Origin of the sequence: Allosphingosinicella sp. (assembly GCF_036570505.1) — a bacterium.
Taxonomy (GTDB): Bacteria; Pseudomonadota; Alphaproteobacteria; order Sphingomonadales; family Sphingomonadaceae; genus Allosphingosinicella.
On the sequence record NZ_DATCYB010000052.1, the window covers coordinates 1 to 54,935 of the forward strand.

At 63.7% G+C, this 54,935-nt stretch carries 62 protein-coding genes, 1 tRNA gene and 1 pseudogene (1 of these 64 running past the window's edge); 36 read left to right on the forward strand and 28 right to left on the reverse strand.

From position 1 onward, the window contains the following. Positions 1–216 (forward strand): TilS substrate-binding domain-containing protein (locus VIR62_RS05280; protein ID WP_431869310.1); only part of this gene is annotated, 216 nt, incomplete at its 5' end. On the opposite strand, the gene VIR62_RS05285 is transcribed toward VIR62_RS05280, so the two are convergent. Continuing rightward, entirely contained in the window at positions 213–602 is a 390-nt protein-coding gene (locus tag VIR62_RS05285) for a hypothetical protein (RefSeq protein WP_431869312.1), read from the reverse strand. The genes VIR62_RS05280 and VIR62_RS05285 overlap by 4 nt on opposite strands. Positions 603–735: 133 nt before the next feature. On the opposite strand from VIR62_RS05285, the gene ftsH reads away from it, so the two are divergent. Next, the gene (ftsH, locus tag VIR62_RS05290) at positions 736–2,682 is read left to right on the forward strand and encodes an ATP-dependent zinc metalloprotease FtsH (RefSeq protein ID WP_431869313.1); all 1,947 of its coding nucleotides are present in this window, start codon (positions 736–738) and stop codon (positions 2,680–2,682) included. A 46-nt stretch (positions 2,683–2,728) separates the two neighbouring features. On the opposite strand, the gene VIR62_RS05295 is transcribed toward ftsH, so the two are convergent. Beyond that, the gene (locus VIR62_RS05295; protein ID WP_431869315.1) at positions 2,729–3,847 is read right to left on the reverse strand and encodes a DUF3667 domain-containing protein; all 1,119 of its coding nucleotides are present in this window, start codon (positions 3,845–3,847) and stop codon (positions 2,729–2,731) included. A 90-nt stretch (positions 3,848–3,937) separates the two neighbouring features. Here VIR62_RS05295 and VIR62_RS05300 point away from each other — a divergent pair, with 90 nt between their 5' ends. The 13 genes and pseudogenes from VIR62_RS05300 to VIR62_RS05360 all read left to right on the forward strand — a co-directional run. Beyond that, a complete protein-coding gene (locus VIR62_RS05300; protein ID WP_431869316.1) occupies positions 3,938–4,591 on the forward strand; it encodes a nicotinate-nucleotide adenylyltransferase in 654 nt (217 codons plus the stop codon). Between the two features lie 9 nt (positions 4,592–4,600). After that, a complete protein-coding gene (rsfS, locus tag VIR62_RS05305; RefSeq protein WP_431869317.1) occupies positions 4,601–4,993 on the forward strand; it encodes a ribosome silencing factor in 393 nt (130 codons plus the stop codon). Between the two features lie 3 nt (positions 4,994–4,996). After that, positions 4,997–5,419 (forward strand): 23S rRNA (pseudouridine(1915)-N(3))-methyltransferase RlmH, encoded by a 423-nt coding sequence (locus VIR62_RS05310; RefSeq protein WP_431869319.1) that lies wholly within the window; start codon positions 4,997–4,999, stop codon positions 5,417–5,419. Between the two features lie 4 nt (positions 5,420–5,423). Continuing rightward, positions 5,424–6,614, forward strand: a complete 1,191-nt coding sequence (locus VIR62_RS05315) for a murein hydrolase activator EnvC family protein (RefSeq protein ID WP_431869320.1) — start codon at positions 5,424–5,426, stop codon at positions 6,612–6,614. 68 nt (positions 6,615–6,682) lie between these two features. Continuing rightward, a complete protein-coding gene (locus VIR62_RS05320; RefSeq protein WP_431869321.1) occupies positions 6,683–8,017 on the forward strand; it encodes a S41 family peptidase in 1,335 nt (444 codons plus the stop codon). A gap of 32 nt (positions 8,018–8,049) precedes the next feature. Beyond that, complete coding sequence (locus VIR62_RS05325) at positions 8,050–8,376, forward strand: hypothetical protein (protein ID WP_431869323.1); 327 nt, start codon at positions 8,050–8,052, stop codon at positions 8,374–8,376. A 104-nt stretch (positions 8,377–8,480) separates the two neighbouring features. Beyond that, positions 8,481–8,972 carry a disulfide bond formation protein B gene (locus tag VIR62_RS05330; protein ID WP_431869324.1) on the forward strand — a complete coding sequence of 164 codons (492 nt, stop codon included), beginning with the start codon at positions 8,481–8,483 and terminating at the stop codon, positions 8,970–8,972. A 53-nt stretch (positions 8,973–9,025) separates the two neighbouring features. Then, entirely contained in the window at positions 9,026–9,517 is a 492-nt protein-coding gene (locus VIR62_RS05335; protein ID WP_431869326.1) for a demethoxyubiquinone hydroxylase family protein, read from the forward strand. A gap of 5 nt (positions 9,518–9,522) precedes the next feature. Then, positions 9,523–10,011, forward strand: coding sequence for a hypothetical protein (locus VIR62_RS05340; RefSeq protein ID WP_431869328.1), 489 nt, complete (start codon positions 9,523–9,525; stop codon positions 10,009–10,011). Positions 10,012–10,068: 57 nt separating this feature from the next. Next, entirely contained in the window at positions 10,069–10,476 is a 408-nt protein-coding gene (locus tag VIR62_RS05345) for a hypothetical protein (protein WP_431869330.1), read from the forward strand. A 12-nt stretch (positions 10,477–10,488) separates the two neighbouring features. Next, the gene (locus VIR62_RS05350; RefSeq protein WP_431869331.1) at positions 10,489–10,698 is read left to right on the forward strand and encodes a dodecin; all 210 of its coding nucleotides are present in this window, start codon (positions 10,489–10,491) and stop codon (positions 10,696–10,698) included. A 77-nt stretch (positions 10,699–10,775) separates the two neighbouring features. Further along, positions 10,776–12,167: a peptide MFS transporter gene (locus VIR62_RS05355; RefSeq protein ID WP_431869333.1), complete on the forward strand. Its 1,392-nt coding sequence runs from the start codon at positions 10,776–10,778 to the stop codon at positions 12,165–12,167. Positions 12,168–12,200: 33 nt separating this feature from the next. Then, positions 12,201–12,896 (forward strand): annotated as a pseudogene (locus VIR62_RS05360) (UdgX family uracil-DNA binding protein); the annotation flags it as partial. A 6-nt stretch (positions 12,897–12,902) separates the two neighbouring features. On the opposite strand, the gene VIR62_RS05365 reads toward VIR62_RS05360, so the two are convergent. Beyond that, entirely contained in the window at positions 12,903–13,895 is a 993-nt protein-coding gene (locus tag VIR62_RS05365; RefSeq protein WP_431869335.1) for an NADP-dependent oxidoreductase, read from the reverse strand. A 125-nt stretch (positions 13,896–14,020) separates the two neighbouring features. Continuing rightward, the gene (locus VIR62_RS05370) at positions 14,021–15,046 is read right to left on the reverse strand and encodes a DUF2171 domain-containing protein (protein ID WP_431869337.1); all 1,026 of its coding nucleotides are present in this window, start codon (positions 15,044–15,046) and stop codon (positions 14,021–14,023) included. A 224-nt stretch (positions 15,047–15,270) separates the two neighbouring features. Between VIR62_RS05370 and VIR62_RS05375 the strand changes: the two genes are divergently transcribed. Next, positions 15,271–15,346 (forward strand) — tRNA-Ala (locus VIR62_RS05375). Positions 15,347–15,628: 282 nt separating this feature from the next. Here VIR62_RS05375 and VIR62_RS05380 read toward each other — a convergent pair. From VIR62_RS05380 to VIR62_RS05425, 10 genes are read right to left on the reverse strand one after another with little or no spacing between them, the layout of a single operon-like run. Beyond that, positions 15,629–16,390 carry a creatininase family protein gene (locus VIR62_RS05380; RefSeq protein ID WP_431869339.1) on the reverse strand — a complete coding sequence of 254 codons (762 nt, stop codon included), beginning with the start codon at positions 16,388–16,390 and terminating at the stop codon, positions 15,629–15,631. A gap of 21 nt (positions 16,391–16,411) precedes the next feature. Further along, positions 16,412–16,771 (reverse strand): RidA family protein, encoded by a 360-nt coding sequence (locus VIR62_RS05385; protein ID WP_431869341.1) that lies wholly within the window; start codon positions 16,769–16,771, stop codon positions 16,412–16,414. Then, complete coding sequence (locus tag VIR62_RS05390) at positions 16,749–17,495, reverse strand: aspartate/glutamate racemase family protein (protein WP_431869343.1); 747 nt, start codon at positions 17,493–17,495, stop codon at positions 16,749–16,751. The genes VIR62_RS05385 and VIR62_RS05390 overlap by 23 nt, the downstream gene beginning before the upstream one ends. After that, the gene (locus tag VIR62_RS05395) at positions 17,492–19,069 is read right to left on the reverse strand and encodes a class I adenylate-forming enzyme family protein (protein ID WP_431869345.1); all 1,578 of its coding nucleotides are present in this window, start codon (positions 19,067–19,069) and stop codon (positions 17,492–17,494) included. The genes VIR62_RS05390 and VIR62_RS05395 overlap by 4 nt, the downstream gene beginning before the upstream one ends. A gap of 53 nt (positions 19,070–19,122) precedes the next feature. Then, entirely contained in the window at positions 19,123–20,592 is a 1,470-nt protein-coding gene (locus VIR62_RS05400; protein WP_431869347.1) for a M81 family metallopeptidase, read from the reverse strand. Beyond that, a complete protein-coding gene (locus tag VIR62_RS05405) occupies positions 20,576–21,937 on the reverse strand; it encodes an MFS transporter (protein WP_431869349.1) in 1,362 nt (453 codons plus the stop codon). The genes VIR62_RS05400 and VIR62_RS05405 overlap by 17 nt, the downstream gene beginning before the upstream one ends. Continuing rightward, on the reverse strand, positions 21,934–23,358 hold the full coding sequence (locus VIR62_RS05410) for a serine hydrolase domain-containing protein (protein ID WP_431869350.1): 1,425 nt from the start codon (positions 23,356–23,358) through the stop codon (positions 21,934–21,936). Before VIR62_RS05410 ends, VIR62_RS05405 begins: the two co-directional genes overlap by 4 nt. Positions 23,359–23,376: 18 nt before the next feature. Further along, a complete protein-coding gene (locus tag VIR62_RS05415) occupies positions 23,377–23,874 on the reverse strand; it encodes a MaoC family dehydratase (protein ID WP_431869352.1) in 498 nt (165 codons plus the stop codon). Further along, a complete protein-coding gene (locus VIR62_RS05420) occupies positions 23,871–24,740 on the reverse strand; it encodes a CPBP family intramembrane glutamic endopeptidase (RefSeq protein ID WP_431869354.1) in 870 nt (289 codons plus the stop codon). Before VIR62_RS05420 ends, VIR62_RS05415 begins: the two co-directional genes overlap by 4 nt. Then, positions 24,740–26,833 (reverse strand): TonB-dependent receptor, encoded by a 2,094-nt coding sequence (locus tag VIR62_RS05425; RefSeq protein ID WP_431869356.1) that lies wholly within the window; start codon positions 26,831–26,833, stop codon positions 24,740–24,742. Before VIR62_RS05425 ends, VIR62_RS05420 begins: the two co-directional genes overlap by 1 nt. Before the next feature lie 399 nt (positions 26,834–27,232). On the opposite strand from VIR62_RS05425, the gene VIR62_RS05430 reads away from it, so the two are divergent. The 4 genes from VIR62_RS05430 to VIR62_RS05445 are packed head-to-tail and all read left to right on the forward strand — an operon-like array spanning position 27,233 to position 31,935. Then, complete coding sequence (locus VIR62_RS05430) at positions 27,233–27,853, forward strand: TetR/AcrR family transcriptional regulator (protein WP_431869357.1); 621 nt, start codon at positions 27,233–27,235, stop codon at positions 27,851–27,853. A gap of 41 nt (positions 27,854–27,894) precedes the next feature. Beyond that, positions 27,895–28,845: a pyridoxal-phosphate dependent enzyme gene (locus VIR62_RS05435; RefSeq protein WP_431869358.1), complete on the forward strand. Its 951-nt coding sequence runs from the start codon at positions 27,895–27,897 to the stop codon at positions 28,843–28,845. A 2-nt stretch (positions 28,846–28,847) separates the two neighbouring features. Further along, positions 28,848–31,028, forward strand: a complete 2,181-nt coding sequence (locus VIR62_RS05440; RefSeq protein WP_431869359.1) for a glycoside hydrolase family 38 C-terminal domain-containing protein — start codon at positions 28,848–28,850, stop codon at positions 31,026–31,028. Between the two features lie 19 nt (positions 31,029–31,047). Then, complete coding sequence (locus tag VIR62_RS05445; protein ID WP_431869361.1) at positions 31,048–31,935, forward strand: DMT family transporter; 888 nt, start codon at positions 31,048–31,050, stop codon at positions 31,933–31,935. A gap of 479 nt (positions 31,936–32,414) precedes the next feature. On the opposite strand, the gene VIR62_RS05450 is transcribed toward VIR62_RS05445, so the two are convergent. Together VIR62_RS05450 and VIR62_RS05455 are read right to left on the reverse strand one after the other, a co-directional pair. Then, positions 32,415–32,993, reverse strand: a complete 579-nt coding sequence (locus VIR62_RS05450; protein WP_431869363.1) for a DUF2585 domain-containing protein — start codon at positions 32,991–32,993, stop codon at positions 32,415–32,417. Continuing rightward, on the reverse strand, positions 32,990–33,529 hold the full coding sequence (locus VIR62_RS05455; RefSeq protein WP_431869365.1) for a DUF1697 domain-containing protein: 540 nt from the start codon (positions 33,527–33,529) through the stop codon (positions 32,990–32,992). The genes VIR62_RS05450 and VIR62_RS05455 overlap by 4 nt, the downstream gene beginning before the upstream one ends. A 44-nt stretch (positions 33,530–33,573) precedes the next feature. On the opposite strand from VIR62_RS05455, the gene gmk reads away from it, so the two are divergent. Together gmk and VIR62_RS05465 are read left to right on the forward strand one after the other, a co-directional pair. Beyond that, on the forward strand, positions 33,574–34,245 hold the full coding sequence (gmk, locus tag VIR62_RS05460; protein ID WP_431869366.1) for a guanylate kinase: 672 nt from the start codon (positions 33,574–33,576) through the stop codon (positions 34,243–34,245). Between the two features lie 62 nt (positions 34,246–34,307). After that, positions 34,308–34,895 carry a hypothetical protein gene (locus tag VIR62_RS05465; RefSeq protein WP_431869368.1) on the forward strand — a complete coding sequence of 196 codons (588 nt, stop codon included), beginning with the start codon at positions 34,308–34,310 and terminating at the stop codon, positions 34,893–34,895. On the opposite strand, the gene VIR62_RS05470 is transcribed toward VIR62_RS05465, so the two are convergent. Genes VIR62_RS05470 through VIR62_RS05510 form a run of 9 tightly spaced genes read right to left on the reverse strand, consistent with a single transcriptional unit; the run spans position 34,892 to position 40,366 of the window. Next, positions 34,892–35,581, reverse strand: a complete 690-nt coding sequence (locus VIR62_RS05470) for an ATP12 family chaperone protein (RefSeq protein ID WP_431869431.1) — start codon at positions 35,579–35,581, stop codon at positions 34,892–34,894. The genes VIR62_RS05465 and VIR62_RS05470 overlap by 4 nt on opposite strands. Further along, the gene (locus VIR62_RS05475) at positions 35,578–35,811 is read right to left on the reverse strand and encodes a hypothetical protein (protein WP_431869369.1); all 234 of its coding nucleotides are present in this window, start codon (positions 35,809–35,811) and stop codon (positions 35,578–35,580) included. The genes VIR62_RS05470 and VIR62_RS05475 overlap by 4 nt, the downstream gene beginning before the upstream one ends. Then, entirely contained in the window at positions 35,808–36,467 is a 660-nt protein-coding gene (locus tag VIR62_RS05480) for an HAD-IA family hydrolase (protein ID WP_431869371.1), read from the reverse strand. Before VIR62_RS05480 ends, VIR62_RS05475 begins: the two co-directional genes overlap by 4 nt. Further along, entirely contained in the window at positions 36,464–37,561 is a 1,098-nt protein-coding gene (locus VIR62_RS05485) for an RluA family pseudouridine synthase (protein ID WP_431869372.1), read from the reverse strand. The genes VIR62_RS05480 and VIR62_RS05485 overlap by 4 nt, the downstream gene beginning before the upstream one ends. Then, the gene (locus tag VIR62_RS05490; protein WP_431869374.1) at positions 37,558–37,935 is read right to left on the reverse strand and encodes a fluoride efflux transporter FluC; all 378 of its coding nucleotides are present in this window, start codon (positions 37,933–37,935) and stop codon (positions 37,558–37,560) included. Before VIR62_RS05490 ends, VIR62_RS05485 begins: the two co-directional genes overlap by 4 nt. A 46-nt stretch (positions 37,936–37,981) precedes the next feature. Beyond that, positions 37,982–38,680, reverse strand: a complete 699-nt coding sequence (locus VIR62_RS05495) for a hypothetical protein (RefSeq protein WP_431869376.1) — start codon at positions 38,678–38,680, stop codon at positions 37,982–37,984. A 60-nt stretch (positions 38,681–38,740) separates the two neighbouring features. Beyond that, entirely contained in the window at positions 38,741–39,127 is a 387-nt protein-coding gene (locus VIR62_RS05500) for a ribose-phosphate pyrophosphokinase (protein WP_431869377.1), read from the reverse strand. 10 nt (positions 39,128–39,137) lie between these two features. After that, positions 39,138–39,668: a hypothetical protein gene (locus VIR62_RS05505; RefSeq protein ID WP_431869379.1), complete on the reverse strand. Its 531-nt coding sequence runs from the start codon at positions 39,666–39,668 to the stop codon at positions 39,138–39,140. A 38-nt stretch (positions 39,669–39,706) separates the two neighbouring features. Continuing rightward, on the reverse strand, positions 39,707–40,366 hold the full coding sequence (locus VIR62_RS05510; protein WP_431869381.1) for a DUF4893 domain-containing protein: 660 nt from the start codon (positions 40,364–40,366) through the stop codon (positions 39,707–39,709). Between the two features lie 188 nt (positions 40,367–40,554). Between VIR62_RS05510 and rarD the strand changes: the two genes are divergently transcribed. Next, positions 40,555–41,502: an EamA family transporter RarD gene (gene rarD / locus VIR62_RS05515; protein WP_431869383.1), complete on the forward strand. Its 948-nt coding sequence runs from the start codon at positions 40,555–40,557 to the stop codon at positions 41,500–41,502. Between the two features lie 7 nt (positions 41,503–41,509). Continuing rightward, the gene (locus tag VIR62_RS05520) at positions 41,510–41,731 is read left to right on the forward strand and encodes a hypothetical protein (protein WP_431869385.1); all 222 of its coding nucleotides are present in this window, start codon (positions 41,510–41,512) and stop codon (positions 41,729–41,731) included. A gap of 69 nt (positions 41,732–41,800) precedes the next feature. Here VIR62_RS05520 and VIR62_RS05525 read toward each other — a convergent pair whose 3' ends face one another. From VIR62_RS05525 to VIR62_RS05535, 3 genes are read right to left on the reverse strand one after another with little or no spacing between them, the layout of a single operon-like run. Then, positions 41,801–43,576: an ATP-binding protein gene (locus VIR62_RS05525; protein ID WP_431869386.1), complete on the reverse strand. Its 1,776-nt coding sequence runs from the start codon at positions 43,574–43,576 to the stop codon at positions 41,801–41,803. Continuing rightward, on the reverse strand, positions 43,573–44,133 hold the full coding sequence (locus VIR62_RS05530) for a YfiR family protein (RefSeq protein WP_431869388.1): 561 nt from the start codon (positions 44,131–44,133) through the stop codon (positions 43,573–43,575). The genes VIR62_RS05525 and VIR62_RS05530 overlap by 4 nt, the downstream gene beginning before the upstream one ends. After that, positions 44,133–46,019 carry a TonB-dependent receptor plug domain-containing protein gene (locus VIR62_RS05535; protein ID WP_431869390.1) on the reverse strand — a complete coding sequence of 629 codons (1,887 nt, stop codon included), beginning with the start codon at positions 46,017–46,019 and terminating at the stop codon, positions 44,133–44,135. Before VIR62_RS05535 ends, VIR62_RS05530 begins: the two co-directional genes overlap by 1 nt. 303 nt (positions 46,020–46,322) lie before the next feature. Here VIR62_RS05535 and VIR62_RS05540 point away from each other — a divergent pair, with 303 nt between their 5' ends. From VIR62_RS05540 to VIR62_RS05595, 12 genes are all read left to right on the forward strand, one after another. Next, positions 46,323–46,775: a YdeI/OmpD-associated family protein gene (locus VIR62_RS05540; RefSeq protein WP_431869392.1), complete on the forward strand. Its 453-nt coding sequence runs from the start codon at positions 46,323–46,325 to the stop codon at positions 46,773–46,775. Between the two features lie 36 nt (positions 46,776–46,811). Continuing rightward, on the forward strand, positions 46,812–47,384 hold the full coding sequence (locus VIR62_RS05545; RefSeq protein ID WP_431869394.1) for a NifU family protein: 573 nt from the start codon (positions 46,812–46,814) through the stop codon (positions 47,382–47,384). A 6-nt stretch (positions 47,385–47,390) separates the two neighbouring features. Then, a complete protein-coding gene (gene tsaB / locus VIR62_RS05550) occupies positions 47,391–47,990 on the forward strand; it encodes a tRNA (adenosine(37)-N6)-threonylcarbamoyltransferase complex dimerization subunit type 1 TsaB (protein ID WP_431869395.1) in 600 nt (199 codons plus the stop codon). Beyond that, positions 47,987–48,460 carry a ribosomal protein S18-alanine N-acetyltransferase gene (gene rimI, locus VIR62_RS05555; protein WP_431869397.1) on the forward strand — a complete coding sequence of 158 codons (474 nt, stop codon included), beginning with the start codon at positions 47,987–47,989 and terminating at the stop codon, positions 48,458–48,460. The genes tsaB and rimI overlap by 4 nt, the downstream gene beginning before the upstream one ends. A 138-nt stretch (positions 48,461–48,598) precedes the next feature. Beyond that, complete coding sequence (locus VIR62_RS05560; RefSeq protein WP_431869399.1) at positions 48,599–48,997, forward strand: MucR family transcriptional regulator; 399 nt, start codon at positions 48,599–48,601, stop codon at positions 48,995–48,997. Positions 48,998–49,069: 72 nt separating this feature from the next. Next, positions 49,070–49,492, forward strand: coding sequence for a Fur family transcriptional regulator (locus VIR62_RS05565; RefSeq protein ID WP_431869401.1), 423 nt, complete (start codon positions 49,070–49,072; stop codon positions 49,490–49,492). A 9-nt stretch (positions 49,493–49,501) separates the two neighbouring features. Continuing rightward, positions 49,502–50,251, forward strand: a complete 750-nt coding sequence (locus VIR62_RS05570; protein ID WP_431869403.1) for a lysophospholipid acyltransferase family protein — start codon at positions 49,502–49,504, stop codon at positions 50,249–50,251. Continuing rightward, positions 50,236–51,579: a tRNA (N6-isopentenyl adenosine(37)-C2)-methylthiotransferase MiaB gene (gene miaB / locus VIR62_RS05575; RefSeq protein ID WP_431869433.1), complete on the forward strand. Its 1,344-nt coding sequence runs from the start codon at positions 50,236–50,238 to the stop codon at positions 51,577–51,579. Before VIR62_RS05570 ends, miaB begins: the two co-directional genes overlap by 16 nt. Beyond that, the gene (locus tag VIR62_RS05580; protein WP_431869404.1) at positions 51,579–52,574 is read left to right on the forward strand and encodes a PhoH family protein; all 996 of its coding nucleotides are present in this window, start codon (positions 51,579–51,581) and stop codon (positions 52,572–52,574) included. The genes miaB and VIR62_RS05580 overlap by 1 nt, the downstream gene beginning before the upstream one ends. A gap of 106 nt (positions 52,575–52,680) precedes the next feature. Then, positions 52,681–53,202 (forward strand): rRNA maturation RNase YbeY, encoded by a 522-nt coding sequence (gene ybeY / locus VIR62_RS05585; RefSeq protein WP_431869406.1) that lies wholly within the window; start codon positions 52,681–52,683, stop codon positions 53,200–53,202. A 1-nt stretch (position 53,203) separates the two neighbouring features. Next, positions 53,204–54,094, forward strand: coding sequence for a hemolysin family protein (locus VIR62_RS05590; RefSeq protein ID WP_431869408.1), 891 nt, complete (start codon positions 53,204–53,206; stop codon positions 54,092–54,094). A gap of 10 nt (positions 54,095–54,104) precedes the next feature. After that, positions 54,105–54,935, forward strand: the 5' portion of a protein-coding gene (locus tag VIR62_RS05595) for a PQQ-dependent sugar dehydrogenase (RefSeq protein ID WP_431869410.1). Its footprint extends 474 nt past the window's final position; the window shows 831 of its 1,305 coding nt (coding positions 1–831); its start codon is at positions 54,105–54,107; its stop codon lies off the right edge, out of view.

The following is a 54,935-nucleotide window of genomic DNA, read 5'->3' on the forward strand; positions in this document are numbered from 1 at the left end:
ACCGTCGATGCCGCCGGTCTGCCGCCCGAGCTGAAGCGCCGCCTCCTCGCCCGCGCGCTCGGCGAGTTCGGCGCCCCCGCCCCGCGCGGCGAAGACCTCACCCGCCTCCTCGCCCGCCTCGATGCCCACGAAACCGCCACCCTCGCCGGTGTCAAATGCACCGGCGGCCCCAAGTGGAGGTTCGTCTCCGCTCCGCCTCGCCGAAACGAGGCCTAGCGCACCGGCGCGAAGGTGAAGCGGTAGGCGCCGGGTTCGATCGGGGCATTGGACAGGCGCTCGGGGCGGACCGCCGACAGGGTTATTCCGGCCTGCGTGGGCTCGCCGAGCTCCATTTCCATCTCCCGGCTGCCATTGTCCGCATCGATCCGGATGCGGATGCGCACTCTTCCGGCCCACACGCAGGCCACATCCCTGGCGCAGCGGCTGTCTTCCAGGACCGCGAGCGGCGTCACGGGGACGCCGTCCACCCGCGTCGTCTCGCCGATCGCGACAGTGGCTGATGGCAGGTCGGTTGGCGCTTCCGTGACACCCGATGGTTCGGCCGGAGCGCATCCCATCGCCGCGAGGGCGACAAGGAGGCCGGCGGTGCGGATCGTTGGCATCGGCAGGAAATAGCAGACGGCGCCCAGCCGCGCGACCGCTCATCAATTCCCCGTTCACCCTACAATCCTACATTGTCCTACGCGCGCCCCGATCCTATCTAGGGCGGGAACCACATTTTTTCAGGGCAGCCGTATGAACGACGACCAGAAGGAACCCCAGGGCAATCCATGGATGAAGAGCCTCTTCATCTGGGCGGGCATATTGCTCGCGCTGGTCCTGTTCGTGCAGATCGTCGACGGCGGCGGACCGGCCGCGTCGGGCGAGGGCATGGCCTATTCGGAGTTCCTGAATCGGGTCGATGAAGGGTCGGTGAAGCAGGTCGTCATCCAGAAGGACGTGATTTCGGGCGCGCTCACCAACGGCACCGAGTTCCGTACCTATGCGCCGCAGGATCCGCAGCTGGTAGACCGCCTGAAGCAGAACGGCATCGCCTTTTCGGCCGAGCCCGAGCAGCAGACGAGCGTGTGGCTGATCCTCCTCTATCAGTCGCTGCCCTTCCTTTTGATCCTCGGCATCGCCTTCTTCGTGATGCGCCAGATGCAGAAGAATGCGGGCTCCGGCGCGATGGGCTTCGGCAAGTCGAAAGCGCGGATGCTGACCGAGAAGCACGGCCGCGTCACCTTCGACGACGTCGCCGGCATCGACGAAGCGCGCGAGGAGCTGCAGGAGATCGTCGAGTTCCTGAAGGACCCGACCAAGTTCGCGCGGCTGGGCGGAAAAATTCCCAAGGGCGCCCTTCTCGTCGGCAGCCCCGGCACCGGCAAGACCCTCCTCGCCCGCGCCATCGCCGGTGAGGCCAACGTCCCCTTCTTCACTATCTCGGGCTCCGACTTCGTCGAGATGTTCGTCGGCGTCGGCGCCAGCCGCGTCCGTGACATGTTTGAGCAGGCCAAAAAGAACGCCCCCTGCATCGTCTTCATCGACGAGATCGACGCGGTCGGCCGCCATCGCGGCGCCGGTCTCGGCAACGGCAATGACGAGCGCGAGCAAACGTTGAACCAGCTCCTCGTCGAAATGGACGGCTTCGAGGCCAACGAAGGCATCATCATCATCGCCGCGACGAACCGGCCCGACGTGCTCGATCCGGCGCTGCTGCGTCCGGGCCGCTTCGACCGCCAGGTCGTCGTGCCGCGTCCGGATATCGAGGGTCGCGAGAAGATTCTCGCCGTGCATATGAAGAAAGTGCCGCTGGCGCCCGACGTCGATCCGCGCACTATCGCTCGCGGCACGCCCGGCTTCTCGGGCGCCGATCTCGCCAACCTCGTCAACGAGGCGGCGCTGCTGGCCGCGCGCATGGGCAAGCGCCTGGTCGCGATGAACGAGTTCGAGCTGGCCAAGGACAAGGTCATGATGGGCGCCGAGAGGAAGTCCATGGTCATGACCGAGGACGAGAAGAAGTCGACCGCCTATCACGAGGCCGGCCACGCGCTCGTCTCGCTGCACGTGCCGGGCTGCGATCCGTTGCACAAGGTCACGATCATCCCGCGCGGCCGCGCCTTGGGCGTCACCTGGAATCTGCCCGACCGTGACCGCTATTCGATGACCATGAAGCAGATGAAGGCGCGTCTCGCGCTCTGCTTCGGCGGCCGTATCGCCGAGCAACTCATCTACGGCGTAGACGAGCTCAACACCGGCGCGTCGAACGACATCCAGCAGGCGACCGACATGGCCCGCTCGATGGTCATGGAATATGGCATGTCCGAAAAACTCGGCTGGCTGCGCTACCGCGACAATCAGGAAGAGGTGTTCCTTGGCCACTCGGTCGCGCGCAACCAGAGCGTCTCCGAAGATACTGCCCGGACCATCGACCAGGAAATCCGCAAGCTGATCGAGGAAGCCGAGGCAACCGCTCGCAAGGTGCTGACCGACCACCTCGACGAGCTCCATAGGCTGGCGGGCGCGCTTCTCGAGTTCGAGACCTTGAACGGCGAGGAAGCGAAGAAGGCGATCAAGGGCGAGGATATCGGCCGCGAGGATCCTTCGAACAAGCGCCCCATCCTTCCTGCCGCCGGATCATCCATCCCCAGCACCCGCCGCCCGCGCGGCGGCCTCGGCGGTCCGGCCCCGCAAGGCGCCTGATCCGGTTGGAAATGCTGAAAGGCGGTCGGCGCGAGCGGGCCGCCTTTTATGTCATCGCGCCCGCCGTCACCAGCAGCGAGAAGAACAGGCTGGCGGCAATGAAGGCGAAAATCACCAGCGTGAACGTCCGCCACAGGGCGCTCCAGCGGGACAGCTGGTAGGCACCCTTCAGCTGCCGATAGATGTGGAGCGGCGGGATGATCAATATCGCCAGCTGGACGATCGACCCGTCGATACCGAGCGGCCGCAGCAGGCTGAGCGCGATCAGGCCCAGGCTCATGAACGCGATCGAGTAAGTGACGAAAACCGTGTGATCGTAGGCGCGATATTCCCGATATCGCCTCCGGTGGAGGAAGAGCAGCCAGAGAAACGGCACCGAGATCGGGATCAGCGCCCAGGAGAATTTATAGGCGTTGGTCTGGATCTTGTAGGCCATGAGCGACGGATTCTTGCCGAAGTTGCCGATCACGGTGTCAAACACGCTCCAGCCGGTCTCCGCACCGCTTTGGACTTCTCGGGTTTCCCTATCGAGTTCCGCTTGAACCTCTTCTTCGGTCCCCGAAGCAAATATCCTGGCGGTCCGCTCCATTACGGCGAGTTCGCGCTCGGATTCCTCGATACGGCCGTCGACGGTTTCGGTCGGCCCTTTCGCGGCCGCCAGGGTTTCACGCTCGGACCGGAGGTCATCAAGCGTTTCCCGCAACTGGGTCTGCTCTTCGCGCAGCTCCTGGATGGCCTCAGGGCGATCGAACACATTATCGTCGGCCGTGAAGGGCCCGCCCACCATACTGAACACCGCGAACATCAGGAAGACGGAGAAGAGGAAAAGCCCCAGCGGCGATACGAATTTCGCGCGCTCCCCCTCGACATAGCGCCGCGTCAGCTCGCCTGGCTTCCAGGCGAGCAAAGGCAAAGTCCGCCAGACCTTGCCGTCGAGATGGAGGACGCCGTGCACGAGGTCGTGCCACCAGGCGGTGAGGGTCCGGTGAACATGCCCGGACTGTCCGCAATCGTGGCAATACGACCCCACCAGCGCGGCGCCGCAATTGAGGCAGGTCTCCGGATGCTCCTCCGCCGCCGGCGATTCACCCGCTTTCGGCTCGACCGCACGCGCGATGACGCCTCCGGTCACCGCATCGCCAACGCCTTCAATGCCTTCGACCATGTTACTCCCCTGTCCCCGGGCCATTTGCCCCAGAACGGTGGAATCGTCGAGGGCGTTCGCGCTTCGCCTTCGCCATGCTATCGCACGGGCATGCGGAAAATCGGCCTCCTCGGCGGCTCCTTCAATCCCGCCCATCAGGGGCACCGGCGGATCAGCGTCGCGGCGATGGAGGCGCTCGACCTGCACGAGATATGGTGGCTGGTCTCGCCGGGAAATCCCATGAAATCCGCGGAAGACATGGCCCCCCTGCCCGCGCGATTTCGATCGGCCCGGGACGCGGCCGAAGGTCTTCCCATCCGCGTCACCGCGATAGAGCGGGAGCTCGGTACCCGCTACACGATCGACACGCTGGACGCGCTGACCAGGCGCTTCCGCCGCAATCGCTTCATTTGGCTGATGGGCGCGGACAATCTCGCCCAGTTCCACCGCTGGCGCGACTGGCGGAGGATCGCGGCGACGGTTCCGATTGCGGTCGTGTCGCGGCCGGGATATGATGGCGGCGCCCATGCGGCTCGCGCGATGGGCTGGTTGCGGCGCTTCGTCCGGCCCGCAAACAAGGCCAGGCATTGGACGAGGTGGAGACTGCCCGCGCTCGTGCTGCTCAAATTGCCGCCCGATCCGACGTCAGCCACCGCCTTGCGTGCCGCCGATCCCGACTGGCACCAATCGCCAGCGAAATCGTTGAACCCATCACCCAACCCCATGGCCCTCCGCGACGGCGTGACGCGGCGGCCATTGATGTAAGGAGGCATTTTGCCAGCACCAGCACCTGCTCCGCGTGACAACGGAGCTCATGAACGGGTCGAAGCCCTGCATGATCTCGTGCTTCGCTCTTTAGACGATGACCAGGCCGTAGACGTCGTCTCAATTCCCCTCGCCGGCAAATCCAGCATCGCCGACCATATGGTCATCGCCTCCGGGCGCTCGACCCGGCAGGTCGCGTCGATGGCGCAGAAGCTAACCGAGCGGATCAAGCAGGATCTCGGCCGCGCCGTTCGCGTCGAGGGACTGCCGGTCGCCGACTGGGTCCTGATCGATGCCGAGGACGTCATCGTCCACCTGTTCCGGCCCGAAGTCCGCAGCTTCTACAATCTCGAGCGCATGTGGGCCTTCGAGGAGAGCGCCGCCGCGCCCGCGAGCGGCTGACCCTTGCTCCTGCACATCGTCGCGCGGGGGAAGATCGGGCGCGGACCCGAGGCCGAGCTGGTCGATCGCTATCTGAAGCGGATCGCCTGGCCGACCAAGCTGACGGAGCTGCCGGAAAGCGGCGGCAGGCTTCCCGCGCCCGTCGAGAGCGGCGTCACCGTCCTTCTCGACGAGAAAGGGGAGCAGCTTGGCTCTCTGGCCTTCGCGCAAAAGCTTGAACGCTGGCGCGACGACGGCAGGCGAGAGGCGCGGTTCTTGATCGGCGGCGCCGACGGCTTCGACGACGAAGCCCGCGCCGGTGCCGATCTTCTCCTCGCCTTCGGCAAGGCAACCTGGCCGCACCTCCTCGTACGCGCCATGCTCGCGGAACAATTATGGAGGGCGACCAGCATCCTTGCGAACCACCCCTATCATCGCGAAGGATAAGAGGATGATGCGCCGTCTTCTTGTCCCGCTCGTCCTGCTGGCCACCATCGCCAGTGGACTGGCCGCCGCGCAGGGCCAGGCTACGCCCAGCGAAGCGGCAGCCCTGTCGCTCGCCAAGCAGCAAGCCGAGGAAGCCACGCGGCGTTCCGAGCGGCTGGACAAGCAGGCGGCTCAGGCAGCCAGCGAGGCCGAACGGGCGCGCGCCCAGGCCGAGGCGATCGCCGCCCGCATTCAGGCGGCCGAAGCGGATATCACCGCCGCCGAAACCCGCCTGCGCATCGTCGAGGCGATGCGCGCGGATCAGCGCGCCCGCCTTGCCGAGCGGCAGGGACCGGTGATCCGCCTCACCGCCGCCCTACAGATGATGGCCCGCCGCCCGCCGGCGCTGGCGCTGGTCCAGCCCGGCTCGCTCGACGACGCCGTCCATGTCCGCGCCCTGCTGGCCTCCACGCTTCCGGTCATCCGCGCGCGCACCGCCGCGCTTCGCGAAGAAGTCGAGGCGGGCAATCAGCTGCGCGACCAGGCGGCGCTCGCGAAGGCCGCGCTCGTCGATAGTCGGGCGGAATTGAAGGCGGAGCGGGTCGCGCTTGCCCGGTTCGAGGCCGATCAGCGGCTTCGCTCGCAGAACCTCATCCAGTCGGCCCTCTTCGAGTCCGACCGCGCGCTCGCTCTGGGCGAGGAAGCCCGCGATCTGGCCACGGTGATGAGCACGCGCGAATATCAGGCCAAAATCCGCGAAAGCCTGTCCGACCTGCCCGGTCCAGCCCTCCGTCCCTCGACAGGGGATCGGGCGCCATCCCAGTCGATACAGCGCGATGCGCGCCGGATACCCTACATTCTTCCGGTCCAGGGCAGGCTGGTGCGCGGCATGGGCGAGATTTCGGACGCGGGCGTGCATGCGCGCGGCCTCACCTTCGCCACCGACGCGGGCGCCCGAGTCGTGGCCCCACGCGACGGCCGCATCGCTTATGCGGGAGATTTCAGGGACTATGGCGGCATCGTGATCGTCGATCACGGCTCCGGCTGGACGACCCTCGTCACTCATCTTGCCGCATTGGAGGTTCGGGTAGGCGACAGGGTCAAGCGAGGCGATCTCCTCGGCAGCGCCGGCTCCGACGAGCCGCGCGTCACGGTGGAGCTGCGTCGCAACGGCCGCCCCTTCCCGATCGCACCGTTGCTCGCCCTTTCCGGTTAAGGCGGCGTTGCTTTTCGTCATGCTAAAAAGGCTGTAGAAGCCCAAGAAACGCGTAAGCAGGATTTCCAATGGCCAAAAATCTTCTCCCCGCGCTCGGCCTCGTCAGCGCTATCGCCCTCATCCCCGCCGCGACCGCCGCCATCGCCGCCGTCGACGTCGATACCTATCGCGAGCTCGACCAGTTCATGGACGTGTTCGAGCGCGTCCGCTCCGAATATGTCGAGCAGGTTGATGACAAGACGCTGATCCGGGGCGCCATCGACGGCATGCTCGCCAGCCTCGATCCGCACAGCTCCTATCTCGATGAAACTGGCTTCAAGAGCCTGATGATGACGACCGATGGCGAATATGGCGGCCTCGGCCTCACCGTCACTCTCGAGGACGGCGCGGTGAAGGTGATCGCGCCGACCGAGGACACGCCGGCCGAGCGCGCCGGCATCAAGGCGGGCGATTATATCACGCACCTGGACGGCAAGCTCATCTACGGTGGCACGCTCGACGAGGCGGTCGAGGAGATGCGGGGCAAGCCCGGCACGTCGACCGTGCTCACGATCGTCCGCCCCGGCCGAGACAAGCCGTTCGACGTCCAGATCACCCGCGCCATCATCGAGCTTCCCGCCGTCAAATGGGAAGTGAAGGACCGTGTCGGCATCATCAACGTCAACACCTTCAACAAGACGACGACGGACTCCGTCCTCGCCGCCTTCACCGGCATCGAGAAGTCGCTCGGCGGCGAGCCCCTGGGCTACATCCTCGACCTTCGCTCCAACCCCGGCGGCCTGCTCGACGAGGCGATCAGCCTGTCCGACGCCTTCCTGGAGCATGGCGAGATCGTCTCCCAGCGCGGCCGCGAGAAGAGCGACATCGAACGCTATTATGCCCGGCCGGGCGACGCCGCGGACGGCCTTCCGATCGTCGTGCTGGTCGACGCCGGCAGCGCCTCGGCCGCCGAGATCGTCGCCGGCGCGCTCCAGGACCATCACCGCGCCATCGTCATGGGCGAGCGCAGCTTCGGCAAGGGCTCGGTCCAGACCTTGCTGCCGCTGTCCAGCGACACCGCGCTCCGCCTCACGACCGCCCGCTACTTCACGCCGTCGGGCCGGTCGGTGCAGGAAGGCGGCATCAAGCCGGACATCGCGGTGCCGCAGCTGTCCGACCCGGATTACAAGGACCGCCCGACCTTCCGCGAGTCCGACCTTCGCCGCCACCTCATCAACGAGCTCAAGGTCGAGGACGAGGTGATTCAGGAGGACGGCAAGCCCGACCCCCGCTTCACCGCCACCGCCGAGGAGCTGGAAAAGAAGGGCATCGAGGACTACCAGCTCCATTATGCCGTCCAGGCCGTCGCTCGCCTGGCCAACACGCAGATGGCGGCGGCGCCGAAGAAGACGGGCACGCGCTGACGGCAACGCACCGCTTCGCCAGGCCCCACGGATTGGCCGCGGCCGGTGTTGAAGGGGCGGCGGGAAACTGCGATATTCGTTCCGTGGACGTCTCCGACGACTTCTGGACCGATGCGGGCGTGAGCATTATCGCCGTTCTCGCCCTGCCCTTCTACCTGGGCTACATTCACGCCCCGATCGACAGCATGATCGAATATGCGATCGTGGCGGGCATTGGATTGGCGCTGGGAGAGCGTCTCGTCTACGCCTTTTACAGGAACGACAATGCCGCCGAATTCGCGTTCAACGCGGGACTGCGCGCGCTGGCGGTCTTGATCTGGGGAGGCTTCTCGTTCGTGATGGCGCTCTGGCTTGTTTGACGGCCCCCCGTCGCACAGGCCGTTCAGCCCGATTGCAGCTACCATCGCGCATGGGGTAGAGGCGACGCGAACGCCGTAGGAACTTGCATGCCGGGAAAGCCTCTGTGACCAGCCTCGACAAGGCGCGCCTTTTGGCGTTGCTCGTCCCGGCGGCGCTTCTCGCCGGGGCGCTCGGCTCGCAATATATTGGCGGGCTGCATCCTTGCGACATGTGCCATTGGCAACGCTGGCCCCATTATGCGGCGGTCGCGCTGGCGATCGGCTCCTTCGCCTTGAGGGGCGCGGCGGACAGGGGCCGGAGCCTCGTCTGGCTCGCGGGCCTCGCCATTTTCGTGAGCGGCGCCATCGGGGTCTATCATGCGGGGGTCGAGATAGGCGTATTCGAGGGCATAACGGCGTGCACCGCCTCGATATCGGGCGGATCGAGCGCCGATCTGCTCGCCAATATCATGGCGACGCCGCTGATCCGCTGCGACCAAGTCCAGTGGTCGTTCCTGGGCATTTCGATGGCGGGCTGGAATGCGTTATTGTCGATTTCGTCCGCATTGGTGATTCTATGGCTGAGCCTCAGACGACCCCGCCCGGCGACGGCGTAACTTCTCCTGCCTCTGGCTGGCGTCCCGGTGACGGCCGCGCCGACAAGGACGCCATGATCCGCGTCGATCAGGCCGGCGAATATGGCGCGACCCGTATATATGCGGGCCAGCTCGCCGTGCTCGGCGACCGCCACCCCTGTTCCCGCACGATCGCGCGAATGGCCACCCAGGAGCAGCGCCACCTGGAGGAATTCGACCGGCTGATCGCCGACCGCGGCGTCCGTCCGACCCTGCTCCAGCCGCTCTGGAAGGTCGCCGGCCATGCGCTTGGGGCGGCCACCGCGCTGATGGGACCAGAGGCCGCCATGGCCTGCACCGCCGCCGTCGAGACCGAGATCGACAAGCATTATTCCGAGCAGCTGAAGGCGCTGGGCGACGACGATCCGGACCTCGCCGCGACCATCGCCGAGTTTCAGGCCGAGGAGCTGGAGCATCGCGACGCCGCCATCGCCGCAGGTGCCGAGAATGCGCTCGGCTATCCCGTCCTCTCCGCCTTCATCCGTGCCGGCTGCCGCGCCGCCATCGCCCTTTCCAAGAGGATCTGAGTTTCATGAAGCCACTGTTCCTTGCCGCAGCCGGCGCCGCCGTCCTGCTTTCCGTCCCCGCCGTCGCCCAGGAGACGGCCGTGCCCGCGCCCGGCGGCGAGCGGATCAGCCAGCTCATCGTCTATGGCGACGACCCGTGCCCCCAGAGCACAGCCGACGAGATCGTGGTGTGCGCGAGGAAGCCCGAGGCGGACCGCTATCGCATCCCCGAGAATCTGCGCAACGAGACCGGCGACAAGACGATAGAGACCTGGACCGAGCGCGCCACCGAGCTGCAATATGTCGGCCGCTCGGGAATCGGCAGCTGCTCCCCCGTCGGTCCTGGCGGAATGACCGGCTGCTACGAGGAGATGGTCCGCAAGGCACGCGCGGAGCGGCAGGGCCGGGATTCCGTGAACTGGAACCGCCTGATCGCGGAAGCGCGCCAGGAGCGGCTCGGCCGCATCGACGCCGAGGCCGAGGCGGTCGAGCAGGGGTCGAACCCCGCCGAATAGGGGAACAAAGCATCGCCTTCGGCCCTTAGTCCCGCGAGACTGGAAACGGAGGCCGCCATGAAGCGCGTCATCCCCATCGCCGCGATCCTTGCCGGCACGGCCCCGGCGCTGGCGCAGGAACCTGCCGATCCGATCGCTCCTGTACCGGAACGGGTGGAACGGGTCGTCGTCTATGGCGACGATCCCTGCCCGCCGAGCACCGGCGACGAAATCACCGTCTGTGCCCGTCTCCCTGAGACCGAACGCTATCGCATTCCCGAGGAACTGCGCGACGAAGCGACCGAAGATGATCCCGAAAGCGAGGCCTGGGCATCGCGCGTCGAAAGCTTCGAATATGTCGGCGCGACCGGGATCCAGAGCTGCTCCCCCGTCGGCCCGTCCGGTTTCACCGGTTGCTGGGCGCAAATGGTCCGCCAGGCCCGCCAGGAGCGGCGGCGGATGGAGCAGGACCAACCGCAACCCTAGGGGAGGCCAAGCATGAGCGACCACATCTACAAGATCGTCGAAGTCGTCGGCAGCTCGTCGACCAGCATCGAGGATGCCATCGAAGGCGCCATCGCCCGCACCGCCCGGACGGTCAGCGACATCGGCTGGTTCGAAGTCAAAGAAACCCGCGGCCATGTCGCGAACGGCAAGGTGGCCCATTACCAGGTAACGCTCCGCATCGGCTTTACCGTCCGGGATTGACCGCTCTCGAAAAAGGCTCTGGCGCGGTGGCCGATAACCGATAGGGTGCGCGCCAGCCTTTGAGGGGAGGGGAGCCCATGACCGTAGCCGAAGCCACGCCCGAGCTGGACGTCGACCGCGACGACCGCGCCTTCCTCGGCCATCCCAAGGGTCTCGGCTATCTCGCCTTCACCGAAGCCTGGGAGCGCTTTTCCTTCTACGGCATGCAGGCCTTGCTCGTCCTCTACATGGTCAACGAGCTGCTGCTACCCGGGCATATCGAGAATATCGGCGGCTTCGAACAGTTTCGCACGCTCTACGGCGGCCTCGACGGACAGGCCCTCGCATCCGCCATCTTCGGCACCTATGCGGCGTCCGTCTACCTGACGCCCATCCTCGGCGGCTGGCTCGCCGACCGCGTGCTCGGCAAGCGCCGCACCGTGCTGCTCGGCGCCGTCACTATGGCCGCCGGGCATTTCCTGATGGCGTTCGAGCTGACCTTCCTCCTCGCCCTCCTCTGCCTCATCCTCGGCTCGGGCATGTTCAAGGGCAATATCGCGAGCCAGGTCGGCGCGCTCTACGGCCCCGAGGACAACCGCCGCGCCGACGCCTTCCAGATCTTCTATCTCGGCATCAACGCCGGCGTGATCGCCTCGCCGCTGATCGTCGGCACGCTTGGCGAAGTTTATGGCTGGCATTACGGCTTCGGCGCCGCCGGCGTCGGCATGCTGATCGGCCTCACCATCTATCTCGCGGGCCAGAAATATCTGCCCAAGGAGCATTTCGAGCCGCAGCATAAGGGCCATGTCGAGCCCGCCAGGATGCAGCCCGGCGACTGGCCGGCCCTCATCGCCCTCCTCCTGCTCATTCCCGTGATGGCCATCAGCATCGTCCCCAACAACCAGATCTTCAACGCCTACCTGGTCTGGGGCGACCAGCAGTTCGACCTCACCTTCATGGGCACCAAGCTTCCCACCACTTGGCTCGTGACCCTCGACGCGATCGTCAGCGTCAGCTTCCTCGCCGGCGTCGCCCTCTTCTACCGCTGGTACGGCAAGCATTGGAAAGAGCCGGACGAGCTCGGCAAGATCATCATCGGCTCGATCTTCTCGATCGGCGGCCAGCTCTGCCTGTTCATGGCCGCGGCGACGCAGGGCGAAGGCGAGAAGATCGGCCTCTTCTGGCCGGTTATCTTCCACATCGTGAACAGCATCGGCTTCGCCCACATGCTGCCCGTCAGCCTCGCCCTGTTCGCCAAGCTCGCCCCCAAGGCGATCAATGCGACGGTGATCGGCCTCTACTATCTCGCCTTCTTCGCCGCCAATTCGATGGTCGGCTGGGTCGGCGGCTTTCTGGAGACCATGCCCACGACCAGCTTCTGGCTCATGCACGCCGGATTCGCCGCCGTCTCCGGCGTCGCTTTCCTGCTGTTCAAGCTGTTCCTCTCGAAACGCCTCATGGAGCGGGAACCCGTGCCGCTTCCCGATTGAAGGGAGCAAGTCAGTAGCGCCCGCGTTGAATGACGCGAGGCGTCCATGGCTGAACGTTTGAGACGATTGACCCGCGAGGAGAAGGCTGGCCTCGCCACCGCCGATGCGGCTGAGCGTCGGGTCCAGCCGGGCGGCAACGCGCTCGCCGCCTGGGAGGCCATCCTCAAGGACGCCAAGGGCTGTACCCGCTGCCATCTCTACAAATGCGGCACCCAGACAGTGTTCGGCGAGGGGCCGCTCGACGCGCGCATCCTGTTCGTCGGCGAGCAGCCGGGGGATCAGGAGGATTTGGCCGGCCGTCCCTTCGTCGGGCCCGCCGGCGGCATCTTCGACAAGGCGCTCACGGACGCCGGCGTCGACCGCGCCGCCGCCTACGTCACCAACGCGGTCAAGCATTTCAAGTTCGAGCGCCGCGGCAAGCGGCGCATCCACCAGAAGCCGGACACGGGCGAGATCGCTGCCTGCCGCTGGTGGCTCGAACAGGAACAAGCCCTGATCCGACCGCCGGTCACCGTCGCGCTAGGTGCCACCGCTGCCCGTTCCCTTTTCGGAAAGGTGGTCACCATCACCGCCACCCGCGGCAAGCCGCACGCGCTGGACGCGGGCGAGACCTGGGTGACGGTCCATCCGAGCTTTCTCCTCCGCGTCCCCGATGACCGGGAGGCCGAATATGCCCGCTTCGTGGAGGACCTCCACCGGATCGGCGAGCGCGCCAAGGCGCTCGCCTGAGTGAAGCTAGAGCTTCACCAGCATCTTGCCCATGTTCGCGCCGGAGAAGAGGTCGAGAAAGGCCTGGGGCGCCGCCTCGATACCCTCGCGCACCGTCTCGCGGGATTTCACTTTCCCGCTTGCGATCCAGCCGCCCATGTCGCGGTAGAAATCCGGCATGTCGGACAGGAAATCGAAATAGAGGAAGCCCTGCATCCGGATGCGCGCCGCGATCATCCGCATGATGTAGCGGAAGGCGTGATTGGATCCGGTATTGTAGTCCTCGATCATGCCGCAAATGGCGAAGCGGGCCTGGTTGCGCGCGCAGGCGAAGGCCGCGTCGAGATGGTCGCCTCCGACATTGTCGAAATAGACGTCGATTCCCTTCGGCGCCGCCTCCATCAGCTGCTTCACCACCGGCCCCGCCTTGTAATCGATCGCGGCGTTCGCCCCGAGCTCGCGCACCCAGGCACATTTCTCCGCGCCGCCGGCCGAGCCGATCACCGTCATGCCCTTTGCCTTCGCGATCTGCACCACGGCCGAGCCCACCGCCCCTGCCGCAGCCGAAACGAAGACGATGTCGCCCTCCTTCGCCTCGGCCACCCGCAGCAGGCCGAAATAGGCGGTCGCGCCCGTCAGGCCCAGATTGCCGAGCCACTGCTCGTCCGGCACGCCCATCGCCGGCACCTTGGTGAAATGCTTTGCCTCGCCCACCGCCTGCTCGCGCCACCCCATGGTGTGGAACACCGTGTCACCGACCGCCAGGTCGGGCGAACTCGATTCGACGACCTTGCCGACCGCCCCGCCCTGCAGCGGGGCGCCAATCTCGAACGGCGGCACATAGCTTTTCGTGTCGTTCATCCGGCCGCGCATATAGGGATCGACCGACAGCCATCGGTTCTCGACCCGCACCGTCCCCTCGCCGAGGGGCTCCAGTTCCACTTCCTTTAGTTCGAAGTTCGTCATGTCGGGCAGCCCGGAAGGCCGTGATGCGAGGTGCCAGGCGCGCGTGCCGCTCATGACCGTCTCCTGTTCGTTGCGATCCGCAACCTAGCCCGCGGCCATCCGCAAAGAAAGCCCGGCACAAGGGCCGGGCTTCAGTTCGTCCCCGCGCCTCATCGACGCGAGGACCGGGGATCAAGCCCTCAATAGGTTCCGGAGAAGCTGCGGTTCAGCATATGCGGGCCTTCGCTGCCCTGGTCTTCCCGTTCGAAGAGCGCCCGATTGCGGTCCTCGTCGCGCCAGGCGGCCATCGCCTCGGCCGAGCTCTTGTTGACCATCACCTTCTCGTCAACCCGGTCGATCCAGGAGCAGGGGATGGAATGATGATGCCCACCGGCGCTTGGGTCGCTCTTGGTGAGGATGATGCGGTCGCCACGCACCTTGTCGACCGTGCCGATATGCTCTCCGTCCGATCCCATCACCTCCATATGCTCCGTCACGCTGCGCAGCGACTGGCGCTGGTTCTGGCGCCTCTCGCGCCAACCGCCGAATTCCTGCTCGAACTGGGACTGATGTTCACGACGATATTCATCATAGTCGCGATCAAGCTGCTGCATCTGCCGCTGGCGCCATTCCGAATAGTTGCGGTCGTGAATGTCGCCATAGGAGCGCCCATAGACGGCCGACGAACCGACATAGCCCGATGAGGTCACGCCATAACCAGCGCCATAGGCGCTACCGGACGCCGACGACATGGGATGGGCGCCGTGCGTGCCGGTGCTGCCGGCATCGATCCGGTCGAAACGGCGCCCGCCGGCCTCGTAGCCGCCAAAGCCGGAACCACCCCAGGTATCCGCCGGCCGATCATAACTCGGCCGACTGACGTAGCTGGTGTCCTGGCCGTAATCGCCCTTCGGATATTCGTCGTCAGTGCGGTCAAAGTCGCTGCCATAGTAGCCGCCGCCAAAGTCGCTGCCGGTCCGGTAGCGGTCGCCGAGAGCACGTTGCTCGCGTTCCCACCGGCGCACGTCGCGATCGCGGCGGCGCTCCGCTTCCTCGTCGCCGAACCAGGAACGGACCTCGTCGCCGGCACGATCGAAGAAGCCGCGATCGTCATCCTCGCGATAGCCCTGGCCGCTGCCGTAGCGCGATCCGCGCTCACGGTCGCGCCATCGATCCTGGGAGCGATACTGATTGCCGTATCGATAGTCGCCGCGTTGATAGGCCATAAAAATTCTCCTTCTTTTTCCGATGGTTCACATGCCGCGAGGGTGGGAAGCCGCGCGCTTGCGTTCCGATCATGAAACGAAGGAGAAGGGGGCCTCGTTCCGACCCCAGAGCCAGCTCGTTGCGGTTGGGCGACGGAAGATCCGTCGGCACCCGCCGCTTGAAAATGCCGCATTGCACCCAGCGTCGGCCGCCGCTATGGGAAGCGCCTTCGCCCTTAAGGCGCGGGGCCGTAGCTCAGCTGGGAGAGCGCTGCAATCGCACTGCAGAGGTCAGGGGTTCGATCCCCCTCGGCTCCACCATTCAAGCAAAAGTTGCTTGTTTCTCCAATAACGTAGCCAAGACCCCTTTCAGCAGTCCCACATTTTCGTCCCACAGCCGCTTGCGCTTTAATGGGTTAAGTTGCGTTGCCTCGGGATTGGCTCTTCTACCGTTCCCGCCGGGGTTAGGCTAAACGAAGATGCCAACTGGATGGGAGCAGAGGTTGTTCGTTGGGGCTAGAGGGCGCACCCTTGGGTCGCGATGTTGGCCTATCCCCGAACGGCGACCCGGTCACCGGGAACCCAGCCGGCGGTAGAACACCCTTAAAACTGGCTTTCGTGACGCTCCGACTCTGCCGCAAACTGAGCCACATCAGCAGTAAGGGACGTTGCGGCGACCGACACCAGTGACTCACCCTTGTCCGGAGAGGCCTGTGCGGGATCCGAGCCCATGCGGCCATCAGGATATCTTTGTCGAAAGTCCAACGCCTCACGTACTGGCCCCGTCGCCGCCACGCGCGGTCGATAAGATGCACTTTTGATCGATTCCGGGTAGGCCCACTGGGTGATCGCTATTTCGGAAGGCGTGGCGTGCATACCATGGCCAGTGGGGAACAAGCGGCCTGATAGCTCGCCCACCCCCTCCAGATCCCACCAATTGACCAACTTGCAGGCGAACCCTCTGCCCCGCCCACCAAAGCTCGCCTCCGCGTAGAGCTCTGAAAACGCAGCTTCGATGGTCGCGACATTTCCGCCATGCCCATTCAGAAAATACAGGTGTTCGAAGCCATGGAGAGCCAAAGATCGGCTCCAATCGCATATAGCCGCTATGAACGTGGACGGACGCAGACTGATCGTGCCGGGAAATCCCAGATGGTGCTGCGCCATTCCGATATTGAAGGTCGGCGCGACAAGAAGGTCGGCCTGTCTCTCGGCTTCATTCGCAATGATCTCGGGACACATCCAATCGGTGCCTAGGAGCCCCGTCGGCCCATGCTGTTCGTTCGAACCTATCGGGATGACAATCGTCGAAGACTTCTCGAGATAGGTTTTGATTTCGATCCATGTCGATTTAGCCAGCAGCATTTTTTTCCTCGCAATTGGCCGTTAGCTAGTCACAGGCGCTTCGATGACGGCATCGATCTCTACGAGAGCTCCCGGCAGACATAGGCGCGAAACAACGGTGCTGCGCGCGGGCAGAGCACGATCCCGAAAAAACTCAAGGTAAGCGGCGTTGAATCGGTCGAAGTGGAGCGGATCGACAATCCAACAACCACATTTCACGACAGAATCCATGGTCAGATTCTCCTCGCTCAAAACATCGGCAATTCGCTCGAGGCACCGCTTGGTCTGGCTCTCGATTTCGCCTTCTATTAGGTGCCCATCCTCATCAAACGCCAATTGCCCAGATACGAAGATAAGACCGCCCGCCCGGCGATATCGACTATAGAAGTTCGGCTGTCTCATTGAGCGTCCTTCCCATTTCATGCGCGGCGGCCACACAAGCGCGAGCCAACGCCATATTGGCGTCGACGATAAACATGCCTTCACAATCTCGATCGCGAACAGCTAAAGGCAGTTCGGTGCAGGCCAATATTAATGTATGGCTACCTTCGTCGCCGAGTATCTCGATCGCGCGCCGGATCAGGCGGCGCGCCTCAGGCCAGCGACCCGCCTTTGCCGAGGCGATAGCCTTGTCGACGACGGCATTCTGTATCGCCGGATCCGGCACACATGGAGCAAAGCCCTCAGCACGCAATGCTCGCTGATAGAAGCCTGACTTGATCGTCCCGGCGGTGGCCAGCAGCCCGACGGCCCCTGGCTTATTGGACGCTCGGATTTCAGAAACAACGGCATCGGCAATGTGGATAACGGGGCGATCTGCCGCATGTCGCACTGCCTCGTACCAATGGTGCGCGGTATTACATGCAATTGCCATGAAATCCGCGCCCGCCCGGCGTAGCGCGAGAGTGCCATCTATTAGCGCGGCCTCCGGTGAGGGCCCCCTTCCGAGCAGAGCGTCGGTCCGATCGGGAATCTGCGGCACACAGTGTACAAGAACCGGGACATGGTCCTGGTCGCGGGCAGCGGGCGTGGCCGAGATTATCTTCGTCAATACGTCTGCGGTCGCCCCGGGCCCCATTCCGCCTAGGAGCCCGAGTGTACGATATCGGTTGCCTCTCTCGATCATGAGGCCTCCCACAGGCGCTTAAGCGCGCGCTTGTCCACCTTGCCGACCGGGAGTCGTGGAAGTTCCTTCAGACAAGAGAAGCGCTTAGGAATCTTGTAGTTGGCCAAGCGTTCGCGCAGAAAAAGACCCAGAGCCTCGCCTTCCACGCGGGCGTGTTGCGGCACAATGAAAGCCACCGCCACTGTTCCGAAGATGGCGTCCTCGACACCTATGACTGCCGCCTGGCGGACCTCGGAATGCGTCTCGAGTTCCGCCTCGATTTCCGCCGGGTAAATGTTGTAGCCGCCCGACTTGAAAACGTCGTGAACCCTGCCACGCAGCGCCAGATCGCCGCTCTCGTTCAGGACACCGACATCGCCGGTCCTGTGCCACATATCGCCTGCGCTGAATTCCGGTCGCTGATCCGCTCCATTCCAGTATCCAGACATGCCATAGGGAGTGCTGACCGCTATCTCTCCGGCCTCACCGGCCGGCAATGCTCCGTCAGCCTCGTCAACTATGCGGATGTCGTAGGGCGGAACAGCCCGCCCAACCGTATCGCGAAGCGAAGCAACGGGCGTGTCAGGAGCGGTGAACGTTACCGAGCCGACCGTTTCGGTCTGTCCATAGGATGTGGCAATCCGAGGACAGATAGCATGCAACCGCTCGATTAGCATCGCCGACGCATGCGCTCCACCCCAGAAAATCAATTGGAGCGAGCCCAACATGGACGGATCAAATTCCGGCGCATCTAGCGTGAGCTGGAACATGGTGGGCACCTGGCCCCAGACAGTTATTCCTTCATCGCGAATATAGCGGGGGATGACGCCGGGTTCGAAGCGCTCAGCGAACAAGATCGTACCACCAGCGATCAGTGCGTAACAGCTGATATCCCCGACGCATCCGATATGGTTTATCGGCAGATTATTGAGGATTCTAAGGGGGGCCACTGGCCAGATCTTGAGCTGGACTTCGCTGGCTCCGACCAATGCAGCATGACTTATCATTACGCCCTTTGGCCGGCCGGTGCTGCCTGAAGTGAATACGATGAGGCATGTGTCTCTCGGTTGCGTTCCGGCGAGGCGGTCCGCCAGCTCGGCCAAGGAAGTGGCTTCACCATTCCGCAGGAACTCGCCGAACGACGTGCCGGACGCCGCGGGCTGATCACTTACGCCCTCGTCCAGCAATATTTTGCGAATGGATGCCGGCAGACTGGCCAGCCATGCGCCGTATTGCCGTTCTCCGACCGCCGCCCGACTGAACACGAGCTTCGGCGAGATTCTGTCCACGAGTTGAGTGAGTTCGGGGTTGGTGTAGCGAGGATTCAATCCAACCCATATGCAACCGACAGAGGCCGTGGCGAGAAAGGTGACGAGGAAATCCGGCCCGGGGACGGTCAATGTGGCGATCCTATCACCACGCTTTGCGCCAGCGGCGATAAGTCCGCGCGCACAGTCGTCGACCGCGTCCTTGAGCATCGCATAAGTCAAACACGCGTCAGCCGTAACAACCGCTTCGGACTCTCCACGCTCCGTTGCCCATCGATAAAGATAATCATGGAGCCTGGGCGCTGATTCAGCGACGTATTGCTGCATCCCGGAACTCTCGAGAGGAAATAATCTATCCGGACCGGCTGGGGATTGCTTCCTCATGGATCGATCGGCCAGATCGGCCGCCTGATCTTGCGATAGGGAATTTTGCGAAAATCCGTTTCCAAGGGGCCTCCTCCGGAAGCCAGCAGGATCGTTCCCGCGATCCCGGAGAAGCCGGCGACGAAATGCTGAGCGGACTTCACCGCAATGATCCGCGACGCCGCCGCATCAATACCAACAGCGGAAAACAGATCCGGCCCGTAAGCCTGGTCGCGTATCGATGATACCATGATTTGCACATTGCCCGCCCGAAGCGCGCACGCGCGTCCCAGCGACATATGTGTTCCCGCCCAGGTCTGGCTTGCTTCACCGCAAAGGCCGGTCACTTCCACATCGAGGTCAAGAGGCGTTCCCGAACCTGGTCCGGTCTTGCCGCCGATGCACATTCGTGAGCGTCCGCCAACCCCGAGACCATGGGCTATCTCGACGGCCGCCGGATCCCAGAGGGGCCCAATACAGGCTGAGGCATCACACTCTATCAGCAGGCTTAAAAGCCGCGTGGAATCCCCGGCCGCACCGCCGCCGGGATTATCGGCGATATCGCCAATAACGACTGGTGGTTTCGTCGATTCCATGGCTACCGCGAGCGCCTCCTCAAGCGACAGCGGCGGCATGAAAGTCTCGCTGCGGATACGGACGAGCCGCTCCCCGAATTCCTGCGCGGTCCGCTCGGCAAGCTCGGTAGTGTCGGCGAGCACAAGGCATTTCGCACCCATCTCGGAGACATCGCCCCAAGGAAAGCCGTGAATGAGCGAGATTGAAGCAACACCGGGCCGGCTTTCGGCGTCGACCATGGCGCGAACGAAGCTCTTCATGGGCTCGCGCGTGGTATGGAAGCGGCCGATCGTGCGGCAATCAAATGCCCGCTTTGCAGGCCGCCACTGCGTTCGCGCACATCTCTCCAGAAGAGAGATGAGTTCGATACCTCGTTCCAGGAAATCCGTGTGCGGATACTCCTTGAAGGCGATCAGAATATCGGCCTTCTCAATTATCGCGCTCGTTAGATGGGCGTGCGGGTCGAATTCCACGCCGATGGGCGTGTCAGCGCCCACGACCCGTCGAACGTGCGCCAGAAAGTCGCCTTCGCAATCATCATAGCCAAACGCGCACATCGCTCCGTGCATCGAAAGGGCAACCAGATCGTAAGGCGCGCCATCGGCAAGCTGCTGGAGTATCTCGTCGCGCAGCGACTCATAAACCTCTTTCGTGACCGGTCCGGCAGGAAGCGCGAAGGCATAGGTTCCCTCAACGATCTTCCACCGTTGCTGGCGTTGGCATTCCCGCAGCACGAAGAGTGGGGCAGACACTTCCGTCAGCGCCTCAGGATGCTCACCCGGGCGGTAAAGAAATGTCCGCTCAAACGCGGCCATGTCGGTAACGACCGGACTAAAACTATTGGTCTCCGTGCCGAAGCCGGCGGTAAAGGCTTTCAGCGGGCGCTCGACGTTATCAGACGGTGGAAACATGATTGCCTCCATCTTCTATCCGGCGTCGCACGATTTCGTGCTTTGCGCGATCTAACGGAAAGCCAACCGCGAGACCGGCCGCCACAAGCAGGATTACAGTTGGTAGGAGCAGGGCGACATATTGGAAGGTTTGAGCCACGTCCTCGGTCACGGGGGTCTTCGCATCGAAGCCGGCAAGACCTACGAGGATAAGTCCTACGCCTCCTCCTATAGTCGCGGTGCATTTCGTTGCCAGCGACACGAGCGCATGGAAGTTGGCGGCCCTGTTCACCTTCCGCTTCATCAGCTCATAATCGACAACGTCTCCGAGGAGCGCATTAGGCGCTACGGTAATGACCCCGGCGCCGAATGCTCGGAGCGCGACGAGAACAATCAGCACCGGAAAGGCAGCCGGCTCGGTGGGCAGGAACCCAATCCCGAGAATTGCTGCAGCGGATATCAACATGCCCAAGGCCCAGGCCCGATGCTTCTGCAGCGCGGTGACGAGGCGATACCAGACAGGAACCGAGACCAAGGTTACTGCGGCGTCCGTGAGAAGAACCCAGGCGAATAGGGCATTCAGCTGCATCACGAAGCTCACATACAAATAGATGAGCCCATAGAAGATGCCCTGCCCCAATCCGGTGAACAGAAATATGCTCAGGAACCGCAGGAGCGGACCGTTGCGGATCGCATCTCTCAGCGTCGCGATGTAGCGGACCTTGTCCGTCTCGACGGTCTTGCCTTCGGGCACGAACAGCAATGCCCCACCGGCGCAAAGTGGCAGCGCGATAGCCGTCGCCCACGCGATGTAGGATAGGATCTCAGCGTCGTAGGTTCCCGTCCCAGCCGGAAAAACGAGAGGTGCCGCCGCGAAAGCGAAATTCCCGAGTGCGAACGCGAACGCCAGGCTCATGGCGATAGCGGAGCGCTCGACATAGCTGCGTGCTAGGTCAGTGCCCCACGCCTTGTGGGCAATCTCGATCAGTGAGTAGCCGAAGTAGAACAGAAGGAACCAGCCCAGATAATAAGCGGCACCGACGGTAGGCGCCGGCGCGTAGAGCTGCAGAATGGCGACGGCGAGAATAGCCGAGCCGGCAAGCACCCAAGGCTTGCGCGAGCCCCACCGGCTGCGGGTTCGGTCCGAAAGATAACCGATGAGCGGATCCACGATGGCATCGAATGCTCGCGCGACAATCAGGATCACGCCGATTGTAGCCATAGGTATGGCCGTGTGCTGGGCATAAAATCCCGGCAGAATGGCGTAGGAAGGAAACACGACGACCGCGAGCGGAAGCGCAGGCGCCGCATAGGCTCCGAGCCGCCCAAAGGTCAGCGGACCTGAACTCGGGCGAAGCTCGTTCATGAGCTTAACCGCAGATCGCCGAAATAGCTGGTGCGCATCACCGCCCCTCCGGAATAGCGAGCTGCTTTCACGCGAAAGAGAGGATCGAGCGGCTGCGGTGCCAACGCCATCTCGTCAAAGTTGATCGTGTGCACGTTTCCGCCGAGCGGCCTGAGACGTCCGTTAAAGATTGGAGCATCCAGCGGCTGAAAGCGGATTTCATCATGCTCACGATAGACACGCACAGACCCTGTGACCGGATTGCTGTAGTCGCCAAGTAAGTCATCTATCGCGCGGCCCGCTCTACCGCCGACAGGAAAGACCTGATTGATCTTTTTGTGGTCCGCGTGGGCTATGCGGATTGCGTGCTCAGCGAAGCGTTCGGCCCAGCGCCGGGACGGAAGGCCCGCCATTCGGTCCAGGAGATCGAGCGCGATACCGTCAACGAGAGGAGATTCCGCCGCGACCATCAAGGTGACGCCGAGCTGGCGCTCAGGCAAGAGTGCAATCATGTGGCGCCAGCCGCGCCCGCCGCCACCGTGACTGAGCAGCCGCCCGCCGGCGAAGTTCGTGATGACGAAGCCCATCCCATAGGCGGTCTCGCCGCCTTCGGGCGCCTGGCGCAGATCAGCCGCACCGATCGCGGTCTGCGGTGACATGATCGTCGCCAGCGCTTGTTGCGCTTGCCCATCGGGCGCGCGATCCGCCGCAATCAGCCATTCCATCCATTTCACTGCATCGCGCGCCGAAAGGTAGACCCTCGCCGACCCTTCCGAATTGGGTCCGGTGAGTTCGGCGACACGACGCGCTGCCCCGTCTATCGGCATATGAGGCTCGGCGCAGCCAGGGGGGGGCGGGGAACCAAATCCGGATGAAAGGCTGTCCCCCATACCAGCAGGCTCGAAAATCGCCTCCAGCATCAACTCATTAAGGGAGCGGTTCGAGAGGCGTTCAGTAGCAAGGCCGAGGGCGATATAGCAGAGGTTCGAGTAGTTGAAATCAGCGCGAAACCGGCCGGACAGGCGCATATGTCGGGCGCGCTCCAGGCGCGCCTCCTTGGGAACCTCCTGACGGAATCCCCATTCAGCAACGCCCTCGCGCGTCAGTCCTACACGCATTCCGGCAAGATCCCGGAACGTAACTTTTTTTGTCAGGCTCTCGTCTGATAGCCTGAATTCAGGGATGACCCGCATCGCCGGCTCATCCCAACGTGCGACGCCCTCCTCGACTAGGCGCGAGAAGGCAGCGGCCACAAACATCTTTGAGCATGAGCAGATGTGAAACGGAGTGGACTCGCAGACCGGTTGATCTGGCGAGCGCTGATCGGTCGCAACGAACGATCGGTAACCATCCAGCGCTGCCACCGCAGCGCCTCCGTGCGGTACCTGTTTCAGGCTTTCGCGCAGAGCATCTTCTATCCACGCCAGGCTCGCCGCATTCATGGTCGATTGTTACCCAGCCTATGCATTCGGCGCCGCTGACGACTCACCGGTGCTGCGTACGAACATTCCAAGCCATTCAGCGACAAGCGCCAGTCGCTCCTCCCCTTCAATTTCAAGGGAGTTGTCGGTCCTGATGAGGAAGCGTTCCTCTCCACGGTCTTCGATGTCCAGCAGCTTACACCGCATGCGTATTCTCGCGCCGACGCGGACCGGGGTGATCCAGCGCACGCGTTCAAGACCGTAATTCAGCCCATACGCGACATCGGCAGGCCACATGCCGATCTCGTGCGAAAAATGGGTCAGCATGGACAATGTCCAGAAACCGAAGGCGATCGTCCCTCCATAGGGTCCGTCCCGCGATGCCCTCTCCGGATCAATGTGCATCCAGTCCATATCTTTGGTGGAATGGGCAAAGCTGTCGATCAGCGTCTGATCGACCTCTATCCAGTTGGAGATGCCGATCTCGGATCCGATCCGTCGCCGGAGATCCTCGATCGTTAGGGCCGAGAGAGTCATTTCGCGCTCCTTGCCCGATTCAGGAACGTCGACTGAGGCAGATCGGCCTTCGGCCACCCGATTCCCCGAAGATGCTTCCCGCCGAAGATAATGATCATGACGGCGGCCGCCACGGTGGCCCAGAAGACAGGTGTAATCCCAGCCTTTGAAGCGGCGTTGATCAGCATGTGCGGGACAATACCCGCCCAAAGGACGCTGCCTCGCGTGTGGACGAACAGCCATGTCATGAACACGGAAAAGGCGACGACATTGAGGATGAACAGACCAAAGTTCACTTGAGATTGGGACAATGTGCTGAGGAAGAATGCGGGCAAGTGCCACACGGCCCATACTAAACCGAGGAGAAGAGAGGCTCTGCGCGCATCCATGAGTTCGAGCAGTCGTGGCAAGGCAAAGCCGCGCCAGCCGAGCTCTTCTCCCAAGGCACCAGGATCACGGAACAGGTGTCCGGCAAGCAGGACTGCGGGCAACGCTATGAGCCAGGAACTTAAATCCGGACTCTCTGCCCCTGTCGCCATGGGCTCTAGGAAGGAGGCCAGAAGCCAGAGCAGCGGATAGCCAAGAAGGCTGATCGCGATCCAGATCCAATTCGCGCGAACGCGGACCAGAGATCTTCCAAGATCGACCAGCCCCGCCTCGCCATATCGCCATGCCGTGACCAGAAGCGCGGCGATGGTCGGCGCGGCCACCGCAATGTAGAAGACCGGCGCCCCCAGCTTCATTGGCCCGAACGTCGCCGTCATGGCATCGGCATTCCAGATATAGAGGCCCACGAGCAACCAGGTCAGCGCGAAGGTTGCCAGCGTGAAAAGGCCGAGGTCAACCCAGAGCCTGCGCCGCAAAGCCTCTATCGGGCGCGCTGCCATCAGAACGCCCACCGCAGGTCGACGCCATAGGTCCGGGGCGGCGAGATGGTCGCTGCATAGAGGAGCGGAGCCACGGCGAAGCCACCGAGGGTATAGCGCTCGTCGGTCAGGTTTCGGGCCCACAATGCGAGCGTCCAGCCCATATCGCTCTTATAGCCTGCCCTGAGGTCGAGAAGCACATGACCTTCCTGCTTGAAGAGTTCGGTGTTCGCGCTGTCGACATAGTTCGAACTGCGATAGGTCAGTTGGGGAATGACAAAGAATTCACCGTTCGAGCCCGCCTCCTGACTCACATCAGCACTGAGCGATCCGGTCCAGCGTGGCGCGCGTGACAGCCGGTTGCCACTCTTGGCCCCGAAATCCTCGTACTTGGCATTGACGTAACCGAGGCCGCCATTCAGGGTAATTTGTCTTGTGACCCTCAACGACCCCTGCGTCTCGAATCCATAACTGCGCGCCGATGCGGCGTTGCTGATATAGAAGCCGGCCCCATCCTGGTCCGATTGCTGGATGTCGGTGTAATCGAGGTAGAAAACACTGCTCTCGAAATGACCTCGCCCGCCCAGGAACCTCGTTTTGTATCCGACTTCGTAGCTGGTCAGATATTCAGGCAGGAACTCGATCCGGTCGGGATCGGAACTTGGCCCTGCGTTGAACCCTCCCGATTTGAATCCCCGGGCAATACGCCCGTAGATCGTGGAGTTCGGATTGGGCTCGTATGTCAGTGTGAAGGTCGGTGACCATTCGCCGCCATCTACTTCGCTGCTGAATGCAGGAACCTCCCCGAAGCCCGGAATGGGAAGCGTCGCTGTCTGCTCGTAATCGAGCGACTTTTCCTCATATGTGTAACGAAGGCCGAGCTCCGCGCTCAATTTATCGGTTAGCTGATATTCACCGGACCCGAACACCGCGATGCTGTTCGCTTTCGTGTCCGCCATCGAGTGCACTACGTTTCGAAGGCCCGGACCGAGGAAGGCCGGGCCGAGGTCCAGAATCGTGTTCTGGAAGAAATCGCGCTCGAAATAGTAGGCGCCGACCACCCAATCGAACGTTTCGCCTCCGGGACTGGCCAGACGGAGCTCCTGCGTGAACTGGCTCTCGTCCGTATCGAGGCCACTGCTCAGGATTGGCAGAGCCGTGAAATCGCGATCAGTCAGGAATCCGGTATCGGTCTTCCGGTATGCCGTGATCGACGTCAGCGTCAGACCGCCAATCTGCTGATCCGCCCGAAGCGAAAGACCGCGTATGTCGCGCTCGGATTCACAGGGGCCATCCCAAGCTGAAACGTCGGGATCGGTGCTGCCGTCGTGAAGAGCCCCTCCGACCAGAACGAACATGTTCTCACAAGTCGCGTCGTGGGAATCATCAACGCTGATCAGGATGTCGAGTGTGTCCGTCGGACGCGCAAGCAAATGCGCGCGCAAACTGTATCCATTCTCGTCATTGCCCCGCTCGCCTTGCACGGCGGCATTGCGAAGATATCCGTCCCGCTCGCGATCAACGAAATTCACCCGCGCCATCAGACGATCCGATATGATGGGCACATTCAGCATCGCCCCGAACTGCCTCAGCCCGTAATTTCCGATCGTGACATCAACGCTGCCGCCGAATTCAGGCTCAGGCTTACGGGTGATGATATTGATCGCACCAGCCACGGTGTTCCGGCCGAAAAGCGTCCCTTGCGGGCCGCGTAGCACCTGGACGTTTTTCAGGTCGTAGAGCCGCTGACTCATCGCGCCTTCACTGCCAACAAAGACGTCATCCACGTAGAGGCCGATACTGGTGTCGCTGCCGGAGCCAGCAGAGGTCAATCCGCGAATGCTGAACTCCCCACCCGAGCCATTGCTGTCGTTGAACGACACACCCGGAAAAAGAGAACCGACGTCTCGGAGATTTCGGACTCCCAATTTCTCCAGCCGGTCTCCGCTGAGCACCGATATGGACATCGGCACATCAAGTGCGGCCTCTTCACGCTTACGGGCGGTGACAACGATCACTTCACCCGTCGCCCCCTCCGCATCATCCACGTTCTGCACGGGAGAAACGGTTGCGCCAGCAGCCTGGGCCAGAGCCGCCGCAGGGGGCGAAATCATCAGTCCCGCCAGTACCGTAGAGGCACAGAGTGCAACACGCACATACCGCCCGTTAGCCCTCCGAGTCGCAAAGCCGTTTCCCTGCATGAATCCTCCCTTTCTCGAATTTATCGAATTTGAATTCAAATTCACATTGTGCTAAGTACTACGAATGCGCAAGAGGGTTTGTGACATCTATCGGTCTACTAACCGGTACTGAAACGGCGTTCCGATGAGCGAGACCTGACGATGACCGAACACAGCAGGCCACCCGGTCCAGAGGGACGCCGAACCAACTCGCCCCGCGATGCGAGGACAAAGACCAGTGCCGGCATTTCGCGCAAACGGCGCAGCAACGCAGTCAAAATTAAGCCGCCGCCGCCTACGACGCAGCGGGGTCGGGAAACTCGTAGGCGGCTAATGGCTGCCCTGACGGTATTGCTGCAGGAAAGAGCATTTCACGAGATCAGGCTTGAGGACATCACGCACGAAGCTGGAGTCCGCGTGAGCCTCTTCTATCATTACTTCCAGAGCAAGGTGGACATTACCCACGAAGTTCTATCGGAGCTTCTCGAGTCATTTCGCGAGCAGGTGGCGGATCGCCCGAAAGACAACAGTCCGCTGTCAGCCATCCATTTCGCTAACCAACAGATGGTCGCTCTTTACGCGTCGAATCCAGGCGCGATGCGGTGTCTCGTCGAAGTGCATGACGGAATGGCGCCCTTTGCGCCGATGTGGCGTCAGCTGACGCTCGAATGGAATAAGAGGATCGCCGCAAGCATCCGGCGGCAATTCCCGGATATTTTCCCAGATCAGGCAACCTATCTCTCTCTGGCTTATGCACTCGCGGGCACGGCCGACAACTTCCTGTTCGAATATTTCGTTCTCAAAAACGAGACTTTACGCGATGCGCATCCGACGCCAGAGGATGTCGCCCGCTTTCTGACCATATTGTGGTTCCGCGCCCTTTATCTTGAGAATCCTCCCGCTGATTTTCTTGGCCCCTTGCCAGGATTCAAGAGGCTGGGACTTAAAGCGTGAGCGTCCCGCCCGCATCAGCACGGACAGGCGAGGGCCTGACGTTGGATGAGGTCCGCAAGGCGGCGGCTGCGATTGAGGGGCGGGTTGTACGCACGCCGACGTTCGCTTGGCCTCCGTCGGTGATCGCAGGCTTGGCAAGCACCGGCCAAATTCATTGTAAGCTCGAGAATTTCCAACTGACCGGAAGTTTCAAAGCACGCGGAGCCCTTTACGCCGCACTTTCCCAGCAGGATGCTTGCGCCAATGGTTTGACGACCTTCAGTGCAGGAAATCACGCGATTGCGACGGCGTTCGCGGCCCGAGAAGTCGGAGCGACGGCGAAGGCTGTCATGGCCGGCAGCCCGGCTCCTTTTCGCATCGACAAAGCGCGAAGCTATGGTGCCGAACTCCTCTTTGCCGAATCTGGCGCCGACGCCGTGTCAATGGCCGAGGCAATCGCAGAAAGGGAATCCAGGCTTCTTGTCCATCCATTTGACGATCCGGCAATGGTCGCGGGCGCAGGGACAATAGCACTGGAAATGCTCGACGACATCGGTGATTTAGAAGCCATTGTCGTGGCCGTAGGCGGCGGCGGTCTGGCAGCCGGCATTGCAGCAACAATCAAGCAAATATCGCCTGCCTGCGAGGTCTATGGCGTGGAGCCGGAGACAGCAGACAATCTTCGCCAGAGCCTCGATGCTGGCGAAGCACTCCAACGCGCGCCACGGCCCACGATCGCCGACAGTCTCGCTCCACCCCTTTGCCTGCCATATTCCTTCGGGATTTGCCGTACCTACCTCGACGACGTCGTCGTGGTGAGCGATGCTCAAATGGTCGAGGCCATGCGGCTATGGTTCGAAACGTTCGGATTGCCGCTGGAGCCCGCCGGTGCCGCAACAACGGCGGCTCTGCTGGGGCCGCTGCGGCAAAGGCTCGTCGACAAGAATGTCGGACTCATAGTCTGCGGCGCGAATATCGATCCGTCTTCATTTCAAGCGACAATAAAGGCTTAGGCATGCAGCAGGACATGCGTTTCGTTCCGGGCACGGCCGATGGGACCGATGTCACAGTCCATTTGATATTCAACGCGCATATCGATCCTGTCTGGCTCTGGCCATGGCAGTCCGGGATGGACGAGGCGCTGGCCACCTGCCGCTCGGCCTGCGACCGCCTTGATCACAACAAGGATCTCATCTTCACCCGTGGCGAAGCCTGGGTTTACGATGTCGTTGAGCGTCTCGATCCAGACCTGTTCGGGCGGATCATGAAGCATGTGGCCACCGGACGCTGGGAGATTACGGGCGGCTGGTGGATTCAGCCAGATTGCAACCTTCCCAGTGGCAACGGCCTTCGCAAACAGATCGAGATCGGCAAGTCCTATTTCGAAAGTCGCTTCGGCCAATTCCCCCGTACCGCGTACAATGTGGACTCATTCGGGCACGCGGCGGCCTTGCCACGGTTGATGAGTGGGTTTGGGCAGGACCGCTATGTGATGATGCGGCCCCAAGAGCATGAACTACCGCTACCCGCCCGTTTGTTCCGCTGGCGCGGCCACGAAGGTGACCCTGAAGTCGTCACGTTCCGGATTGCGAGAAATTATGAGATTGCGGAACTCACGCTCGAGCATGTCCTTGCGTCACTCAAAGACCTGCCCGAGGGTGTCCGCCACACAATGTGCTTTGTCGGCGTTGGCGACCATGGGGGCGGTCCAACCGAACGACAGATACAATGGTGCCGCGATCATGCGGACAGGATTCCGGGCTGCCGCTTGAGGTTTTCCTCACCGTCGCTTTTCTTCGACGCCGTTGCAGATCATGTGATGGACTTTCCCGTCGTCACGGGCGAGCTGCAATATCACGCGGTCGGCTGTTACAGCGCGACGCGCAGGATCAAAACGGCCGTGCGCGATGCGGAACATCGGCTGCACCAGGCGGAAATTGTCAGCGCAGGCGGCGATGGGACCATGAACGTCCGATTGTACGAAGCGTGGCGCAACGTCTGCTTCAATCATTTCCATGACACACTGGGAGGCGCATGCATCCCGTCGGCCTATCCTCAACTCGAGGATCAGGTCGGAAGCGCCAAGGCTATCGCCGACGAGATCCTGCAATATTCGTTCCGGCGCCGGGTCGTCACCCTTCCCGACGACACCATGCAGAGGGTTGCCCTGCTGAATGCCTCCGACGTGCCGTTCGATGGCTATGTAACGCTGGCGCCCTGGACCGAACAGATGTGGGAACAGCACTGGCGCATCATCGATGAGGACGGGATATCGCTGCGCTATCAGGTAATCGAACAAGAAGCTTTAGCCCGCCATCTTCCGCGCATTCTCCTTCATCTGTCGCTCGGCGCAAACCAGATGAAGGCCTTTCGTATTGATCGAAGCATAAGGCCAGCGGCCGGCGCGAACGGAATGGTAACCGCGCCCGCGATCACGCGCGAGGATAGCTCTCTGTCCAATGGAGCCGTCCGCGTTACCTTTGAGCAGCACCCCGTCCTGCACTTCGGCGAAACAATGCTTAAGCCATCACTCGATCTGATCGTCGACGACACGGGAACGTGGGCGCATGGTGTGGAACGATTTTCCAGCCAAATCACAGCTCAGGCAAGCTGGTCTGCACCCCAGATAGTGCATCGGGGACCGCTCATGGCCTCGGCGGCGCAACGAGGAGATATTGAGCGATCCGATCTCCTCGCTGATTGGCGGGTTCACGCTGGCGAGTCCGGGATAAAGCTTGACCTTCGGGTGCATTGGCATGCCCAGCATCGGCTACTCAAACTGACCATACCCTTCGATTGCGCCATCGATAGCCGCATCGACGGGGTGATGGACGGAAAGCTCAATCGAGGCCGCCACGAAGCAGAGCGACCGATTCGCGACTTCGTTCTCGTGAATCTCGTATCCGGAATGCGGGTCGGCATCGTCTGTCCTGATGTGTTTGCGGTGGATGCCGATGCGCGCAGTATTCGCCTCACGCTTCTGCGAAGCCCGTTCATGGCACATCACCACCCCAGCCATCCGGCGACACCGCCACATGGAGTGCTCACCGATCAAGGCATGCATGAATTCCGATTCGAGTTCCTGGCTGATCGAGCGCTAAAGGTCGAGCAGCTCGATCGGCTCGCACTAATGCTGCATCGTCCTCCGCTGGCCAGTGACTGGACCAAAGGCATGCGGGCACGCGGTGACTATTGAGAGTACCGCCAGGGCAAGCTTGGCCGCCCCTCTTCAGTTTGTCGCAGCAATCGCCATCTTCGCCGGCTGGGGAATTGTAGCGCGATCTATCGATCTTCCTCCCCCGCTCCTGCTGGCCATCATTTGCGGCGCAGGCGCGGCGACCTGCGCAGTCATGGCGAAAGAGCCACTTAAGTGGCATCCACACGCAATCGTCGTGGGCACAATCCTTGCCGCAGACCTCCTGCTGCTGATCCTCGCCTATCGTCGAATAGATTTCGCTACGGCTGTCGCGCTGCATAATGCTGGACCGATCCTGGTCATCATGCTCGCACCAGTCATTGCAGGCGATCCGTTTCGTTTGCGGAGCCTGCTTCTCGCCGTTGCCGGATGTATGGCTGTGGCGGTCGTATGCGGAGCCAAGATCAGCGAGGCAGGGCCGGATACCCTATCCGGTATCTGCTTTGCGCTGATGAGCGCCGTCACCCTTGCTCTTTCCATGCTGGTCCAGCGAAAGCTCATGAAGCAGGGCGAGAATGTCATCAACACTGTGCTGCAATACAATATTGTGCTCTGCCTATGGTACGTGGTCGCCATGATTGTGTGGCCGATGATGGAAGGCGAGGACGGATTTCCGGATTGGAGTATTCGTATCAGCGACGTCGTCAGCGCTATCCTTGCCGGGATTCTGGCCCAGGGCGGCGCTATGCTACTGTTCAATTCGGCAAGCCGTCATCTCGATAGCGACGGCATGGCCCGTTTATCGCTGTTGGGCCCGATGATGACAGTCCTGATGGGGGCGCTATTCTACGCTGAGACACCCAATCTGATCCAGATCATGGGCCTTGTAGTCATACTCGCAACTAGTTTGGGATTTCATAACAAGTCTCTTCCCCGCTCGCGGAAGACAGATCTACTGAATGACTGACCGGTGACGTCGGTAGGTTCATGGTGCGGGGCTGATGCCTAGGCATGCCTGTCGAGACAGTTCATGATACGTCGTCGGGTTATGTTGCCGCTAGTAGTCGAGAAGTAGCCCGCGCCCAGAAGCGCTGTCCGACGCAAGCTTCCGAGCCTGAAGATCCAGTATCTTCCCGATCATTGAGCGCCTCCAGCTCTGCATCAAAGTCACGAGGTTTGCGCATCGTTCGTCCTCCATGTTAGCCGTAGGACGTAGCCAGTAATCTACCTCATCAATCAGTCACAACACCATGAAATATCTTGGGACCACTGCGTCCCTAGAAAGATGAATTCTTTTGAGGGCGCGCTTATACGTCGTGCGGACGTTCGGCTCCATGACGACCATGTGGCTCGCGCCGCACGCGGACAAAGTGGCAGCAAGTGTCGCGAGCCTCGCCGCGGGCATCGGCTAGAGACCGGGGCCTGCGTTCAGCCGGCGCGACGCTCTTACTCGCCGCCCTGCCAAACCTTGATCGCGTCAACTGGCGCGACCAGCATCACGATGTTGAGCGTCAGATTGTCGCGGATCGTCCATAGGGTAAGAAGCTCGAAGGCGAGGGCGAGAAGGACGGTCGCCCACACCGGGAGGCGGCGGGCCAGGAAAAAGCCCAATGTCATCCAGCCGATGTCGGCCATGCTGTTCAAGACACTGTCGCCATTATAGCCGAAGGCGAAGGTCGCCTCGCGATAGCGGTCGATGATCCACTGGCTGTTCTCGAGCATCTCCCAGCCCGCCTCGATCGCGACGGCGGCTAGGAAACGGTCGCCAAAGGGGTTGCGGCGGAGAAACAGCCAGCCGAGGAAATAGAAGAGGAAGCCGTGGATGATGTGACTCGGCGTATACCAGTCGGCGAGATGCTGGCTGTTGTCGGCGCTCTGCACGGCGCCCGTCCAGAGCTTGACGTCGCCGCAGGTGCAGGTGGGCGGGCGGCCCATCCAGAGCAGGATCGCGGCGGTCGCGACGACGATCCCGAGCGCGAGAAGGCTATAATTGACGCTGATCCTGCCGACGGACCGCTCCGTCATGCAACCCCCGCCATCGCCGCCAATTTTGCTAAGGTGCGGACATTGCGGCTGGTGCCTGGTGATCCACAAACCTTGTCGATGAAGGTCGACGTCAGCTTCGATGTCCCGGCGCCGTCGGGAAAGTGGAACCAGAGGGCGCTCCCCGACGCCTTCACCCTCTCGCCGGCCTGGGCGCGCTCCATCAGCCGGTCGGCAGCGTCGGCGGGCGGCGGCGATTTGGAGAGCAGCGCCAGCACGCGGTTGGGCTCGCGCTGGGTCTCCTCCGGAAACGGATTGGCAGCCATCAGGGCCGGCCATTCGTCCGCGGTGCGAACGATGACCTCGACGCGAAAGCCGAACCGCTTCGAAATCACTTTCTCCAGCTTCTCCTCAACGACGCCGGCTCCTCCCTTGCCGGCGAATATCAGATTGCCGCTGGCGACATAGGTCCGGGCGTCGGTGAACCCGAGCTCTTCGGCCAGCACTCTCAATTCCTTCATCGGGACTTGGCGCTTGCCGACATTGATGGCGCGAAGAAGAGCGATGAAGATCGTCATGCGCGACAGTTCAAGCGATCGATCGGCGGCTTGTAAACTTGCAAATGCTTGACGCGCCGCCGCCGCCCACGCCAGAAGCGCGCATGGCGACCAGCATTCAGCTCAAGCGAAGGGGCCTCCTCTTCGTCCTTTCCAGTCCCAGCGGCGCCGGCAAGACCACCATCGCCCGCATGCTCCTCGCGCAGGATGAAGGCATATCCCTTTCGGTTTCGGCGACGACGCGGCCGATTCGCGAGGGCGAGCTCGAGGGGCGGGACTATCATTTCGTCATCGACGCGGAGTTCGACCGGATGGTCGAGAGCGGTCAGTTCCTGGAATGGGCGCACGTGTTCGGGCGGCGCTATGGGACACTCGAGAACGAGGTGCGCAAATCCATCGACAGCGGCTGCGACGTGCTGCTCGACATCGACTGGCAGGGGACGCAGCAACTGAAGCAGGTCGATCCCGACATCGTCCGCGTCTTCATCCTGCCGCCGTCGATGAAGGAGCTGGAGCGACGGCTGCGCGCCCGGGGCACGGACAGCGATGAGGTGATCGCGAGCCGGATGGAGCGCGCGGCGGGCGAGATCAGCCACTGGGCTGAATATGATTATGTGCTGATCAACGAGGATGCGGACGCCTGCCTCGCTAAGGTGCAGGCGATCCTCGACGCGGAACGGCTGAAGGCGACGAGGCGCATCGGCCTGCATGACTTCGTCCGCAGCCTGATCGGCTGATCCGGCTTCCGGCGCGCGCCGTTTCAGAGTAGCGTTCCCCGGAACAAGACAGGGGAACGGCCATGATGGGACGGGCAGTAATCGGCGCGGTCGCGGCGGCGGTCGCGATGTTCATATTGGGCTTCGTCTTCTTCGCCAGCGGGCTCCAGAAGACGGTGACGGCAAACCTGGACGACGTGCCGGCGGCGGCAGTGCAGCAGACGCTGGCCGCAAACCTGCCCGGCTCCGGAGTCTATTTCGTCCCCGATCCCGAAGCATCGTCGAGCCAGACCGTGATGTACGGTCAAGGCCCGATAGCGACGATCCACTACAATATTTCAGGCTTTCCGGCGATGGACAGCGGCGCGTTGCTCGGCGGCTTCATCCACATGCTGGTCGTAACCCTGCTGATGGCGGCGGCGGTTTATTTTCTGTCGCGCCATGTCGCGGGCTTTTCCGAACGGGTGAAGATGCTGGTGCTCGCCGTGCTGGCGGCCGCCATCTTCATGCGTCTGGGTGACCCGATCTGGTACCATCACGGTTGGGGTCACGCCATTTACCTGTTCGTGGCGGACACCATCATGCTGCTCGTGGCGGGCGTCATCATCCTCAAGCTGCTGCCGGCCGCCATCTATCGCGGGGCAGGAAGCGGCGCACCGACGGACGTCTAGAGCAGGGTGAGGAAGCGGTAGCCGGCGGCGAATTCCCGCCGGCGCGCCTCGAAGGCCGCGGCCGCTTCCGGGTCCTCACCCCAATGTTCGGCCTGCCACGCCTCGTCGAGGGTCGCAGCGGCCCAGGCCGCGTCGAGGTCGATCGCATCCTCGGCAAGGGCCAGAGCGATGACGAGCGAGCCGCCGATCGTGACCAGCGGCGACAGGGCGGCAAGCTCGAAAGGCCCGCGCGCGGCGACGGTATGCGTGAGTTGCCGAAGCGTGCTCGCGTTCTGGGGACGATGGATGATGCCGCAAACGACCTCGAAGTCGATGTCGAAGCGGCGGCGTCCCCAGGCGAGGATCGGATCCCACCTCTCCGACTGGAGTTCGACGAGGCTGTCGGGCCCGTCGGCGCGGTAGCAGAGGAGGTCGCTCTCCCCATATCGGGCGAGGCCGGCGGCGAAGCGATCGGGGTTCGGAGCGATCCGGTCTATCGCGGCATTGGCAAGGCCGGTCAGGGCCATCGATCGCGGGTCGATCTCCTCACCCTGCGCATTCCATTCCTCCGAGATAGCCCGGCCCAGACCCTCGGTCGGCACGCGGAGCGCATTCCTGGCGGGTGTCTTCACCGGGCGGTCGTCGAGCAGGATTTCGAATTGGCCCTCAGCAGGCCGAACAGCGGCCTTCTTGTAGAAACGCTTCATGGGCGCGGCGGTGTCCGCCATCGGCGCGCCAACCATTTGGGCGCGCCGAAGCTCGCGGCGAGACCGATGATCACCATCGGAACTCCGACGGCGACCGAGCCGCCCTCGCGCAGCAGGTCGCCTTGCCAGATGATGAGCCCTATCAGGACGACGATCGTGCCGCCGATCCGCGTCAGGTTCATGAGGATGAACCGGTTGCGCCACATCGCGTCGTCATTGGATTGCGTCATGCGAAAGCCTTTATGAGTTCGAGAATGTCGAGCGGATGGGAAGCGACATGGTGAGCGCCCGCTTCCCTGAGCTCATCCGCGTCATGATAGCCCCAGGTGACGCCAATCGCGGTCACGCTGGCGGCGCGGGCCATGGTCATATCAAAGCTGGTGTCGCCGATCATGATGGTCGTTTCCGGCGCCGCGCCGGCGTCGGCGATGGCCTGCTCGATCATCGAGGGATGCGGCTTGGACGGATGGCGATCGGCGGTCTGGAGGGTGACGAAGCGGCGCGAAAGGCCGTGATGTTCGAGACAGAGGGTGAGGCCCCGATTCGACTTACCGGTCGCGACGCCGAGCAGCCAACCTTCCGCGCCCAGCCCCTCGACGAGCTCGGCGATGCCCTCATAAAGCGGCTCGTCCACCAGCCCGTTCCCGCGCAGCCGCTGGAAGGCGAGCTTGTAATCCTCGGCAAGGGCGCGGTGGAATTCGGGATCGGCGTCGGGAAGCATCGCCCGCATCGCCTCGACCAGGCTGAGGCCGACGACCCGCCGGGTCCGCTCCCGGCGAGGCGTCTCCAGGCCCGCGCGTGCGAAGCAATCCTCCATCGCCAAGCAGATGTTGACTTGGCTGTCGACCAAGGTGCCGTCGCAGTCGAAGATGGCGAGGCGGTTCATCTCCGCCCTCTGCCCCGGCGCTCGCCCTTGCGCTCCTTGCGTTTCGCCTTGGCGGCTGCCCCCGCCGCCTTGCGCTTGCCCTCGGACGTCTCGGAAAATTTCACTTCGTCGAGCGGGAGGTCGCCAAGCTCGATGTCGAAGCCCAGCGAAGCCATGCTTTCGACGAAATGCTGCGGCAGCTCCGCCGTCACGTCGATGCGGCCGCCATCGGGATGGTCGATCCTGAGACGGCGGGCATGGAGGTGTAGCTTGCGGCTGATCGAACCGGTAAGGAAAGCGTCCTGCCCGCCATATTTGCCGTCGCCGACGATCGGATGGCCGATCGCCGCCATGTGGACGCGGAGCTGGTGGGTGCGGCCGGTGTGGGGCTGAAGCTCGACCCAGGCGGCACGGTTGCCGGCGCGTTCAATGACGCGGTAGCGGCTGCGGGCGGCAAGGCCGTTCGCCTCGTCGACATGCATCTTCTCGCCACCGGTGCCGGGCTGCTTAGCAAGGGGCAGGTTGATGAAGCCGTCCTTCACCTCCGGGACACCGACGACCAGCGCCCAGTAGACCTTGCGCGCGGTGCGGCCGGAGAAGGATTTCGAGAAATAGGCGGCGGCGCGCGGCGTACGCGCCAGGAGGAGGACGCCCGACGTGTCCTTGTCGAGACGGTGGACGAGCTTGGGGCGCGCTGCACCCTCGCCGGCCAGTCCGTCAAGGAGGCCGTCGAGGTGCGTGTTCGTCTTGGTCCCGCCCTGCGTGGCGAGACCCGGTGGCTTGTTGACGACGATAGCCTGCGGGTCGCGATGGATCACCATCTCGTTCACATAGGCGATCTCATCCTCGCTCAGGGTGCGCCGCTCGACGCGCGGCTTCGGCGCGGCGGGAGGTTCGGCGGGAGGAACACGGATGACCTGCCCCGCCTCGATCCGGTCTCCCGGCGCGGCGCGCTTGCCGTCGACGCGAAGCTGCCCTGTACGTGACCAGCGCGAGACGATGTTGAAGGTCGCGTCGGGCAGGTTACGCTTGAACCAGCGGTCGAGACGAATGCCGTCATCCTCGACGGAGACGGTGAACTGGCGGACCTGGTCGGAGGCGGCCGTCTCGCTCATGCGACAGCCCTAGCGAGCCAGAGGCCGACGACAAGCAGCATCAGCGACCCGGCGACCGACGAGCCGGCATAGGCCGCGGCGAGCATGATCTCGCCCCGCCCCAGCATCTGGACCATCTCGAGGCTGAAGCCCGAAAACGTCGTGAAGCCGCCCAGCACGCCGACGCCCAGGAAGAGCAGCAAGGGCTCGTCCGATGGGCCGTGTCGCATGACAATGCCCGCGAGGAGGCCAAGCAGCAAGCTGCCGAGGAGATTGACGATCCACGTGCCCCACGGAAAGGCGGGGCCGAGCTGCTGCAGCGCCGCGCGACTCAACTGGTAGCGGAAAGCGGCGCCGATGGCGCCTCCGGCCATGACGAGGAGGAGATTGGGCATTGGCGGCGATGTAGCGAGATGGCACCCACTTCGCCAGTGGGTCCTCTTAGCGGCCGTTGTTGGCGATGATGGCGACATCCGAGCCGCGCCCTTTGGGCGTGGCGATAAGGTAGTAGGCGCCGCCGGTCCGTTCGTTGACGCCGCCGAGAATATGGTCGGCACCGCGCACCTGATGCTCCGACGAATAGCCGGCGCGGACGGCGCGGGTGTGATACCAGTCGAGCACCCGCTGCCACGGCGCGTCCGTCACGAACGTCGCGACCCGGACGCGGCAATCGCCGGCGTTGTTGCCCGCCGCTTCGGTAAGGCGCGCGCCCGGATAGACGGCGAAGGTCTCGGGCAGGCGGTTCGCCCAAACCGGGCTATACTCGAACTTCGCGCCGCAGGCGGCACCATCCTGACCCCGCAGGTCCGGAACCGGCTCGCTCGCCCTGGTGGGTGCCGGAGCGGATATGAGACCCCGTCCGGTGCGGGCGGCATCGCGATCCCTGGCCGTCACCGGATATTGCGCGGTCACCGGACTTTCAGGCGGCCGGACGGCGTTGTGGTTCGACTGCTGCGACAGGGTCGGATCGACCATGATCTGGTCTTCGAGCGCGCTGGTCAGTGCCGGGTCGGTTTCGTTGGCGATCTGCTGGTCGAGATTGGCCAGTTCCGCCTCGTCCGAGCCGTCCCCGCAAGCGGCGAGCGACAGCGCCGCGGCCAGCGCGGCGGAGCGGAACAGGATTGAAAAGCGGTGGGTCATGGCGGCTCCTCTTGGGCCCGCTATGCCCGAAACCGCCCGCCATTGAGTGTGCGGACGTGGTTAATCCCCGGCCCGGTCCGCACCTGTGCCATTATCGGACCGCCAGAAGGCGAAGGTTTCCGCCTGCACCTTGGCGATGAAGCGTGCTGCCTCAGGCCCTTCCCACGGCCCTTCGTAACCGCGCGAGCGGGCGCCGCCCGCGACCCACCAGCCCTGCCCCGGTATGCCGTCGCTCTGCCGGACGACGAGCACCGCCAGCTCCGGCTCGCCTCGCGCTGCCTCTAACTCGTCGACCGCGCCCAAGATGGCGCAAAGCTGACGCATCTTCGGCCGGGAAAAGGCGTAGCCCAGCTGTTCGAGCAGCTCGGAATAGGTGAGCGCCGTCCCGGCCCGCGCGGCCGCGATCAGATGGGCGCGCACCTCATCGGGCTCGGCCAGCGCCGGCATGGGGCGCGCGTCAGTCCCTGTCGCTGAGGATCAGCCGGCCGTCGGTGCCGCCGCCCGGCCCGGCGCCGAGACGCGCTATGAACGGATCGCCATCGTCCGTCTCGGTTCCCTCGATGACCAGGCCGTTCCCCTCCCGAGTCACGGAAGCGACGGCGAGCGTTTCGGCGCGGGCCGGATCGCGATACCAGGTGGCGATAGCCTGAGGGGAATCGTCGCTGGTGAAACGAAGCTCGACGCTGTCCCGCCCTGTCCCCTCCTCCGCCTGGATGTGCATGCCGGTAAGGCGCGCGCCCGGATAGAGGACGTCGCTGTCGCTATCGACGTCGGCATTTTCCGTCATGCCTTCGGGAATGTCGAATTTGAGGTCGAAACCGGGAGCGTCGATCGAGAATTGGCCTTCCTGCGCTCTCCCTTCGGCGGATACGGTGGCGGCTGCGCCGTTCGTATCGGCAGCTCCCTCGTCCTCCTTGCCGATCCGCGCTTCGCAGGCGGTGAGCAGCGCCGCGGCGGACAGCGCGGCAAGAAAGGTCGGTCGACGCATGATCATTTCCTTCCGTCGGGGCGCCGACGACCCTTAGCTCATTCCGTGGCCGGGACCAATTCGAAGACGTCGAGCTTGGATTCGATGCGCGGCCAGGGAACGACGAGGCGGTAGCGGAACGGCGCGACGCGCTCCATGACGCCCACCATGTCCCGCTCCGGATCCTCGCCATAGGCAAGCGGCTCATCCTCGTTGCCGAGCGCCAGCGTTCCGAGGAAGATCATCCGCTCGTCATTCTCGGGATAGAGGCGGCCGGCCGGGCGCTGCGACCCGGTCTGCTTGACGATGGTGAGCAGCTCCCCCTCCGCGGCGACGTGGCAGAAGAAAGGCTTATAGGCGACGAAAGCCGGATTCTTGCCCTGCGATCCCAGCTTGATGACCCGGCAATGATAGGAGCCAGGGGGCGGCGCGGCGCGCGGCAGGGCGACATCGGGTTCGAGCAGTGCCCCCTCGTTCTCTATCTCTTCGGCGAAACCCTTGTCGCGCGCTTCCGACAGGGCGGCGGTCCAGGCCGTGTCCAGCCTCGCGAGGCGGTCATGGTCTTCCGTGCTCGAGATTTCCTTCCCGCCATCCTCCTCCGCCGGCGCCTCGTCGACGACGGCGGCGGGGGGAGCGACCGTCTCCGGTTCCGCGGTGAGCGCGCAACCGGCGACCAAGCCCGCGAGCAGCAGAATAGCTCGAGAATGTCCCCACCCCATGGTCATGCTTCCCCACACCCGGCAACCTCAAGGGCAGCACCCCCATACAGATGCCTATAAGGTAAACGATTCGTTAACGTGACGAAAGGTTCATCGATCAAGCCCAGTGGATATAGACCCTTTCCCCTGCATCGTTTGGCAGACGGATCGGGTTGCTCCGGCCCGCGGCCTGATCTACCGGCCGCGCCATGACCGAAGACCATGCTCGCACGCGCTCCGGCCTCCTTCTGGGGCTCGGCGCCTATCTTCTGTGGGGCGTGCTTCCGCTCTATTTCAAGGCGCTGTCCGCCCTGCTGCCGAGCGAGATCGTCGCCCATCGCATCGTCTGGTCCCTGATTTTCCTGGGCGTGCTCGTCATGCTGTGGAAGCGATGGCCCGGCATCCGGGCGGGCCTCGGCTCGATCCGGGTCATGGCGACGCTAGCATTCACCGCCGCGCTGATCGCGACGAACTGGCTCGTCTATGTCTGGGCAGTGCTGAACGGCCATGTGCTGGAGGGCAGCCTCGGCTATTATCTCAATCCGCTGGTCAACGTGCTGCTCGGCGTCGTGCTGCTGAAGGAAAGGCTGACGGGGGCGCAGGTCTTCGCGGTCGGCCTCGCATCGGCCGGCGTGGCGGTGCTGGCGCTGGGCGCCGGCGATGCGCTGTGGATCAGCCTCACGCTCGCGGCAAGCTTCGCGCTCTACGGCTTCTTCCGCAAGGTGGCCCCGGTCGAGTCGCTGGAGGGTCTCTCGATCGAGACCGCCCTCCTGATGCCGGTCGCGCTCGGCTGGATATTGTGGCTGGAAGGGACCGGCCAGGGAAAGCTGGCGGCCGATCCGCTGACGACGGCCCTGATCGTGCTGGCGGGGGCGGCGACGGCGATTCCGTTGCTGCTGTTCACCGCCGCGGCGAAGCGGCTGCCCTATTCGACCCTGGGCTTCCTTCAGTATGTCGCGCCGTCGATCCAGTTCCTGCTGGCGGTGATCGTGTTCGGCGAAAAGCTGACCACCGCCCACGCGATCTGCTTCGGCGCGATTTGGACCGCGCTTCTCATCTTCGCGGTCGATGGCCTGCGCGCCGGGAGGGCCGCGGCGCGGGCACGGGCGGCGGCCCGGAAGGCGGCGGCTTGCGTCGAGCCGTGCAGCGTTCCATGATGCGGCCATGCTGAACATCATCTCGATCCTGATCGGCATCGTCGCGCTCTTGTTCGCGATACCGGCCTTCATTCCCTTCCTCGGCTGGGCGAACTGGCTGATCATCCCGCTGGCCGCGGTCGGTGCCGGCATCGGCATGCTGTCGAACCGGACCAGTGGCCGCAATCTCAACCTGTTCGTGATCGTGGTCGGGATCGTGCGCCTGATGATGGGCGGCGGGATCATCTGACGTGCGGCGCGGCGGTCTTCGCCCTGCTGCTGACTGCCTGTGCCGTCTGGACGAAATAGCGCCTCGGCCTCAGCTTTCGGCGCGCCCATCGACAGACGAGTCTGGTTCGGCATCCGGCCGCATCGCCTTGTCCAGCGCCTCGGCGAGCGTTTCCAGGCGATAGGGTTTGTAGATGACCGGCAGGCCGCCGCTTCCCGAGGTGACGATGCGATCGCTGAAGCCGGTGGTGAGGATGACCGGCAGGTCGGGTCGTTGTTCACGAAGCTTCTCGGCCAGCTCCAGCCCACCCATCTCGGGCATGACGACATCCGTGAAGACCGCATCCACCCGGGTCTCCGCGGCAAGACGCAGCGCTTCCTTCCCGGTCGTCGCGCGGACGACCTGATGGCCGAGCTCGCCGAGAAGGGTCTCGGCGAAGGCACCCACGTCTTCGTTGTCGTCGACGACCAGGATGCGGCCGACAAGGGCAGGGTTCTCCGACCGGGACTTTCGCGACGACTCACCAGCGGCCGCCTGCTTGTCGCTGCAGGGGAGCATGATGGTGATGGTCGTGCCCTCTCCGGCCGCGCTCTCTATGAACACGTCGCCGCCGGACTGGGTCGCGAAGCCATAGACCTGACTGAGACCGAGGCCCGTGCCCTTGCCGACGCCTTTCGTCGTGAAGAAGGGCTCGAACACCCGCGCCTGCATCTCCGGATCGATGCCCTCACCGGTATCGGAGATGGAGAGCATCAGCGCGCGGCCGCGTTCGGCATTTCCCTCGGCCTCGGCCGTGCGGATGGTGAGAGTGCCGCCCTCCGCCATGGCGTCACGCGCGTTGACGGCGATGTTGAGCACCGCCGATTCCAGCTGGGTGGGATCGACCTCGATCGCGCAGAGAGTCGGGGCCAGTTGGAGGCTGATCTGGACCCGTTCGCCGATCGTCCGGTCGAGAAGGTCGGCCATGCCGAGAACCTGCTCGTTGAGATCGAGCACTTCGGGCTTCAGCGGTTGCCGCCGCGCGAAGGACAGGAGCTGACTGGTGAGGGCGGCGGCGCGCGCGGCCGTCTGGGAGATCGCGCCGGCAAAGCGGATCCTTTTCTCCTCGGTGAGGTTGGGGCGCTGGAGGATGTCGGCCGAGCCCTGGATGACCGTCAGGAGATTGTTGAAATCGTGGGCGATGCCGCCGGTCAGCTGGCCGAGCGCCTGCATCTTTTGGGCCTGTCGAAGCTGCTCCTCGGCCTTGGCGCGCTCGTCGATCTGGACCTTCAATTCCCTGTTGGCGTCGGCAAGCGCGCCGGCGCGCTCCTCCAGCTCGCGATTGGCCCGGCCGAGCACCCTGTGGGCAAGGCCGAGGACGGCGGCGACGAGAACGGCCATGACGACGAACAGCGCGATCAGCGAATAGCGGGCGAGGCGGCGCGAAAGCGGCTCGGGGACGAGGGACAGGCGCACCGTGCCGACCCCTTCGGCGTCCCGGATTACGGGCGCGGTCGCCATGATCACGCTTTCCTCCCGGGGCATCACGTCGGCAAGCCTCGGCGGGAGCGCGCTTCCCGAACGTTCGAACCCCGCGACCAGCCTGCCATCCCCATCATAGACGATGGCCGCACGGATCTGCGGGTTGACGCGCAAGGCATCGACCGATTCCTGGGCGGCGGCGGCGTCGGAGAAATCGAGGGCGGCGGTGACGCTCGCGGCCAATATTTCCGCCTGGACGCCGGCTTCCCTCACCTTCTGATCGTGATAGGCGCGTTCGCTCTGGAAGATGATGCCGAGGCCGGCGAGCAACAGCACCGCGGCCAGAAACGCGGCCGTGGCCGGGACCGAGCGCCAGCGCGCGACGAGGCGGTTGAACGGCGTCACGATTTCTGCCTCACGCTCAGCGCGATCCCGAGGAGGCGCGAGCTGATGGAAAGGCGGCTTCGCGCGGCCGCGGCGGCATCTACATGGAAGCCGACCCGCCCGTCGGCAAGGGTGAAATGGATCATGCCTCGGGCCGAACCGTCATGCGCATCGGTGACGGTGAGCACGGGCATCCCTCGAAGGGCCTGAAGCAACCGTGAGGTGGATCGTCCCGCAGTGCCGCGCACGAAGGCGATGTGGCAGCCGGCGGCGAATTGCGCGGTAGCCAATCTCCGCACGGTGATCGGGTTGTCGCCGATTCGCTGGCCCGCCGCGGCGGCGTCGATGACCTTGCCGAACGGATCGCTGCCGATGATGCAGAGCTGGAGCGCCTCCCCCGCGGCCGGGCGAGCCTGGGGCGGCCAATCGACATAACGGGCGAACTTGGGAAGGAAGGCCGCCTTCACGGCGGTTGCGAGCGGCTGGGCCCCTCCCGGCTGAGCCAGCGCAAGTAGTAGCAGCGGCGCCGCCAGGCGGCGCGCGGCCTTTCGGGCGGAGGAGGCGCGGCGCGGCGGCATCAGAAAAGGAAACGTGTCCCGGCGTGTACGCTGCGCTCGATCAGCTGGGCCCGAGGCTCACCACTTTGCTTGTGGGAGGCGTGGAGCAAATGACGGCCGACCACGTAGAGCTCGAGGGCTTCACTGATCCGCCACCCGAGGCGAGCGTCCGCCTCGACATAACCGCCCACCTCCGGCCGCTCGAGATCGTCGACCGCGCGGAAGCCGATATCGAGCTGGACATCGTCGCGAAGGTCCATCTGCGAACGCGCGAGAAACCGAAAATCGGGATCGTTCCCTGCCGATTCGCCATCGGTGAGGTCGACATGCCCCTGCTTGACCTCGAAATCCTTCGCCACGGTCGCAAGGCCGAGATTCAGCCGCCACCAGGGCGCGACCTGCTGCGTCGCCCAGGCCTCGATGCCGTAGGTGTGACCCTTGAGGCTGTTGGCGAGCCGGATCGGCAACATGCCGCCCGGTGCGAACTCGGTCGTCCGAAGGTCACCATAGATATTGTAGAAGACCGAAACCGAGAGATTGGTGCTGTCGGCGGGCTGGCCCCGGTAGCCGGCCTCGATCGCCGTCAGCGTTTCGGATTCAAAGTCCGTGGCGGGCGCCAAGACCGGCAGCGCCTGGAGTTGGCGATCTATCCGAGAAGGCGTGCGGACCGCGCGCGAAACAGCCGACCAGAAGAGGGTCCGCTCGTTCGGCTGCCAGACGACGCGCAGGTTGGGCAGGATCTCCAGGCCCGAAAATGAGGATCGTTCGAGCTTCACACCAGCCGTCAACGCCAGATCGTCGCCGAGCTGCATCTCATCCTGGGCGAAAATGTTCATGACCCACAGGCGCTTGCGTTCGGGGACGAGAACGAACGGATTCAGGTCGTTGACGAACTCATCACGCGTGGTGCGGACGCCGCCGCCGACGACGAAGCGGTGTCGACCGGCCGAACCACTATACTGGCCCTGCACGTCGAACGTTTCGAGCGCATCCCGGACGAGCGGGAACTCCCGCTCGAAATCATCATAATAAGCCTGAAGCTGGAGCGAGGATTCGCCGCCCAGTTGCCTGATCCATCGCGCCAAGATATTGTGGCCGTTCTCGCCGTTGTCGGCGAAAATTTCGCTGTCCGTGTCGAAGAGGTCGCCCTGCAGGGTGAAGGCGCTCGCATCCGAGCCCAAGTCCATGCGGAAACCAGCCTGGTAGCCCTCAGCACCATCGTCGATGGCGAGCCCTGCTTCGGCGGGCTGGTCGCCGCGCTCGAAGTAATTGCCATAGACACGCAAGGCCCCGTCCCCAACGGGGAGGCCGTAGCGAAGCGCGGCCGTCCGGTCGTTGGCGGCGATGGTGCCACGCGCCAGCCCGCCTAAGGTATCGCGGGCGCTCTTGGTAGTGATGTTGATGACGCCGTTGACGGCATTGGGCCCATAGAGCGTGCCGCCCGGCCCGCTCACCACCTCGATCTGCTGGATATCTTCGAGAACAGGCGAGTGCAGTTCCCAGAAAATGGCGGAGAAAAGCGGTGTGTAGATGCTGCGGCCGTCGATCAGCGCCAGCATCTTGTTGGCGGTCTGGTAGCCGTTGAAGCCGCGCGCGCTGATCGCATATTGCCGCGAATCGATCTGCTGGAGCTGGAGATTGGGCGCGAGCCTCAGCACTTCGGGCAGGGACGTCGCGGAGGACCGAACGATATCCTCGTTGCCGATGACGTAGATCGCGGCGGGAGCCTCGCTCAGCGGCTCGCTCCGGCGCGAAACGGTGGTAACCTGGATCCGGGCAAGCTCCTCGATCGAGAGATCCTGCAACTGGGCCAGCGTCTGGGCGCCCGACGGAGCAGAGACGGCCGCGGCACCGACGAAAAGGAGCGCCCGCGCCGCCCGTCGACCGCTAAGCACCAGTAATTTCATCAAAATCCCCCAAGGTCCGGCAACGCCCACACCATGCAGCCATGCCTTTCGTCAATAGACAACCCGAAATGCGGAGTTTCGTTGCCCAGGCGGCATGATTTCCGGCGCAGCAGAAGAGGCGAGAATACTTGCGCGAAGATGAAGAGAATCCGATGATCGCTGTCGCAAATGGGAGGAATCCATGTCCCATGATGAACGCATCGACGCCTATATCGCGCGGCAGGCCGACTTCGCCCGCCCTATTCTTCAACATCTTCGAAGGGCGGTCCATGGCGCCTGCCCCGCATGCCAGGAAACGCTCAAATGGAGCGCGCCCGCTTCATGTACAAGGGCGAGCAGCTGGCCATGATGGCGGCTTTCAAGGGCCACGCCACCTTTGGCTTTTGGAAGGGCAGCCTGGTGATGGACGCCATGGGGCAGTTCGGGCGACTGACTTCGGTGGCTGATCTGCCCGACGAGAAGACGCTCCAAACCCTCATCCACAAAGCGATGGACCTCACCGACAAGGGTGTGAAACCGGCGCGCACCAAGCATCCGAAGCCGGACATCGCCATGCCCGACGATCTGCGCGGTGCGCTGGATGCGGACCCGAAGGCGGCCGCGACCTTCGACGGGTTGCCGCTCGGCGCCCAGCGCGATTATCTCGAATGGATCACCGAAGCCAGGCACGTGGAGACCCGCGAGAAGCGGATCGCGCAGGCGGTCAAGTGGTTGGCGGAGGGCAAGAAGCGCCACTGGAAATATGAGACCTGCTGACTTGATCGGAACCGCGCCGGGGACCACATAGATGCTATGCTGATCCAGACCGAACCAACGCCCAATCCGGCGACGCTGAAATTCCTGCCCGGTGAGACCGTGATGACGGGCGGCACGCGCGATTTCGCGACCCCCGAAGAGGCCGAAGCCTCGCCGCTGGCCGAGGCGATCTTCTCGACCGGGGATGTCGAGGGCGTGTTCTTCGGGCGCGACTTCATCTCGGTCACGGCGGCGCCGAGCGTCGAATGGCGCGAATTGAAACCACAGGTGCTGAGCGTATTGCTCGACCACTTCTCCAGCGGTGCACCGCTATTCAAGCCGGGCAGCGCGGGCGGCATCAATATCGCGCCGGCCGAGACGATCACGGAAAATCCCGAGGACGCCGACATTGTCTCCCAAATCAAGGAGCTGATCGAGACGCGCGTTCGCCCGGCGGTCGCCCAGGATGGCGGCGACATCGTCTATCGCGGCTTTCAGAAAGGCACCGTCTATCTCGCCCTGCACGGCGCCTGCTCGGGCTGCCCCTCGTCGACGATGACGCTCAAGCAGGGGATCGAGAGCCTGCTCAAACATTATGTGCCCGAGGTCGAAGCCGTCGAAGCGGTCTAGCCATTCATGCTGCTGGTGATCGAGAGCGCGACGGCGGCCTGCTCGGTCGCGCTGATCGATGGCGAACGGTTGGTGGGCGAGCGGCACGAGGTGGTCGGTCGCGGCCACGCCGAGCGGCTCATCCCGATGATCGAGGAAATGCTGGGCGGACGCCGCCCGCGTGGCATTCTCGTTGATTGCGGGCCGGGCAGCTTTACCGGCGTGCGCGTGGGGCTGGCCGCAGCGCACGGACTGGCGATTGGCTGGGGAATTCCCCTCGCCGGATATTCGTCGCTGGCGCTGATCGCGGCGACCGCGGGCGGCGGCGAAATAGCGGTTGCGCTGGAGGGCGGACATGGGCAGCTTTTCGTCCAAAGCTATGGCCATGACCCGCTTGAGCCACGCGACCCGCTTCGCTCCCTGCCGCCGGCTGAAGCCGCCGCGGTTCTGGCGGCGCCTCATGTGTATGGGTCGGGGGCCGAAGCACTGGTGACGATACGCGGCTTCGGAAAGGCGTTCGACGCCCTCCCCCGCGCGGCCGACGCCCGGTTGCTGCCGGCATCGCTCCGCGATCTTCCTCCGCGCCCTATCTACGGCCGCGCGCCCGACGCCAAGCCGATGCAATGATTCCAGGAGAGATCACCGTCGCCGAGGGCGGGATCCTCGACCTCGATGCGGTGATGAGCGTCATGGACGACAGTTTCGACCCTTCCTACGGCGAGGCGTGGACCGCACCCCAATGCGCCGGACTGATGCCGATGCCGGGGGTGTGGCTGAGCCTGGCGCGGGAGGGGCAGGACGTTGTCGGATTCTCGCTTGCCCGAGTCGTGTCCGACGAAGCGGAGTTGCTTCTGCTCGCAGTAAGAAGAGGCGGGCAGCGGCGCGGCATAGGGCACCTGCTTCTCGATCGTTTCATATCCATCGCCGTGAGCCGGGGTGCTGAAAGGCTGCACCTCGAGGTCCGCGAAGGAAATCATGCCGTTAAGCTATACTCCAGGTCAGGATTCGTCGAAGTCGGACGACGTAAACATTATTATAGCGGACGCGATGGACAGGTCTACGATGCGCTTACGCTGGCGAGACGTGTCACGGTATAATCCGCAATTTCGTACAATGCCTCGAATTTCGCTTGTAAATGACGACGGAAGGCGCGATTTGCCCGCTTAAGGACCAGCAAACCCCGTTCCACATCTTTTCGGAGGCTTGACAGGCTCACCATGGAAAACACCGATAACATGAACGAAACTCTGATCACGTTGACCGCCGACATCGTATCGGCGCATGTCAGCAACAACAGCGTGGCCGTGAACGATCTTCCGACCCTTATCCAGAATGTGCACGGTGCGCTCTTGATCCTTGGCACTCGCGAGGAGGAGCCCGAAGTCAAGCAGGAGCCCGCCGTCTCGGTCCGCTCATCGGTAAAGCCCGATTACATCGTCTGCCTCGAAGACGGCAAAAAGCTCAAGATGCTGAAGCGCCACCTGATGACGCATTACAATATGACCCCGGACGAATATCGCCAGAAGTGGGGTCTCAATGCCGACTATCCGATGGTCGCCCCCAATTACGCCGAGCAGCGCCGCGCCCTGGCCAAGAAGATCGGCCTTGGCACCAAGCGTCGCACGAAGAAGTAAGCCGGCGCGCGGGGACGGCCACGCCCTCCCCACCGCTTTGACCCGGCCGCCATTTTGGCTAAAGCCACGGGTATGACACGTAGGATCGACATCGAAGCGCTCTGCGCGGAAAAAGGCCTTCGGATAACCGAGCAGCGGCGGGTCATTGCCCGCGTGCTTTCGGAATCCGAAGATCATCCCGACGTCGAGAAGCTGCATGAGCGTGCCTCGGCGATCGATGCCGGCATATCGATCGCCACCGTCTACCGCACCGTTCGCCTGTTCGAGGAAGCGGGAATCCTGGAGCGCCATGATTTCGGCGACGGCCGCGCCCGCTATGAAGCGGCTGCCGAAACCCATCACGATCACCTGATCGATGTCGAGACCGGCAATGTCATCGAATTCGTCGACGAGGAGCTGGAAGCGCTGCAGCGCCGGATCGCCGAGAAGCTCGGCTTCCGCCTGGTCGACCACCGCATGGAGCTTTACGGCGTCACGCTCGATCGCGAGAAATAAGCGGCCATCATGCGCCTGACGCTGCGACTGGCCGCCCTCGTCGCGGGCCTGCTTGCCTTGCTTCCCTTTCATTACGCCTGGCGGCTGGCGGGGCGATCGTCTCCCTGGCCCCGGCGCTTCCTGGCCTGGGTGGGGCGCTGCGCCGGACTGAGGGTTCGGGTGACCGGAGATCCGCTGGCGCGTCACGTGCTGTTCGTTTCCAACCATCTGAGCTGGCTCGACATCATGGCGGTGGCCGGCGCGACCGGGGCGGCTTTCGTTTCCAAAGGCGAGGTGGCGCGCTGGCCGGTCATTGGGTGGCTGGCGAGCCTCAACAACACGATCTTCGTGGCGCGAACCGACCGCCGCGCGGTGCAGGGCCAGGCGGACGCGCTGCGCAAGGCGCTGGCCACCGGCCAGCCGGTAGCGCTGTTCCCTGAAGGCACCACGGCGGGCGGGCATGAGGTACTTCCCTTTCGAGCCAGCCTGCTCGCCTCGGTGATGCCGCCGCTTCCGGGCCTCATGGTCCAGCCGATCGCGATCGACTATGGCGCCGCCGCCGAGGAGATCGCCTGGGTCGGCTACGAGCCTGCCAAGGCGAACGCGGGGCGTATATTCTCGCGCAAGGGATCGCTCCCGGTGACCCTCCATTTTCTCGAACCGGTCGATCCGCACGACATGCCGGATCGCAAGGCGCTGGCCGAAGCGGCGCGCGCCGAGATCGTTCAGGCGCTCGGCGCTTCCGCCGGGGAGCGCAACGCACTATATGCCGCGCGATGAACGACCGAGATCCCAAGACCTTCCACGTCAAATCCTTCGGCTGCCAGATGAACGTCTATGACGGCGCCCGCATGGCCGAGCTGCTGGAGACCGAAGGCATGTCCGCCGCCGCGGAGGGTGTGGAGGCCGATCTCGTCGTGCTCAACACCTGCCACATCCGCGAGAAGGCGGCGGAGAAGGTCTATTCGGACATCGGCCGCCTCAAGCGTGACGACGGGTCGCGGCCGATGATCGCCGTCGCCGGTTGCGTCGCCCAGGCCGAAGGCGCCGAGATCCCCCGTCGCGCGCCCAGCGTCGACATCGTCGTCGGCCCGCAGGCCTATCACCGGCTGCCGGAGCTGGTGGCGAAAGCGAAGGCCGGCAAGCGCGCGCTCGACACCGACATGCCCGTGGAATCCAAGTTCGGTGCGCTGCCCGCGCGTCGCAAGCAAGGACCCACGGCCTTCCTCACCGTGCAGGAAGGCTGCGACAAATTCTGCACCTACTGTGTCGTGCCCTATACGCGCGGCGCCGAGGTCTCGCGAAGCTGGGGGATGATTCTCGACGAAGCCAAGGCGCTGGTCGACCGCGGCGCCCGGGAGATCACGCTGCTCGGCCAGAATGTGAACGCCTGGTCCGGCGGGGCCGACAATGGCGAGATTCAGGGTCTGGACGGGCTCGCCCGCGCGCTCGACAGGCTGCCGGGGCTGGAACGTATTCGCTATACGACGAGCCACCCGAACGACATGACCGAAGGCCTGATCCGCGCCCACGGCGAGGTCGAGAAGCTGATGCCCTTCCTCCACCTGCCGGTTCAGTCGGGCAATGACCGCGTCCTGAAGGCGATGAATCGCAGCCACACGACGGCCAGCTATCTCGCCATTATTGAACGGGTGCGCGAGGCGCGGCCGGACATCGCGATCTCCGGCGACTTCATTGTCGGCTTCCCCGGCGAAACCGACGAAGAGTTCGAAGACACGCTGAAAATCGTGACCGAGGTGAACTACGCGCAGGCTTACTCGTTCAAATATTCCGCGCGGCCGGGCACTCCCGCCGCCGATATGGAGGGGCAGGTGCCTTCCGAGGTCATGGACGAAAGACTGCAACGGCTCCAGGCTCTGCTCAATGAGCAACAGCTCACCTTCAATCGCGCCACCGTCGGCAGACGAACCTCGGTGCTGCTGGAGAGGCAAGGCAAGAAACAGGGCCAGTTGATCGGCAAGTCGCCATGGCTGCAATCGGTCCATCTGGAAAGCGACGCCACAATCGGGGATCTCATCGAGGTGGAAATTTTGTCGGCCGGGCCCAACAGCCTGGCCGGAGCTCAAGCGATAAGGAATGCGGCCTGATGGCGCAGAAGAAAGCTGCGGAACCGATTGCCCCCAGGGCGAAGCTCGAGATAGAGTTTCAGGAACCGCATCTGCTCGGCCCGCTGTTCGGCGAGTTCGACCGAAACCTAGTGGCGATCGAAGATCGTCTCGGCGTCTATATAGCGGCGCGTGGCAGCCACGTGCAGATTGAGGGCGAGCCTGAAGCGGCTGCCCGCGCCCGCGATGTGCTGACCGGCCTCTACAATCGGCTTGATCAGGGACAGGACATCGATGCCGGCGCCGTCGAGGCGGTGATCGCCATGTCCGGCCAGCCGACGCTCGATGGGATCATCTCCAACGACGTCGCGGAACCGCCCAAGGTGATGATCCGCACGCGCAAGAAGACGATCGTGCCGCGCTCAAAGACCCAGGCCGTCTACATGGAGGCGCTGGCGCGGGACGAGATGATCTTCGCGCTGGGGCCCGCCGGCACCGGCAAAACCTATCTCGCCGTGGCGCAGGCGGTGCAGCAGCTGATCGGCGGCTCAGTCGATCGTCTCATCCTGTCACGCCCGGCGGTCGAGGCAGGAGAGCGGCTGGGCTTCCTCCCCGGCGACATGAAGGAGAAGGTCGATCCCTATCTCCGCCCTCTCTACGACGCGCTCTACGACATGCTGCCGATGGAGCAGGTGGAACGTCGCATCACCTCGGGCGAGATCGAGATCGCGCCGATCGCGTTCATGCGCGGCCGCACCTTGAACGACGCCTTCATCATCCTCGACGAGGCGCAGAACACGACTCCGCAGCAGATGAAGATGTTCCTGACCCGCTTCGGCATGCGCAGCCGCATGGTCATTTGCGGCGATCCCAAGCAGGTCGACCTCCCCGAGCATGGCAAGTCCGGCCTCGCCGACGCGGTGTCGAAGCTCGAAGGCATTCCCAAGCTCGCCATCGTCCGCTTCGGTCCGGGCGACGTCGTCCGCCACCCGCTCGTCGGCAAGATCGTCGAAGCCTATGAAGGGCCGGCCCAGTGAGCCGCCCCTCCCCCGTCATCCCGGCGAAGGCCGGGATCTCAGGACAAGAAGTCTCGGCGGGTCTCGCGGGGACCCCGGCCTGCGCCGAGGTGACGGTGAAACCATCATGATCCTGGTCGAAGCCGATGCCGGCGGGGAATGGGACAGTCGTATCGACTGGGAAGAGCTTGCCGAGCGCGCGGTGCTTTCGGCCGTGGCTTGCAGCAGCCATGCCTCGCTCAACAATAGCGACCTTGCCATCGAGGTTTCGGTCAAGTTCACCGATGACGATGAAGTGAAGGCGCTGAATGCCGCCTATCGGGGCAAGGACAAGGCGACCAACGTCCTCTCCTTCCCGATGATGGAGCCGGAGCTTCTCGATTCCATCGCCGCAGCCGATGGCGGCGATGTGCTGCTCGGCGACGTCGTGCTTGCTCATGGCATCTGCGCGTCGGAAGCGGCAGAGAAGGGTGTTTCCACCGAAACCCATGCGTCCCATCTCGTGGTTCATGGCACGCTCCACCTGCTCGGCTATGACCATGAAACCAGCGACGAAGACGCCGATGAAATGGAAAGAGTGGAACGCGAGGCGCTTTCGGCTATCGGTATCTCCGATCCTTATGCGGTAACGGAGGTTGAAGCCCACTAAAATGCCCGACGACAGCAGTAGCGACGCCCAGGAGAATGGGCGAAGTTTCTGGAGCGGTCTCAGGACCCTCCTTTTCGGCGAAGAGGGCGAGACGTCGCTCCGCGATCAGATCGAGGAAGCGATCGAGAACCACGAGGGCGAGGTCCCCCGCGTCGGCGACCTGTCGCCGGTCGAGCGGCAGATGCTCCGCAACCTTCTTCATTTCGGCGAAAGCACGGCCGGCGACATCGCGGTGCCGCGCGGTGACATCATCGCGGTGCCGAGCACGATCGACTTCGCCGGTCTGGTTGCCGCCTTTGCCGATGCCGGCCACAGCCGCCTGCCCGTCTTTGAGGAGAGCCTCGATCGAGTGATCGGAATGGTCCATGTGAAGGACGTTTTCACGCGCCAAATGGCTGGCGACACGCCGGAGGACATTCGGCCGCTGATCCGCTCGCCGCTCTTCGTTCCGGAATCGATGGGTGTGCTCGATCTTCTCGCCCGGATGCGTGCGGGCCGCGTGCACCTCGCCATCGTGGTGGATGAGTTTGGGGGCACCGAGGGTATCGTCACTATTGAAGATGTGGTCGAGGAGATCGTCGGCGAGATCGAGGACGAGCATGACGAGGAACCCACCGGCATGCTGATCCCGGTGGAGGACGGCATCTGGGACGCCGACGCCCGCGCCGAACTCGACGAAGTCGCCGAGACGATCGACGCGCGGCTCGGCTATGTCGAGGAGGATGTCGACACCCTGGGCGGCCTCGCCTTCCTGCTCGCCGGCCGCGTGCCGCAGCAGGGCGAGATCGTGGAACATCCGAGCGGCTGGCGACTTGAGGTGACGGACAGCGACGCCCGGCGGGTCAACCGCCTGCGGCTCCACGCTCCAGAGGAGACTGTGCCGGTCAAATAGGAGGTTCGTGATGAGACGCCCCGCTGTGGTGATCGCCTTTTCCCTGCTCGTCTTCGGCTGCGGCGAGACGGCGAAACACGCGGCGATCGAAGGCTATGGGCCCAACCCGGTCCTTCCCGAACCGACCTCGACCCTGTTCCCGACCGTCAACGTCGCCGAGGCGACCGGCTGGCCGGCCGGCGCCGCGCCGACGCCGATGCGGGGCCTTCGCGTCAACGCCTTCGCCTCCGGCCTCGAACATCCGCGCTGGCTCTATGTCCTACCCAATGGCGACGTACTCGTCGCCGAAACCAACAAACCGCCGCCGCCCGAGGGCAAGGAAGGCGGGATCAAGGGTTGGTTCATGAAGATGTTCATGAAGAAGGCCGGCGCCGGCGTGCCGAGCGCCAATCGCATCACTTTGCTCCGCGACGCCAATGGCGACGGCATGGCCGAGGTGAAGACGCCCTTCATCACCGACCTCTATTCACCCTTCGGCATGGCGCTGGTGGGCAGCACGCTCTACGTCGCCAATGCCGACGCGGTGGTGGCTTTTCCCTACACGCCGGGCGCGACGCGGATCGACACGGCGCCGCGCAAGATCGCGGGCCTTCCCGCCGGCCGCAACCACCACTGGACCAAGAGCCTCGTCGCCAATCGGGACGGCTCGCGCCTCTATGTCGGCGTCGGCTCCAACAGCAACATCGCCGATCACGGCATGGACGAGGAGGTGAACCGCGCCGCCATCCTGGAAATCGACCCGGCCACCGGCACCAGCCGCGTCTTCGCCTCGGGCCTCCGCAATCCGGTCGGAATTGACTGGAATCCGGCCAGTGGCGAACTCTGGGCCGCGGTCAATGAG

Coding starts and splice junctions, on each gene's coding strand:
- VIR62_RS05505 (WP_431869379.1), bottom strand. CDS start 39,668: ATGCGTCGACCGACCTTTCTTGCCGCGCTGTCCGCCGCGGCGCTGCTC.
- VIR62_RS05385 (WP_431869341.1), bottom strand. CDS start 16,771: ATGAGACAGCCGAACTTCTATAGTCGATATCGCCGGGCGGGCGGTCTT.
- VIR62_RS05320 (WP_431869321.1), top strand. CDS start 6,683: ATGGCCAAAAATCTTCTCCCCGCGCTCGGCCTCGTCAGCGCTATCGCC.
- VIR62_RS05495 (WP_431869376.1), bottom strand. CDS start 38,680: ATGACCCACCGCTTTTCAATCCTGTTCCGCTCCGCCGCGCTGGCCGCG.
- tsaB (WP_431869395.1), top strand. CDS start 47,391: ATGCTGCTGGTGATCGAGAGCGCGACGGCGGCCTGCTCGGTCGCGCTG.
- VIR62_RS05535 (WP_431869390.1), bottom strand. CDS start 46,019: ATGAAATTACTGGTGCTTAGCGGTCGACGGGCGGCGCGGGCGCTCCTT.
- VIR62_RS05470 (WP_431869431.1), bottom strand. CDS start 35,581: ATGAAGCGTTTCTACAAGAAGGCCGCTGTTCGGCCTGCTGAGGGCCAA.
- ybeY (WP_431869406.1), top strand. CDS start 52,681: ATGATCCTGGTCGAAGCCGATGCCGGCGGGGAATGGGACAGTCGTATC.
- rimI (WP_431869397.1), top strand. CDS start 47,987: ATGATTCCAGGAGAGATCACCGTCGCCGAGGGCGGGATCCTCGACCTC.
- VIR62_RS05480 (WP_431869371.1), bottom strand. CDS start 36,467: ATGAACCGCCTCGCCATCTTCGACTGCGACGGCACCTTGGTCGACAGC.
- VIR62_RS05545 (WP_431869394.1), top strand. CDS start 46,812: ATGCTGATCCAGACCGAACCAACGCCCAATCCGGCGACGCTGAAATTC.
- VIR62_RS05520 (WP_431869385.1), top strand. CDS start 41,510: ATGCTGAACATCATCTCGATCCTGATCGGCATCGTCGCGCTCTTGTTC.
- VIR62_RS05485 (WP_431869372.1), bottom strand. CDS start 37,561: ATGAGCGAGACGGCCGCCTCCGACCAGGTCCGCCAGTTCACCGTCTCC.
- VIR62_RS05315 (WP_431869320.1), top strand. CDS start 5,424: ATGATGCGCCGTCTTCTTGTCCCGCTCGTCCTGCTGGCCACCATCGCC.
- VIR62_RS05425 (WP_431869356.1), bottom strand. CDS start 26,833: ATGATTTCGCCCCCTGCGGCGGCTCTGGCCCAGGCTGCTGGCGCAACC.
- VIR62_RS05450 (WP_431869363.1), bottom strand. CDS start 32,993: ATGACGGAGCGGTCCGTCGGCAGGATCAGCGTCAATTATAGCCTTCTC.
- VIR62_RS05405 (WP_431869349.1), bottom strand. CDS start 21,937: ATGAACGAGCTTCGCCCGAGTTCAGGTCCGCTGACCTTTGGGCGGCTC.
- VIR62_RS05400 (WP_431869347.1), bottom strand. CDS start 20,592: ATGTTTCCACCGTCTGATAACGTCGAGCGCCCGCTGAAAGCCTTTACC.
- VIR62_RS05560 (WP_431869399.1), top strand. CDS start 48,599: ATGAACGAAACTCTGATCACGTTGACCGCCGACATCGTATCGGCGCAT.
- rarD (WP_431869383.1), top strand. CDS start 40,555: ATGACCGAAGACCATGCTCGCACGCGCTCCGGCCTCCTTCTGGGGCTC.
- VIR62_RS05295 (WP_431869315.1), bottom strand. CDS start 3,847: ATGGTCGAAGGCATTGAAGGCGTTGGCGATGCGGTGACCGGAGGCGTC.
- VIR62_RS05355 (WP_431869333.1), top strand. CDS start 10,776: ATGACCGTAGCCGAAGCCACGCCCGAGCTGGACGTCGACCGCGACGAC.
- VIR62_RS05540 (WP_431869392.1), top strand. CDS start 46,323: ATGGAGCGCGCCCGCTTCATGTACAAGGGCGAGCAGCTGGCCATGATG.
- ftsH (WP_431869313.1), top strand. CDS start 736: ATGAACGACGACCAGAAGGAACCCCAGGGCAATCCATGGATGAAGAGC.
- VIR62_RS05300 (WP_431869316.1), top strand. CDS start 3,938: ATGCGGAAAATCGGCCTCCTCGGCGGCTCCTTCAATCCCGCCCATCAG.
- VIR62_RS05390 (WP_431869343.1), bottom strand. CDS start 17,495: ATGATCGAGAGAGGCAACCGATATCGTACACTCGGGCTCCTAGGCGGA.
- VIR62_RS05430 (WP_431869357.1), top strand. CDS start 27,233: ATGGCTGCCCTGACGGTATTGCTGCAGGAAAGAGCATTTCACGAGATC.
- VIR62_RS05335 (WP_431869326.1), top strand. CDS start 9,026: ATGATCCGCGTCGATCAGGCCGGCGAATATGGCGCGACCCGTATATAT.
- VIR62_RS05475 (WP_431869369.1), bottom strand. CDS start 35,811: ATGACGCAATCCAATGACGACGCGATGTGGCGCAACCGGTTCATCCTC.
- VIR62_RS05345 (WP_431869330.1), top strand. CDS start 10,069: ATGAAGCGCGTCATCCCCATCGCCGCGATCCTTGCCGGCACGGCCCCG.
- VIR62_RS05455 (WP_431869365.1), bottom strand. CDS start 33,529: ATGACGATCTTCATCGCTCTTCTTCGCGCCATCAATGTCGGCAAGCGC.
- VIR62_RS05285 (WP_431869312.1), bottom strand. CDS start 602: ATGCCAACGATCCGCACCGCCGGCCTCCTTGTCGCCCTCGCGGCGATG.
- VIR62_RS05565 (WP_431869401.1), top strand. CDS start 49,070: ATGACACGTAGGATCGACATCGAAGCGCTCTGCGCGGAAAAAGGCCTT.
- VIR62_RS05570 (WP_431869403.1), top strand. CDS start 49,502: ATGCGCCTGACGCTGCGACTGGCCGCCCTCGTCGCGGGCCTGCTTGCC.
- VIR62_RS05370 (WP_431869337.1), bottom strand. CDS start 15,046: ATGGCCTATCAACGCGGCGACTATCGATACGGCAATCAGTATCGCTCC.
- VIR62_RS05420 (WP_431869354.1), bottom strand. CDS start 24,740: ATGGCAGCGCGCCCGATAGAGGCTTTGCGGCGCAGGCTCTGGGTTGAC.
- VIR62_RS05465 (WP_431869368.1), top strand. CDS start 34,308: ATGATGGGACGGGCAGTAATCGGCGCGGTCGCGGCGGCGGTCGCGATG.
- VIR62_RS05350 (WP_431869331.1), top strand. CDS start 10,489: ATGAGCGACCACATCTACAAGATCGTCGAAGTCGTCGGCAGCTCGTCG.
- VIR62_RS05395 (WP_431869345.1), bottom strand. CDS start 19,069: ATGCAGCAATACGTCGCTGAATCAGCGCCCAGGCTCCATGATTATCTT.
- VIR62_RS05530 (WP_431869388.1), bottom strand. CDS start 44,133: ATGCCGCCGCGCCGCGCCTCCTCCGCCCGAAAGGCCGCGCGCCGCCTG.
- VIR62_RS05340 (WP_431869328.1), top strand. CDS start 9,523: ATGAAGCCACTGTTCCTTGCCGCAGCCGGCGCCGCCGTCCTGCTTTCC.
- VIR62_RS05500 (WP_431869377.1), bottom strand. CDS start 39,127: ATGCCGGCGCTGGCCGAGCCCGATGAGGTGCGCGCCCATCTGATCGCG.
- VIR62_RS05410 (WP_431869350.1), bottom strand. CDS start 23,358: ATGAATGCGGCGAGCCTGGCGTGGATAGAAGATGCTCTGCGCGAAAGC.
- VIR62_RS05580 (WP_431869404.1), top strand. CDS start 51,579: ATGGCGCAGAAGAAAGCTGCGGAACCGATTGCCCCCAGGGCGAAGCTC.
- VIR62_RS05510 (WP_431869381.1), bottom strand. CDS start 40,366: ATGGGGTGGGGACATTCTCGAGCTATTCTGCTGCTCGCGGGCTTGGTC.
- VIR62_RS05380 (WP_431869339.1), bottom strand. CDS start 16,390: ATGCTGCTGGCTAAATCGACATGGATCGAAATCAAAACCTATCTCGAG.
- VIR62_RS05590 (WP_431869408.1), top strand. CDS start 53,204: ATGCCCGACGACAGCAGTAGCGACGCCCAGGAGAATGGGCGAAGTTTC.
- VIR62_RS05490 (WP_431869374.1), bottom strand. CDS start 37,935: ATGCCCAATCTCCTCCTCGTCATGGCCGGAGGCGCCATCGGCGCCGCT.
- VIR62_RS05440 (WP_431869359.1), top strand. CDS start 28,848: ATGCAGCAGGACATGCGTTTCGTTCCGGGCACGGCCGATGGGACCGAT.
- VIR62_RS05415 (WP_431869352.1), bottom strand. CDS start 23,874: ATGACTCTCTCGGCCCTAACGATCGAGGATCTCCGGCGACGGATCGGA.
- VIR62_RS05365 (WP_431869335.1), bottom strand. CDS start 13,895: ATGAGCGGCACGCGCGCCTGGCACCTCGCATCACGGCCTTCCGGGCTG.
- gmk (WP_431869366.1), top strand. CDS start 33,574: ATGCTTGACGCGCCGCCGCCGCCCACGCCAGAAGCGCGCATGGCGACC.